General features: G+C 70.8%; 54 protein-coding genes (2 of these 54 only partly in view). 23 read left to right on the forward strand and 31 right to left on the reverse strand.

Features of this window, described 5'->3' with window-relative positions:
• The 3 genes from K4B79_RS15825 to K4B79_RS15835 all read left to right on the forward strand — a co-directional run.
• Positions 1-297 carry the final stretch of a rod shape-determining protein gene (locus K4B79_RS15825; protein WP_232027220.1) on the forward strand. It extends 741 nt beyond the left edge of the window, so the window shows 297 of its 1,038 coding nt (coding positions 742-1,038); its start codon lies beyond the left edge, outside the window; it ends in the stop codon at positions 295-297.
• 15 nt (positions 298-312) lie between these two features.
• Positions 313-1,722 carry a sensor histidine kinase gene (locus K4B79_RS15830; protein WP_232027221.1) on the forward strand — a complete coding sequence of 470 codons (1,410 nt, stop codon included), beginning with the start codon at positions 313-315 and terminating at the stop codon, positions 1,720-1,722.
• A gap of 78 nt (positions 1,723-1,800) precedes the next feature.
• A complete protein-coding gene (locus K4B79_RS15835; protein WP_232027222.1) occupies positions 1,801-2,292 on the forward strand; it encodes a hypothetical protein in 492 nt (163 codons plus the stop codon).
• A 28-nt stretch (positions 2,293-2,320) separates the two neighbouring features.
• On the opposite strand, the gene K4B79_RS15840 is transcribed toward K4B79_RS15835, so the two are convergent.
• A complete protein-coding gene (locus K4B79_RS15840) occupies positions 2,321-3,235 on the reverse strand; it encodes a DUF4231 domain-containing protein (protein ID WP_232027223.1) in 915 nt (304 codons plus the stop codon).
• 525 nt (positions 3,236-3,760) lie between these two features.
• On the opposite strand from K4B79_RS15840, the gene fxsBH reads away from it, so the two are divergent.
• The 4 genes from fxsBH (at position 3,761) to fxsT (ending at position 12,056) form a co-directional block, all read left to right on the forward strand.
• Positions 3,761-5,950 carry a radical SAM/SPASM protein FxsBH, inactivated beta-hydroxylase extension form gene (fxsBH, locus tag K4B79_RS48280; RefSeq protein WP_232027224.1) on the forward strand — a complete coding sequence of 730 codons (2,190 nt, stop codon included), beginning with the start codon at positions 3,761-3,763 and terminating at the stop codon, positions 5,948-5,950.
• Between the two features lie 62 nt (positions 5,951-6,012).
• Positions 6,013-6,747, forward strand: a complete 735-nt coding sequence (locus tag K4B79_RS15850; protein ID WP_374208487.1) for an AAC(3) family N-acetyltransferase — start codon at positions 6,013-6,015, stop codon at positions 6,745-6,747.
• A 66-nt stretch (positions 6,748-6,813) separates the two neighbouring features.
• Positions 6,814-8,139, forward strand: a complete 1,326-nt coding sequence (locus K4B79_RS48285) for a TIR-like protein FxsC (RefSeq protein ID WP_232027226.1) — start codon at positions 6,814-6,816, stop codon at positions 8,137-8,139.
• Complete coding sequence (gene fxsT, locus K4B79_RS15860; protein ID WP_232027227.1) at positions 8,136-12,056, forward strand: FxSxx-COOH system tetratricopeptide repeat protein; 3,921 nt, start codon at positions 8,136-8,138, stop codon at positions 12,054-12,056. The genes K4B79_RS48285 and fxsT overlap by 4 nt, the downstream gene beginning before the upstream one ends.
• A gap of 21 nt (positions 12,057-12,077) precedes the next feature.
• On the opposite strand, the gene K4B79_RS15865 is transcribed toward fxsT, so the two are convergent.
• The 3 genes from K4B79_RS15865 to K4B79_RS15875 all read right to left on the reverse strand — a co-directional run bounded on the left by K4B79_RS15865 (position 12,078) and on the right by K4B79_RS15875 (position 14,397).
• Positions 12,078-12,959 (reverse strand): alpha/beta fold hydrolase, encoded by an 882-nt coding sequence (locus K4B79_RS15865; RefSeq protein ID WP_232027228.1) that lies wholly within the window; start codon positions 12,957-12,959, stop codon positions 12,078-12,080.
• Positions 12,960-13,078: 119 nt separating this feature from the next.
• Positions 13,079-14,047: an anti-sigma factor RsbA family regulatory protein gene (locus K4B79_RS15870; protein WP_232027229.1), complete on the reverse strand. Its 969-nt coding sequence runs from the start codon at positions 14,045-14,047 to the stop codon at positions 13,079-13,081.
• Positions 14,044-14,397, reverse strand: a complete 354-nt coding sequence (locus K4B79_RS15875) for an STAS domain-containing protein (protein WP_374208470.1) — start codon at positions 14,395-14,397, stop codon at positions 14,044-14,046. The genes K4B79_RS15870 and K4B79_RS15875 overlap by 4 nt, the downstream gene beginning before the upstream one ends.
• A gap of 224 nt (positions 14,398-14,621) precedes the next feature.
• Here K4B79_RS15875 and K4B79_RS15880 point away from each other — a divergent pair, with 224 nt between their 5' ends.
• From K4B79_RS15880 to K4B79_RS15890, 3 genes are all read left to right on the forward strand, one after another.
• A complete protein-coding gene (locus tag K4B79_RS15880) occupies positions 14,622-15,296 on the forward strand; it encodes an ANTAR domain-containing response regulator (protein ID WP_232027230.1) in 675 nt (224 codons plus the stop codon).
• Between the two features lie 655 nt (positions 15,297-15,951).
• On the forward strand, positions 15,952-17,004 hold the full coding sequence (locus tag K4B79_RS15885) for a glycoside hydrolase family 5 protein (protein ID WP_232027231.1): 1,053 nt from the start codon (positions 15,952-15,954) through the stop codon (positions 17,002-17,004).
• Positions 17,005-17,103: 99 nt separating this feature from the next.
• The gene (locus tag K4B79_RS15890; RefSeq protein ID WP_232027232.1) at positions 17,104-17,976 is read left to right on the forward strand and encodes an LLM class flavin-dependent oxidoreductase; all 873 of its coding nucleotides are present in this window, start codon (positions 17,104-17,106) and stop codon (positions 17,974-17,976) included.
• A gap of 13 nt (positions 17,977-17,989) precedes the next feature.
• Here K4B79_RS15890 and K4B79_RS15895 read toward each other — a convergent pair whose 3' ends face one another.
• From K4B79_RS15895 to K4B79_RS15910, 4 genes are all read right to left on the reverse strand, one after another.
• Positions 17,990-19,114 carry a T6SS phospholipase effector Tle1-like catalytic domain-containing protein gene (locus tag K4B79_RS15895; protein ID WP_232027233.1) on the reverse strand — a complete coding sequence of 375 codons (1,125 nt, stop codon included), beginning with the start codon at positions 19,112-19,114 and terminating at the stop codon, positions 17,990-17,992.
• Positions 19,115-19,136: 22 nt separating this feature from the next.
• A complete protein-coding gene (locus K4B79_RS15900; protein ID WP_232027234.1) occupies positions 19,137-19,991 on the reverse strand; it encodes a DUF6424 family protein in 855 nt (284 codons plus the stop codon).
• 141 nt (positions 19,992-20,132) lie between these two features.
• Positions 20,133-21,083, reverse strand: a complete 951-nt coding sequence (locus K4B79_RS15905) for an expansin EXLX1 family cellulose-binding protein (protein WP_232027235.1) — start codon at positions 21,081-21,083, stop codon at positions 20,133-20,135.
• A 112-nt stretch (positions 21,084-21,195) separates the two neighbouring features.
• On the reverse strand, positions 21,196-21,984 hold the full coding sequence (locus K4B79_RS15910) for a polysaccharide lyase family 7 protein (protein ID WP_232027236.1): 789 nt from the start codon (positions 21,982-21,984) through the stop codon (positions 21,196-21,198).
• Positions 21,985-22,226: 242 nt separating this feature from the next.
• On the opposite strand from K4B79_RS15910, the gene K4B79_RS15915 reads away from it, so the two are divergent.
• Entirely contained in the window at positions 22,227-24,173 is a 1,947-nt protein-coding gene (locus K4B79_RS15915; protein WP_232027237.1) for a serine/threonine-protein kinase, read from the forward strand.
• Positions 24,174-24,209: 36 nt separating this feature from the next.
• Here K4B79_RS15915 and K4B79_RS15920 read toward each other — a convergent pair whose 3' ends face one another.
• On the reverse strand, positions 24,210-24,986 hold the full coding sequence (locus K4B79_RS15920; RefSeq protein ID WP_232027238.1) for an FHA domain-containing protein: 777 nt from the start codon (positions 24,984-24,986) through the stop codon (positions 24,210-24,212).
• A gap of 164 nt (positions 24,987-25,150) precedes the next feature.
• Here K4B79_RS15920 and K4B79_RS15925 point away from each other — a divergent pair, with 164 nt between their 5' ends.
• A complete protein-coding gene (locus K4B79_RS15925) occupies positions 25,151-25,654 on the forward strand; it encodes a hypothetical protein (RefSeq protein ID WP_232027239.1) in 504 nt (167 codons plus the stop codon).
• Between the two features lie 25 nt (positions 25,655-25,679).
• Here the strand turns inward: K4B79_RS15925 and K4B79_RS15930 are convergent, their stop codons facing one another.
• Entirely contained in the window at positions 25,680-26,261 is a 582-nt protein-coding gene (locus tag K4B79_RS15930; protein ID WP_232027240.1) for a helix-turn-helix domain-containing protein, read from the reverse strand.
• A 48-nt stretch (positions 26,262-26,309) separates the two neighbouring features.
• Here K4B79_RS15930 and K4B79_RS15935 point away from each other — a divergent pair, with 48 nt between their 5' ends.
• Together K4B79_RS15935 and K4B79_RS15940 are read left to right on the forward strand one after the other, a co-directional pair.
• Complete coding sequence (locus K4B79_RS15935) at positions 26,310-26,819, forward strand: GNAT family N-acetyltransferase (RefSeq protein WP_232027241.1); 510 nt, start codon at positions 26,310-26,312, stop codon at positions 26,817-26,819.
• 8 nt (positions 26,820-26,827) lie between these two features.
• Positions 26,828-27,403 carry a hypothetical protein gene (locus K4B79_RS15940; RefSeq protein WP_232027242.1) on the forward strand — a complete coding sequence of 192 codons (576 nt, stop codon included), beginning with the start codon at positions 26,828-26,830 and terminating at the stop codon, positions 27,401-27,403.
• A gap of 9 nt (positions 27,404-27,412) precedes the next feature.
• Here the strand turns inward: K4B79_RS15940 and K4B79_RS15945 are convergent, their stop codons facing one another.
• Complete coding sequence (locus K4B79_RS15945; RefSeq protein WP_232027243.1) at positions 27,413-28,204, reverse strand: COG4705 family protein; 792 nt, start codon at positions 28,202-28,204, stop codon at positions 27,413-27,415.
• Between the two features lie 155 nt (positions 28,205-28,359).
• Positions 28,360-30,714, reverse strand: coding sequence for an MMPL family transporter (locus tag K4B79_RS15950; protein ID WP_232027244.1), 2,355 nt, complete (start codon positions 30,712-30,714; stop codon positions 28,360-28,362).
• A gap of 140 nt (positions 30,715-30,854) precedes the next feature.
• On the opposite strand from K4B79_RS15950, the gene K4B79_RS15955 reads away from it, so the two are divergent.
• Positions 30,855-31,493 (forward strand): TetR/AcrR family transcriptional regulator, encoded by a 639-nt coding sequence (locus K4B79_RS15955; protein WP_232027245.1) that lies wholly within the window; start codon positions 30,855-30,857, stop codon positions 31,491-31,493.
• Here K4B79_RS15955 and K4B79_RS15960 read toward each other — a convergent pair.
• From K4B79_RS15960 to K4B79_RS16030, 15 genes are all read right to left on the reverse strand, one after another.
• On the reverse strand, positions 31,471-31,713 hold the full coding sequence (locus tag K4B79_RS15960) for a hypothetical protein (protein ID WP_232027246.1): 243 nt from the start codon (positions 31,711-31,713) through the stop codon (positions 31,471-31,473). The two genes, K4B79_RS15955 and K4B79_RS15960, sit on opposite strands and share 23 nt — an antisense overlap.
• Positions 31,714-31,858: 145 nt before the next feature.
• Positions 31,859-32,386, reverse strand: a complete 528-nt coding sequence (locus tag K4B79_RS15965; protein ID WP_232027247.1) for a flavin reductase family protein — start codon at positions 32,384-32,386, stop codon at positions 31,859-31,861.
• Positions 32,383-32,883 (reverse strand): NAD(P)H-dependent oxidoreductase, encoded by a 501-nt coding sequence (locus K4B79_RS15970; RefSeq protein ID WP_232027248.1) that lies wholly within the window; start codon positions 32,881-32,883, stop codon positions 32,383-32,385. Before K4B79_RS15970 ends, K4B79_RS15965 begins: the two co-directional genes overlap by 4 nt.
• Complete coding sequence (locus K4B79_RS15975) at positions 32,883-34,310, reverse strand: MFS transporter (protein ID WP_232027249.1); 1,428 nt, start codon at positions 34,308-34,310, stop codon at positions 32,883-32,885. Before K4B79_RS15975 ends, K4B79_RS15970 begins: the two co-directional genes overlap by 1 nt.
• Position 34,311: 1 nt before the next feature.
• Entirely contained in the window at positions 34,312-35,637 is a 1,326-nt protein-coding gene (locus tag K4B79_RS15980) for an NtaA/DmoA family FMN-dependent monooxygenase (RefSeq protein ID WP_232027594.1), read from the reverse strand.
• A 5-nt stretch (positions 35,638-35,642) separates the two neighbouring features.
• A complete protein-coding gene (locus K4B79_RS15985) occupies positions 35,643-36,329 on the reverse strand; it encodes a cysteine hydrolase family protein (protein WP_232027250.1) in 687 nt (228 codons plus the stop codon).
• 62 nt (positions 36,330-36,391) lie between these two features.
• A complete protein-coding gene (locus K4B79_RS15990; RefSeq protein ID WP_232027251.1) occupies positions 36,392-37,453 on the reverse strand; it encodes an LLM class flavin-dependent oxidoreductase in 1,062 nt (353 codons plus the stop codon).
• 39 nt (positions 37,454-37,492) lie between these two features.
• Positions 37,493-38,620 carry an ABC transporter substrate-binding protein gene (locus K4B79_RS15995; protein ID WP_232027252.1) on the reverse strand — a complete coding sequence of 376 codons (1,128 nt, stop codon included), beginning with the start codon at positions 38,618-38,620 and terminating at the stop codon, positions 37,493-37,495.
• A gap of 202 nt (positions 38,621-38,822) precedes the next feature.
• Complete coding sequence (locus K4B79_RS16000; RefSeq protein WP_232027253.1) at positions 38,823-39,677, reverse strand: ABC transporter permease; 855 nt, start codon at positions 39,675-39,677, stop codon at positions 38,823-38,825.
• Positions 39,678-39,691: 14 nt separating this feature from the next.
• The gene (locus tag K4B79_RS16005) at positions 39,692-40,549 is read right to left on the reverse strand and encodes an ABC transporter ATP-binding protein (protein WP_232027254.1); all 858 of its coding nucleotides are present in this window, start codon (positions 40,547-40,549) and stop codon (positions 39,692-39,694) included.
• Positions 40,550-40,708: 159 nt separating this feature from the next.
• Positions 40,709-41,134 (reverse strand): hypothetical protein, encoded by a 426-nt coding sequence (locus K4B79_RS16010; RefSeq protein WP_232027255.1) that lies wholly within the window; start codon positions 41,132-41,134, stop codon positions 40,709-40,711.
• Between the two features lie 57 nt (positions 41,135-41,191).
• Positions 41,192-41,566 (reverse strand): hypothetical protein, encoded by a 375-nt coding sequence (locus K4B79_RS16015; protein ID WP_232027256.1) that lies wholly within the window; start codon positions 41,564-41,566, stop codon positions 41,192-41,194.
• 589 nt (positions 41,567-42,155) lie between these two features.
• The gene (locus K4B79_RS16020) at positions 42,156-42,563 is read right to left on the reverse strand and encodes a PIN domain nuclease (RefSeq protein ID WP_057574795.1); all 408 of its coding nucleotides are present in this window, start codon (positions 42,561-42,563) and stop codon (positions 42,156-42,158) included.
• Complete coding sequence (locus tag K4B79_RS16025) at positions 42,560-42,793, reverse strand: type II toxin-antitoxin system VapB family antitoxin (protein ID WP_019067000.1); 234 nt, start codon at positions 42,791-42,793, stop codon at positions 42,560-42,562. Before K4B79_RS16025 ends, K4B79_RS16020 begins: the two co-directional genes overlap by 4 nt.
• Before the next feature lie 1,382 nt (positions 42,794-44,175).
• On the reverse strand, positions 44,176-44,808 hold the full coding sequence (locus K4B79_RS16030; protein ID WP_232027257.1) for a TetR/AcrR family transcriptional regulator: 633 nt from the start codon (positions 44,806-44,808) through the stop codon (positions 44,176-44,178).
• A 180-nt stretch (positions 44,809-44,988) separates the two neighbouring features.
• On the opposite strand from K4B79_RS16030, the gene K4B79_RS16035 reads away from it, so the two are divergent.
• From K4B79_RS16035 to K4B79_RS16050, 4 genes are all read left to right on the forward strand, one after another.
• On the forward strand, positions 44,989-45,930 hold the full coding sequence (locus K4B79_RS16035; protein WP_232027258.1) for a dioxygenase family protein: 942 nt from the start codon (positions 44,989-44,991) through the stop codon (positions 45,928-45,930).
• A 91-nt stretch (positions 45,931-46,021) separates the two neighbouring features.
• Complete coding sequence (locus K4B79_RS16040) at positions 46,022-46,264, forward strand: nuclear transport factor 2 family protein (RefSeq protein ID WP_232027259.1); 243 nt, start codon at positions 46,022-46,024, stop codon at positions 46,262-46,264.
• A gap of 237 nt (positions 46,265-46,501) precedes the next feature.
• Positions 46,502-48,019, forward strand: a complete 1,518-nt coding sequence (locus K4B79_RS16045; RefSeq protein WP_232027260.1) for an MFS transporter — start codon at positions 46,502-46,504, stop codon at positions 48,017-48,019.
• A 199-nt stretch (positions 48,020-48,218) separates the two neighbouring features.
• Positions 48,219-48,959 carry a dienelactone hydrolase family protein gene (locus K4B79_RS16050; protein WP_232027261.1) on the forward strand — a complete coding sequence of 247 codons (741 nt, stop codon included), beginning with the start codon at positions 48,219-48,221 and terminating at the stop codon, positions 48,957-48,959.
• A gap of 273 nt (positions 48,960-49,232) precedes the next feature.
• Here the strand turns inward: K4B79_RS16050 and K4B79_RS16055 are convergent, their stop codons facing one another.
• The gene (locus K4B79_RS16055) at positions 49,233-49,973 is read right to left on the reverse strand and encodes an SDR family NAD(P)-dependent oxidoreductase (protein ID WP_232027262.1); all 741 of its coding nucleotides are present in this window, start codon (positions 49,971-49,973) and stop codon (positions 49,233-49,235) included.
• A gap of 16 nt (positions 49,974-49,989) precedes the next feature.
• Positions 49,990-50,931: an NADP-dependent oxidoreductase gene (locus K4B79_RS16060; RefSeq protein ID WP_232027263.1), complete on the reverse strand. Its 942-nt coding sequence runs from the start codon at positions 50,929-50,931 to the stop codon at positions 49,990-49,992.
• Positions 50,932-51,073: 142 nt separating this feature from the next.
• Between K4B79_RS16060 and K4B79_RS16065 the strand changes: the two genes are divergently transcribed.
• Positions 51,074-51,985: a helix-turn-helix transcriptional regulator gene (locus K4B79_RS16065; RefSeq protein ID WP_232027264.1), complete on the forward strand. Its 912-nt coding sequence runs from the start codon at positions 51,074-51,076 to the stop codon at positions 51,983-51,985.
• A gap of 220 nt (positions 51,986-52,205) precedes the next feature.
• Here the strand turns inward: K4B79_RS16065 and K4B79_RS16070 are convergent, their stop codons facing one another.
• Positions 52,206-52,706 (reverse strand): flavin reductase family protein, encoded by a 501-nt coding sequence (locus tag K4B79_RS16070; protein WP_232027265.1) that lies wholly within the window; start codon positions 52,704-52,706, stop codon positions 52,206-52,208.
• Between the two features lie 281 nt (positions 52,707-52,987).
• Complete coding sequence (locus K4B79_RS48290; protein WP_232027266.1) at positions 52,988-54,247, reverse strand: hypothetical protein; 1,260 nt, start codon at positions 54,245-54,247, stop codon at positions 52,988-52,990.
• A 70-nt stretch (positions 54,248-54,317) separates the two neighbouring features.
• Between K4B79_RS48290 and K4B79_RS16080 the strand changes: the two genes are divergently transcribed.
• The 3 genes from K4B79_RS16080 to K4B79_RS16090 all read left to right on the forward strand — a co-directional run.
• Complete coding sequence (locus tag K4B79_RS16080; RefSeq protein ID WP_232027267.1) at positions 54,318-54,890, forward strand: TetR/AcrR family transcriptional regulator; 573 nt, start codon at positions 54,318-54,320, stop codon at positions 54,888-54,890.
• Positions 54,891-54,913: 23 nt separating this feature from the next.
• On the forward strand, positions 54,914-55,723 hold the full coding sequence (locus K4B79_RS16085; RefSeq protein WP_232027268.1) for a siderophore-interacting protein: 810 nt from the start codon (positions 54,914-54,916) through the stop codon (positions 55,721-55,723).
• A 61-nt stretch (positions 55,724-55,784) separates the two neighbouring features.
• Positions 55,785-56,482: the 5' portion of an SDR family NAD(P)-dependent oxidoreductase gene (locus K4B79_RS16090; protein ID WP_232027269.1), read on the forward strand. It continues 34 nt past the right edge of the window; 698 of the gene's 732 nt are visible here — the first part of the coding sequence; the start codon lies at positions 55,785-55,787; its stop codon lies off the right edge, out of view.

The following is a 56,482-nucleotide window of genomic DNA, read 5'->3' on the forward strand; positions in this document are numbered from 1 at the left end:
CAGGTCGACACCGCCGCCGTGCGGGACGCGATCGAGACCCCGCTGACCGCCGTCCTGGACGGCATCGGCCGGGTGCTGCGCAACTGCCCGCCCGATCTGGTGGCCGACCTCGCCGACCGCGGGATCATGATGGTCGGCGGCAGCGCGCTGCTGCCCGGCTTCGACCAGATGCTGCGGCAGGCGACGGGCATGCCGGTGCACATCGCGGAGCGGCCGGACGTGTGTGCCGCCCAGGGCCTCGGCTACATGCTGGAGGGAAGGATCGAGCCGCTGGCACTGGACCCGCTGGCCACCTGAGACGCCTGCCCGCGCATGAGCGGCCCTCTCCCCCGCCTGTCCCCCCTCCTCGAAGCCGTCCTCGGCGTCGGCACCGACCTCGAACTGCGCGCCACCCTCCAGCGCATCGTGGACAGCGCGGCCGAGCTGACCGGCGCCCGGTGCGCGGCGCTCGGCACGCGGGACCCCGCGCAGGACGGCCTCGCGGAGATCCGCACCACCGACGCGGTGCCCCCGCCGCCCGGTCTCCTCAGCGTGCCGATCCATGTGCACGGCGAGGCGTTCGGCGACCTCCACCTGGCCGACAAGCGGTGCGGCACCCCGTTCACCGCCGAGGACGAGCAACTGCTCCACGTCCTGGCCGCGCAGGCCGGGATCGCCATCGGCAACGCCCGGCTGTACGAGGCGGCCCGGCAGCGTGAGCGCTGGATCGAGGGCGCCGCGGCCGTCACCACCGCGCTGCTCACCGGTGAGGCGGCCGCGGACGCGCTGATGACGGTCGCCGAGCGGGCCCGGCTCCTCGCCGACGCCGCCGCGGGCGTCATCCTCCAGCCCACCCCGTCGGGCGGCATGGAGATCGTGACCGCCTCGACGTACGACGACCCGGGCGACATCGTCGGCACCACCATCGCGCCCGGCAGCCCGGTCCTGGAACAACTCCTGGGCGGGGAACCGGTGTCCGTCGAGGACTCGGCGACCGACCCGCGGATGACCACCCGGGTACGGCACCGGTTCGGACCCAGCATGATGCTGCCGCTCCGGGCGGAGGACCGGCTGATCGGCACCCTCGCCCTGCCCCGCCGCCGCGGCGACCGCCCGTACACGCCGGTCGAACGGCTGCTGGCGGTCCAGTTCGCCTCCCAGGCCGCCCTGGCCCTGGTCCTCGCCGACGCCCAGCACCGCCGGGCCCGCCTCGCCGTCTACGAGGACCGCGACCGTATCGCCCGCGATCTGCACGACCTGGTGATCCAACGGCTGTTCGCCACCGGCCTGATGCTGGAGTCCACCCGGCGCCGGTGCCCGGACGACGACGTCCACGCCACCCTCGGCCGGGCGGTGGAGGAACTCCGGTCGACCGTCCAGGAGGTCCGTACGGCGATCTTCGCGCTGCAACAGCCGCCCGCCGACGCGCCGACCAGCTTCCGCGGCAGGGTCCTGAAGGAGACCGCCGGCGCCGCCGCGCTGCTCGGCTTCAAGCCCGCCACCCGCTTCACCGGCCCGGTCGAGAACCGCGTCCCCGACCAGATCGCGGACCAGTTGCTCACCGCCCTGCGCCGCGCCCTCGCCACCGCCTCCCGCCGCCCGGACGTCTCCCGCGTCGAGGTCCTGGTCGACGCGACGGCCACACTGCCGGACGGCCGGGACGCCGTACGCCTGATGGTGTACGACGACGGGCGCGCGGACGACGAGGACGGCACGACGACCGTCTGGCAGTCGCCCCTGTGAGCCCGCACGCCCCCTGCGAACAGGCGTGCCCCGGCGTTAAGGTGGGCTCACCGACGTCCAGGGGGAGAGGACGCATCCGTGCCCGGAACCGTCACTCGCATCGGTGTCACCGGGCACCGCACCATCCCCAGGTCGGTCCTCCCCGCCGTGCGTTCGGGCATGCGCCGGCAACTGGGCGGCGAGCGCGCCCTGGAGGCCCTCAGTTCCCTCGCGGCCGGCGCCGACCAGCTCTTCGCGGACATCGCCCTGGACAGCGGCGTACCGGTGACGGCCGTCATCCCGGGCATGGACTACGAGGCCCATCTCGGCGGCGACGAGGTCCGGTCGGCGTTCCGCAGGCTGCTCGAGGCGTGCGCGCGCCGGGTGGACCTGCCGCTCGAAGCCACCCATGAGAAGGCCTATCTGGCGGCCGGCCGCTGGATCGTGGACCACGCCGACCAGCTGGTGGCCGTGTGGGACGGGTATCCGGCCCGTGGGGAGGGCGGCACGGGTGACGTGGTGGCGTACGCGCGGAGCACCGGGGTGCCGGTGACTGTGCTGTGGGAGCCCGGGGTGCGGCGCAGCCCCTGAGGCCCCGAGACGGATGACTGAAACAGCGTCAATGCCCGAACCGCACCAGCCAGTCCGAGTGCTGCGGGGACACCAGCCGTTCCGCCTCCGCGACCTTCGCGGGCCACTGGCCCTCGGTCACGGTCGTCGTCATCTCGATCCGCAGGGTCTCCAGGTCCTGTTCGACGAGGGAGTGGGCGTAGGTCAGCGGGCGGTGCCGGCGGACCTCCTGCCAGGCCACCGCCGCCGCGGCGGACGCGCTGAACAGGCCGGTCAGGTCCCAGCGGCCGATCACGTCGGCGGCCCGGAGCACGGCCGCGAGGAGGGCGAGCAGGGTCAGGGCGGCGGTGACGGAGGACCAGCGCGCCGAGGACCGGTGCGCCAGGGCGGCCTTGCGGCGGTACCAGGCGTGCTGCTCCAGGAGCCGTTCGCGCAGGTAGATGTCCCGTCTGACCTCGAAGGTCTTCGCGCGCACCGCCCGCATGGTCGGGGTGATCTGGCCGGCACCCCGGGCGGTGGGGCCGTTCCTGGGGTCCTCCCAGCCGACCTTGCGCATCTCCCGCAGGCGTTCCTCCAGCCGCTCCTCGAACAGCGCGTCGGCGTTGGCCACCCGGGAGTGGAAGACCCCGCCGTGCACCATGTACTGCCAGGCCAGCGACTTCAGCAGCTCGGCGACGGCCCGGTGCGCCTGCCAGTGGGCGCGGGCCCGGCGCCGGGTGGTGTACAGGCCGATGGCGATGGTCAGGGCGTAGAGCAGGGCGGAGACGACCGCCGAGGCGTGGCTGCCGGTGCGCTCGGCGAACATCGCCGCGGCGGTGGCGGACAGCAGCACGGTCAGCTGCCACCGCACGGAACGGAACGACTCACTCTGATGGACGATCGCGCTGCGGTCGCTTGTACGGAAGAGCGGCGGTAAGTCGTCCTCGCTCAACGTCGTACCAGGACCCGGAGCAGCGGCTCTCATGGACCACCCCCGAGGGCATGAAGTGCCGGACATCCGAGTATGAGTGCGAATGCGCCCCTTGCGCCATGCTCCGGTGGCCGTCTCCTGTTGGTAGGGTCCGCCCTACAACCCAGGCTGTCTCTGTCTCATAGCTCGCATCCGAACACCGGACCTCTGGTCCCATTGGGCCGGGGACATGCCGGTTCCTCTGGAAGGAGCATCAGACAGATGAAGTCTCAGGCCGTCATGGAACGCGGGAGCACCGTCCGTTCCACCTCCCACGGGCGACTCACCGCACCGGGGGCGCCCCTGCCCGAGTCGGCGGTCAAGGCGGCGGAGCGGGTGACCAGCTCTCCCGGCCGGCGCAACAGTACTTTTGACTCATCGCTGTAGCAGTTCGGAGCAGAGGCTGCACCTGCCGCGGGAATCGGCAGGTGCAGTCGGCCCGGCGGACACTTCTGTCAGTTACCACAAGACGCTTGTGCTGTAGCCCACTTGGCCGAGAATCGGCGGGCAGTGGTGGCGAGAAGCATTAGCCTGTGGTAAGTGAGCAACACCACGGGGGACATCCCACTTCAGCAACTCGTCCTGAAGATCCACAGTAGATGTGATCTGGCGTGCGACCACTGCTATGTGTACGAGCACGCGGACAAGAGCTGGAAGACCCGACCGGTCGTCATCGGCGAGGAGACGGTTCGTCAAGTCGCCCGTCGTTTCGCCGAGTACGCGCACTCCCACAAGTTGTCGTCCGTGACCGTGATTTTACACGGGGGCGAGCCCCTTCTTGCGGGTCCCGCACGAATTCGCTCACTTTGCACGGAGTTCAGCTCCGCCCTCGCCGGCATCAGCGAACTCGATCTGCGCATCCACACCAACGGGCTCCAGCTGAGCCGGCGTCACCTGGACGTCTTCCGGGAGTTCGACGTCATGGTGAGCGTCTCGCTCGACGGCGACCGGGCCGCCAACGACCGGCACCGCCTGGACCGCAGGGACCGCAGCAGCTACGACCGAGTGCTGCGCGCGATCGATCTGCTGCGCGCCCCCGAGTACCGCCATCTGTTCGGCGGCCTGTTGTGCACGGTGGACGTGGAGAACGACCCGGTCGTGGTGCATGACGCGCTGACCGCGCTGGGGCCGCCGCGGATCGACTACCTGCTGCCCCACTCCACCTGGGACAGCCCCCCGCCGCGCGGCTCCTCCGGTTCGCCGACGCCGTACGCCGACTGGCTGCTCGCGATCTTCGACCGCTGGACGGAACAGGGCCGGACGGTGCGGGTGCGGACCTTCGACTCGGTGCTCAGCACGCTGCGCGGCGGGCCGAGTCTGACCGAGGCGATGGGGCTGGCGCCCTCCGACCTGGCGGTCGTGGAGACGGACGGCAGCTTCGAGCAGGCGGACTGGCTGAAGACCGCGTACGAGGGCGCGCCCGCCACCGGGTACAACGTGCGGGACCACGACTTCGACCGGTTCGCCCGGCACCACGGCGTCCAGGCCAGGCAGCGCGGCCTGCTCGGGCTCGCCGAGACCTGCCGCTCCTGCCCGGTGGTGGAGTCCTGCGGCGGCGGCCTGTACGGCCACCGGTACAGCTCCGCACGGGACTTCGACAATCCCTCGGTGTTCTGCGCGGACCTGCGGGCCCTGGTCGAGGGGATCGCCGAGCGGATCACCCAGCGGTCCTTCTCCCCCGCCGTCCTGGGTCCCGCGGCCCTGCGTTCGGCCCAGCAGGAGCAGGACCTCGCCCTGCTGAACTACGCGGGCGCCCGGCTGGCCGGGCATCCGGACTGGGACGCCGTGTGGCGGGCGCTGATGCGGCTGGACGCGGACCCGGAGACCGCGCGGCACCTCAACCGGGTCCTGGCCCACCCCTATGTGCGGCTCTCGTTGCGCCAGGCCTCTCCCGCCGACAGTTCGACGGCCCGTTTCGCCGCCGCCACCGTGGCCGCGGCCTGGCACGCGCGCCCCCCGCTGCGACTCGCCTGGCACCAGGCGGACCGGAACCTGCACCTGCCGACGCTGGGCACGCTCACCCTGCCCGCGCCCGGCCGGGTCGAGGCCACCGTCGCCGGACGCGAGCTGGACCTCCGTACCGCCGACGGGGACCGGTTCGTGGTCGGGGACCAACCCACCGACGTCTGGCGGCCGTTGACGCGTGTCTCGGTGTCCGACACCAAGCAGCTGCTCGTCGACGACGCCGATCCGCTGCGGGCGGTGTTCGCCTCGCCGGTGGCCGCGCCGCTGGCCGAGGGCGCGCTGACGGCGTTCGGTGATCTCCTGCGGACCGCCTGCAAACTCCGGGCGGAACAGGGGCCCGAGGACGACGACGATCCCCACGCCCTGCGGGTCGGGGCCGTCACCCCGCTCGTGGCCGGGTCCGGGCTGCAGCTCGACACCGAGGGGCTGGGCGGGCTCGGGGTGCCCGTCGACTTCCGTCCCCTGGATCTCGTACGGGAGCTGCCGCGCCTCGGGCGCCGCGCCCGGCTGGCGGCCCTGCGCGCGACGACGGATCTGCATGTGCCGGGCAACCGGGCCGGGCGGCTGTTCACCGAGGCGGTCGAAGGGCTCGCCGACAGGGCGTACTGGGGACACCGGGCGCCCCGAGGAGCACAGGCGCTGGAGCGGGCCGGTCGGGCGCTGGACGCGCTGGACGCGCTGCCGGACCGGGAGCTCACGGAGACCGGCAGGGAGCTGGCCGCCCAGCTCGGGCGGGAACGGGCGGCCTGGGCGGGCGAGGCGTGAGCGCTCCCGCCGAACTGGCCGACTTACTGGGCGGGTTGGGAATCCGCCCGGGTGGCGTCCTCATGGTGCACGCCTCCTTGCGCGGCACCGGGACCTCCCCCGAGCGGGTACGGGACGCGCTGCGGGCGGTGCTCGGTCCCGGCGGGACGCTCGTGGTGCCGGCGTTCACCCCGGAGAACTCCGACACCTCCCGCGCCCACCGCGCCCTCGTCGCGGGGATGACCGAGGCCGAGGTCCGGGAGTTCCGCGCGGCGATGCTCCCCTTCGACCCCGACGCCACGCCCTGTCCCTCGATGGGCGCGCTCGCCGAGTGCGTGCGGACCACACCGGGGGCGGTGCGCAGCGCGCATCCGCAGACCTCGCTGGCCGGACTCGGGGCGCGGGCACGGGAGTTGCTGTCGGGGCACGACCCGCACTGCCACCTCGGCGAACGCTCCCCGCTCGCCCGGCTCTACGAGGCCGACGCCCAAGTGCTGCTGCTGCGCGTGGGGTTCGAGGTGTGCAGCGCCTTCCATCTGGCCGAGTACCGGATGCTTCCGCCGCCGCCCCCGCGGACCTACCGGTGCGTGGTCGGCGACAAGGGCAACTGGATCTCGTACGACGATCTCGCCCTGGACGATACGGATTTCGCGGTGCTGGGCGCGCGGATTCCGGGTGAACTGCTCACCCGGGGGGAATGGAAGGGAGAATCGGTGACGCTGTGCGGAATGCGGGCCGTCGTCGACGATGTTCGTGGGCGGCTGTCCGGATATCGCCTCCGGAATGACGTGAAACTGGCGAACCGTCCGGGCCGGTAGTCGGGCACATTGTTGTTCCGGTTCGGGTGACTTGGCCGGTCCGGGCATCGGCGCGCAGGGGGGCGTGTGGACACACCTGACGGGGAGTGGGGGCAGCCTACGGCCGGGCAGCCCTATTTCTTCCTCAGTTACGCCCACACCCCGCCCTGGGGATCGGGGGGCGGCGACCCCGACCACTGGGTGCATCTGCTCTACCGGGACCTGTGCAACCACATCATGGCGCTCACCGACCTGCCCGCGGGCGCCGATGTCGGCTTCATCGACCGGGAGATGGGCTCGGGCGTGGGCTGGCCGCGCAAGCTCAGCGAGAACCTGGCCAGTTGCCGGGTCTTCGTGCCGCTGCTGTCGCCGCGCTACTTCTCCAGCGAGATGTGCGGCCGCGAGCTGTACGCCTTCAACGAGCGCCTGCTGCACGCCAAGGCGGCCGGCGGACAGGAAGTCTCCGCCATCGTGCCCGCGCTGTGGACGCGCGTCGACTTCGCCCAGCTGCCCGACTCCATCCGGCACATCCACCTGGACCGGGCCACGTTCGGCGACCGCTACGCGACCAACGGCATCTACGGCCTCATCAAACTCAGCCGGCTGCGCGACGAGTACGAGGAGACCGTCCTCTCCCTGGCCCAGCGGATCGTCCAGGTGGCCGAGGAGTCGCCGCTGCCGCCCGGCCGGCCGCGCGACTACGAGAGCACGCCCAGCGCCTTCCGGCCACGCGGCAAGGAACCCCGGCGCATCCATCTGACGGTGGCCGCGCCCACCCGGGACACCGTCCCCGAGGACCGGGACCCCCGGCCCTACGGCGAGGACGCGCAGGACTGGAACCCCTACCACTCCGAGTCGACACGTCCGCTGCCCGCGCTCGCCGAGGAGCTGATCCGCTCGCTCGACTACCGGATCACCGTCTCCTCCTTCGACGACGAGGACACCGACGGGCCCTCCCTGGCCGACGCCGACGAGGAGGGCAAGACGGGCCATCCGCGTATCCTGCTCGTCGACCGGTGGACGCTGACCGACGAGGACCGGCGGCGCCGGCTCAAGCAGTTCGACGCGCGTTCCCAGCCCTGGGTGAGCGCCATCGTCCCGTGGAACCGCGCCGACCTCCAGTGCCACGGCGAGGAGGGGCAGCGGCTGACCGCCGAGTTCGAGCGGACCCTGCCGCTGACGCTGGAGCGCGGCCGGCACACCGACTGCCGTATCGCGGTCAACGGCGTGCCCACGCTCAAGGCGTTCACCGACGTGCTGCCCTCCGTGGTGGCACACACCACCCGGCAGTACCTCAAGCACGCCGAGGCCCATCCGCCGCCGGCTCCGCACGTGCCCAGGCCCCGGCTCATGGGCCCCACCCCGCCGCCGTACCCGGAAGGCGGACCCGACCACGGAGGAGAAGCACGATGACGGGGCCGCGCAACGGACGCATCATCACCTTCTACTCGTACAAGGGCGGTACCGGGCGCACGATGGCCCTGGCCAACACCGCCTGGATCCTGGCCGCCAACGGCAAACGCGTGCTGGCCGTCGACTGGGACCTGGAGGCGCCGGGCCTGCACCGCTTCTTCCACCCGTTCCTGGACGCCAAGGCCCTCGCGGCCACCCCGGGTGTCATCAACATCATCCAGGACTACGCCTGGGCCGCGACCACCGGAACCCAGCGCCCCGACGACTGGCACGTGCCCTACGCGCAGGTCGAGCAGCACGCGGTGTCCATCCGCCCCGAGCGCTTCGACCTGCACTTCCCGGAGGGCGGCTCCCTCGACTTCCTCTCCGCGGGCCGCCAGGACCGGGCGTACTCGGCGGCGGTGACCTCCTTCGAGTGGGACAACTTCTACGAGCGCCTCGGCGGCGGCACGTTCCTCCGGGAGTTACGGGCCAGCATGAAGGCGACGTACGACTACGTCCTGATCGACAGCCGCACCGGCCTGTCGGACAACGCCGACATCTGCACCATGGAGATGCCCGACGTCCTGGTGGACTGCTTCACCCTGAGCGACCAGGCGCTGGAGGGCGCGGCGGTGGTCGCCCGCAGTGTCGAGGAGGGCTACCGGCCGCGGCGGATCCGGGTCCTGCCGGTGCCGATGCGGATCGACGAGGGCGAGAAGGAGAAGGTCGACGCCGGGCGGGCGCTGGCCCGCACCCGGTTCGACGGGCTGCCCAAGGGAGCCGACGGCCGGCCCCTGAGCCACGAGGACCTCAGCGCCTACTGGGGCAACGTGGAGATCCCGTACCGCCCCTACTACGCCTACGAGGAGACCCTGGCCACCGTCGGCGACGAGAGCGGTATCGCCAACTCGCTGCTGTCGGCGTTCGAACGGCTCACGGCCGTCATCTCCGACCGCGAGGTCACCTCGCTGCCGCCGATCCCCGAGCCGATCCGGCTGCGCTGCCGCGACGCCTACCTCAGGCGCCGGCCGCTGACCACCGTGGCCGACGTCGTGGTGGCGTACGCGGCGGAGAAGCGGATGTGGGCGGACTGGGTCGAGCACGTCCTGAAGCGGTCGGGCTGCGCGGTCACGCTGCACGAGATATCCACCGGCCCGGTCGAGCCGGCCGACACCACCGCGCACACGCTGATCCTCCAGTCGCGGTCCTTCCAGGAGTCGCGTTACGCCGACTCCGTGTGGCGGGCCATCGCCGACACCGCCGCGGACGCCGCGCGCGGGCCGGTGGTGCCGCTGCGGGTCGAGGACGTGCCGCTGATGGATCCGACGGTGGACCTGCACCGGCTCGACGAGACGGAGTGCGTGACCGCGCTCCAGCGAGCCCTGGACCTGCCGCTCCAGCCGGTGGAGAGCACCCCGACGGCCCCCCGTTTCCCCGGCAACCGGCCCGGCATCTGGAACGCGCCGCAGCGCAACACCACCTTCACCGGCCGCAACCCGATCATGAACCGGATCCGCAACCAGCTCGGCGACCTGTCGGGACCACCGCAGCCGCAGGCCCTGTTCGGCCTGGGCGGGGTGGGCAAGACCCAGCTGGCCATCGAGTACGTGCACCGCTTCATGGCCGACTACGACGTGGTGTGGTGGATCTCCGCCGAGCACGTGGACGACGTCGTCGCCTCGCTCGCCGAGCTCGCCCCGCTGCTCGGCGCGACCCGCACTCAGGAGGACATGACGAAGGCCGCCCAGGAGGCCGTGCAGCGGCTGTCGCGGGGGCTGCCGACCAAGCGGTGGATCCTGGTCTTCGACAACGCCGGCGACCCCGCCGACCTGGTCGACCACTTCCCCACCGGGGACGGCGGGCACATCCTGCTCACCTCCCGCAACCAGGCCTGGTCCCAGCACGGCACCTCCCAGCAGATCGACGTCTTCCAGCGCGACGAGAGCATCGAGCACCTGACCCGCCGGACCAACGGCGGTCTGACGGCCGAGGACGCCGACCGGGTGGCGGAGGCCGTCGGCGATCTGCCGCTGGCGGTGGAGGTGGCGGCGGCCTGGCTGGCCGAGACCGCCACCCCGATCGAGGACTATCTGCGGCAGCTGGCCCGGCAGACCACCGACGTACTGGCCCTCAACCAGCCCTCCGACTACCCGCGCACGGTCGCGGCCACCTGGAACGTGTCGATCTCCCAGCTGGAGAAACGTTCTCCTGCGGCGGTACGGCTGCTCCAGCTGTGCGCGTTCCTCGCCCCCGAGCCGATCGCGCAGAAGCTGCTCTACAGCAAGGAGATGCTCGCCGCGCTGAAACCGTACGACCCCTCCCTGCAGGACAGTCTGCTGCTCGGCAGGGTCATCCGGGAGATCGGCCGGTTCGCGCTCGCCAAGGTCGACCAGAAGACCAACAGCCTCCAGGTGCACCGCCTGGTGCAGGCCGTGATCCGCTCCCAGATGCCCGAGGAGGAGCAGTGGGAGGCCCGGCACGTGGTGCACACCGTCCTCGCCGGTGCCCGGCCCGACGGCGACGAGCCGATCGACGACCCCAAGACCTGGCCGCAGTTCTCCATCATCTGGCCGCACCTGGCCGCCTCCGAGGCCCGCAACTGCCATGAGGCAGACACCCGCAGGCTGCTCATCGACCGGGTCCGCTACCAGTGGAAGCGCGGGGACTTCCCGGCCGCCAACCGGCTCGCGGACGATCTGCTCCAGCACTGGAAACCGATGCTCGGGGAGGCCGACGGCCAGTACCTGTACCTGCGGTTCCAGCTAGCCAACGTGCTGCGCTCGCAGGGCCTGTACGTGGAGGCGCGGGAGATCGGGGAGGACGTGCTGGAGCGGCAGCGCCAGGCGCTGGGCGAACAGCATCCGCACACCTACGCCACCATGTCCGCGCTCTCCAGCGACCTGGCGTCGCTGGGCGAGTACTCCAAGGCGGTCGAACTGGCCAAGACCGCGCACACCGGGTTCAGCGAGATCTTCCACGAGTCCCACCGGCGCACGCTCAGCGCGGCCAACAACCTCGCCCTCGCGCTGCGCATGGTCGGCAACTACGCCGAGTCCCGCGCCATCGACCAGGACACCCTGGACCGGCGCACCGCCGTCCTCGGCCCCGACCACCCCTACACGCTGGCCTCGGCGGAACGGCTCGGCCGCGACCTCAGGGAGGTCGGGCGGTACGCGGAGTCGGTGTCGATCCTGACGCGGACGTACGCCTCCCACAAACGGCTGCTGACCAAGGACTTCCCCGGCACCCTCAGGTGCGCCAAGTCGCTGGCGGTGTCGCTGCGCCGCAACGGCCAGTTCGAGGACGCCCGCCGGCTGACCGAGGCGACCCGCAAGGAGTACGACCGGCAGTACCCGACCGCCACCCCCGACTCACTGGCCTGCGATCTCAACCTGGCCGCCGACCTGTTCGCGGCGGACGAGCGGGACCGGGCCCGCGAGGTGGCGCTGGAGGCGCTCGTCGAGTACATGAGGGTGCCGGGCGAGGCCCACCCGTACACCCAGGCGGCCCTGAACAACCTCGGCATCTTCCACTGGGGCTGCAACGACCTGGAGGAGGCCGAGACGGTGTTCCTGAGGGTGCTGCCCCGGATGACGGAGGTGCTCGGGGAACACCACCCGCACACCCTGTTCTGCAGCGTCAACTACGCCAACGTCCTGTTCGACCAAGGGCGTTTCGAGGAGGCCCGGGAGCGCGACGAGGCGGCGCTGCCCCGGCTGCGCGAGGCCCTGGGCAGCCACCACCCGGAGACGCTGGCCGTGGTCACCAACCTGGGCCTCACCCTGCGCGCCCTGGGCCGCGAGTCCGAGGCCCGCGCCCTGCGCGAGGAGGCCATGACGGAACTGCGGCTGCTCCTCGGCGAGGACAACGGCATCAACCAGGTGGCGAGCCGCGAACGGCGCATCTACCGCGACCTGGAGCCGCTGTCGGTGTGAACCGGTGCCTCAGAGCCTGTGTCAGCACGCCTCTCGCGGCGCGCTGAGCAGCCAGTCCAGTACGGCGGGCAGGGCGCGCAGGGAGGCGAAGTGCGCCGCGGTCGGTTCCAGGACGGCCGTGGCGCGCGGGATGCGGTCGGCGAGCCAGGAGGCGTGCGAGGCGGGCGAGAAGACGTCGTGCTGGCCGTGCCAGAGCAGGACCGGCACCTCGATCAGGGCCGGGTCGAAGCCCCAGGCCCCGGTCAGGGCGAGGGCGTCGTCGATCCAGCCGTAGGGGGAGGTGCGCAGCGCCTCGCGGTAGTTGCGCAGCAGCATGGAGCGGATGGTGTTGTCGGAGACGATCAGCCGGTCGTCGGCGGTGAGGTCCTCGCGCAACTCCTCCAGCAGGCGAGCGGGATCGCTGCGGATGGCGGCGGAGCGCGGGATCAGCCGGGCGGCGAACCGCTCCGGGTCGTTGGCCGCCGTGCTCAGGTCGGTGACGTTGGACGGGGCCATGCCCGCGTACCAGTCCAGGCCCTCCGCGTCCCGGGGCGCCCAGCCCACCAGCGCCGCCGCCCTGGTCACCCGGTCGGGCAGCAGGGCCGCGCAGGCCAGGGCGTGCGGGGCGCCGCCGGAGCGGCCGGCCACCGCGAACCGCTCCACGTCGAGGGCGTCGGCCACGTCGGCGACGTCCTGGACGACGTCGGCGACCCGGCGCCCGGGCAGCCGGTCCGAACCGCCGTAGCCGGGGCGGTCGTAGCTGATGAGCCGGGCACCGCGCTGGTGCAGGAACATCGAGCGGGGCTTGGGCCCCACCCGGCTGCCCGGCATGCCGTGCAGGAGGAACACGGGACGACCCCTCGGGTCCCCGGACTCCTCCACCCGTAACCGTCGCCCGTCCCCCGTGCACACATGGTCAGGCACCGCCGCGCTCCCCCCACCCGAGGTCCTTGGACCGGGACCACGCTGCTCCAACCCTGCCCGCGCACCGGCACGGCGAAACGACGACCCGGGTCAAGAAGGCGCAGGTCAGATGGGCCGGTTCAGCAGGCGAACCAGCAGCGGACGGTGGTGCCGTCCGCGTCGGTGTGCAGGCGGACCAGGTCCGCGACGAGGTTGACCATGAGCAGTCCCCGGCCGCCGCGCTGCTCACGGGGGGCGGGGCGGCGGCCGGCCAGGGGGTCGGTGAGGCGGCCCTTGTCGTGGACCTCGCAGAGCACGTGGCCGTCCTCGGCCCAGACCCGCAACGTGCCCGAACCGCCGCCGTGCACCACGCTGTTGGTGGTCAGCTCGGCGGTGACGAGCGCGAGGTCCTGCAGGCGCATTCCGCTCAGGCCGAGCCGCGCGGCCAGGTCGGTGGCGGTGTGCCGGGCGTGCGCGAGGGCGTCCGCGTCGAAGGCGAGGGCCGGCACGTGGGGGGCGGGCGGGAGCGGCTCGTTGTAGCGGGCGACGACGTCGTCGGGGTCGTAGACCCCGCTGTACGTCTCCGGTCCGGAGCCGGCGTGGACGACGGTGGGGTGGGTGGCGTAGGCGTCGGCGATCACCCGCGGGGCCAGCCGCCGGGTGTCGTACGGGCACAGGATGCTCACCGTGCGGCCCGTGAAGGCGGCGTTGATCAGCGCCTCGTGCTGGACGCAGGCGGGGTACTCGGTGTCGCTGCGGCCCGCCCAGATCGGCTCGCCGATGATCCGTACCCGCCGGCCGGGCGGCTGGGCGTCGGCGAAGGCGCGCAGCACGCCGGGGATGATCCGGCCGGGGTTGCGCCCGGCCTCCCGCATGTCCATGAGCCGTACGGCGTCGGCGTCGGCGCCGAGGCCGTCCCGGATGAGCGCGAGGTTCTCGCCGGGCACGGCGACCGCCACCGGGTCGCCGGCCGCGAGTCCGGCGCGGACGAAGGAGACGGTGCCCGCGAGGTACTCCCGTTCGCTGCCGTAGAAAAGGGCGGGGTGGACGAACGGGTCGGCCGACGCGGCGGCCCTGATCGATTCGAAGGGTTCGGCCGCGGCACTCATGACATCGACACCTCGATCGCCGAAAGCTCGGGCCAGAACGTCTCCAGCACCCGGCGCAGCACCGGCGGCGGCCGGTGCAGCACCATCCGCCGGCCGTCCGGAAGCCGTTGGGCGGCGCAGGCCAGCGCTCCGGCGCCCGCGACGTCCACGAACGTCACCGACGACAACTCCAGGTAGTACACATCACCGTCTCCGTCCACGACCTGCTCCAACGCGCGTTCCCAGACCCCGCGCGTCGCCAGTCCGACCTCTCCCGCCATGCGCAGTCCGCTGCGCTCGGCCAGCGGGGACACCGTCAGTTCCGGCGTCGCGTCCACGACGTCGGACCGTACCTGGTTGTGGATGCCCACACCGTCTCCCCACTCTCCCGGACGAGATCGCATGTACCCCGGATGTCACACGGCATTCCTGACGGTGGTGTGTAGTCCGCCGTGCGGCGGGCAGGCGCACTGTCAGCACCGCCGGGCCCCCGCGGAGCTGGGTCATGGTCCACGACCTCAGGGCTCCACGGCGGAGTCCGGCGGTGAATCGACAACACGAGTGACAAGGCGGGGAAACCGATCAAGGCGGGGACATGACCTCAGCGGCACACACACCTCTCGCGGGGCGGCCGAACACCCTGGTCATCGATGGGCGCGTGGACGGGGACCGAGCGGTGCTCGCTCCACGCGGAGAGCTCGTCCGCGGGTGCGCGGACGTCCTGGCCGCGAAACTGGCCGAGCTGCCCACCGGCGTCCGGCGGATCGAACTCGACATGTCCGGCGTGGAGTTCATGGACACGGCCGGTCTCCAGTTCCTGGAGCACCTCGGCGACCACGGGGTCCGGCACGGCATCGAGGTCACGGCCGGGAACTGGAGCGGCCAGCCTCGACGGATCCTGGAACTGGTCGGCCTCGACACCACCGACGCCCTGCGGGGACCCACCCCGGAGCCCGGCCCCTCCACCACCTCCGCGGTGGCCCTGGAACGGGCGGAGCGGCTGCGGCTGCTGCAGGAGGAGGTCGAGCAGCTCCGGCAGGCGATCGCCTCCCGCCCGGTGATCGACCAGGCCCGCGGCATCCTCATGGCCACCCACGCCTGCAGCTCCGACGAGGCCTGGACGATCCTGCGCGAGGCCTCCCAGCTCTCCAACACCAAGCTCCGGGTGGTCGCCGCGGCGGTCACCGCCAGCACCGGCACCGACGGCGCGCCGCCCCCGGAGGAGGTCCGCACGGCCCTGCGCACGGCGATCGCACACCGGGGGCGCTAAAACACACCGGAGCCGCTGAGACGCCCCGGCCGCGCGGGGCCGGGGCGGGCGGTCGCCCCGGAGGGCGGATTCCCTCACCGAGGGAGGTCAGTAGGGCAGCACCCGTCCCGACGGGGTGCGGCGGTCGATGGTCAGGTCACGTGGGGCGGTGGGCCGGCGGGTGACGCGCACTCGGGTCTGGCGGTTCATGACGCCTCCTCGGTGTCCGGCCGGTACGCGGCGAGGTGCCCCGTACCCGACTCGACCAGCCTGGTCCCCGCGTCGACCGGGCACATCGTGCCCGCGGTGGCATCCGCCCTGCCTCCGGGGCAGGACCCGTGGGGGTCCCGGTACTCCCCGGGGAGGACACCCGCCCCTGAGTCGAACTCGGGGTGACCGAGGCCGGTCGGCTTCCTCTTCGATCCCGTTGCACCCGGCCATACCCGCGCTTTCCCCGGTCCACTCCCTCCGCGGCGCGGCGGCCGACGATGTTACGTGCGGGAAACCTTGACGATCAGGGTGGTGGGTGCCACGATTCCGGCGCCGCGATGTTTACGTAAACACCGGGCAAATGCCCGCTTCGATGTTTGCGTAAACACAGCGGCGCGGCCATGCCGGGCCCGTCCTCCCCCGGGCCCCGGCGTGCCGAGCCGCCACCTCCTGAAAGGGCACGTCGATGCGCAAGACCCCCGCCAGAAACCGCCCCACCCGGCTGCGTGCCGGCCTCGTGGGCGTCGCGATCGCCGCGATCGGCGCCACCACCCTCACCGGCAGCCCCGCCTCGGCCGCGCCGCGCCTGGACCCGACCCAGTTCAAGGGCGTCAACTGGGCGGACCCGCGCGACAACTTCGCCGACGACCTGCTCAAGCTGTCCGGCCTGTCGACCTCCGACAACTACAAGCAGACGTACGCCAAGGCGAGCCGGATCATCGCGGCCTTCCGCGCCAACCTCGGCGCCAACACCGTGCGGCTGCCCATCAACCCGTACACGGTCAACGGCTCGTACTGGAAGTCGTACCGCGGGGTCATCGACGCGGCCACCGACCAGGGCTTCAAGGTCATCGTCTCCTACTGGGAGGGGACCGGTGACCGCAAGGACGGCTTCATCGACGACACGGCCACCTACTGGCCGATGTGGAAGACCGTCGTCGGGGCCTACAAGAACAACAGCCGCGTCTACTTCGAGCCGATGAACGAGCCGCACGGCTACACCGACACCGAGTGGGCCGACATAGCCGCGAAGTGGCTCGCCACCTACCCGTCGGTGCCCCGCGACCGCGTCTTCGTCAGCGGCGCCGGCTACAACGACCACGTCACCACGGTCTGCGCGGACCCGCGCCTGAACGGCACCTACCTCTCCCTGCACCACTACGGGTTCTGGAAGGAGTACGCCACCTACGACCAGTGGAAGGCGGACCTGAAGGAGCGCATCGGCACCTGCGCCAACCGGACCGTCGCGGACGAGTTCGGCGCCCCGATGACCACCGGCTTCGACTACAACAAGCCGGACGCCGCCAACAACTTCGTCAACTACGTCCAGGCCGTCACCGACACCTTCCGCGAGCTGAAGATGGGCTCCGTGTACTGGCCCGGCCTGCGCACCGACGACTCCTACACCCTCCAGACCCTCACCGGCGACCCGAACCGCCCCTGGCTGGCCACCACCAACCAGTCCGGCGCCGACCGCCTCGCCTGGGCCTGGGGCCGCGGCAGGCCCGTCCAGCGCTGACCCGGCCGCCCCGCAGCGGGCGGCCCTCCCGCACCGTCGGTCAACGGGGTCCGGATACTCCGTTGATCGACGGCTGCCCGGACCCTAGGTTCAGGAGCCATGACAGACCTTCGTATCGGTGTCATGTACGACCGCGACTGGGCCCCGGAAGGGCTGCCCGAGTTCGCGCGACGGGCCGAGGAACTCGGCGTGGACGACCTGTGGGTGGTCGAGGACCTCGGCTGGAACGGCGGGGTGTCCGCGGCGGCCGTGGCCCTGGGCGCCACCCGGCGGCTGCGGGTGGGCATCGGGATCACCCCGGCGCCGTTGCGCAGCCCCGCCCTGCTGGCGATGGAACTGGCCACCCTGGCACGGGTGTTCCCGGACCGGCTGGTGGCCGGCATCGGGCACGGCGTGCGGGAGTGGATGGAACAGGTCGGTGTCGCCCCGCGCTCACCGCTGGCCCTGCTGGAGGAGACCATCACCTCCGTGCGGGCCCTGCTGCGCGGTGCGAAGGTCGAGCTGGAGGGCCGCGAAGTACGCCTGGACGGCGTGAAGTTGGTGCACCCGCCGGCCGAACCCCCGCCGGTGGTCGCGGGTGTGGTCCGCCCCCGCTCCCTGGAGCTGTCCGGCCGGGTCGCCGACGGCACCCTGATCGCCGAGGGCCACGGCCCGCGCGACCTGGAGAACATCCGGGCCCTGACCGCGCGGGGCGGCGCCGGAGCCGGCCACACCCTCACGGTGTTCTCCTTCTGCCACGTCGGCGACGACCCCGACGAGGTCGCCCGCACCCTGCACCCGCACACCGAGGGCCACGGCGGCTGGCTCGGCCGCCCGCAGGACGAGGTGTTCACCGTCTCCGGTACGGCGTCGGAGGCCGCCGAGGACATCGGCGCGCTCGGCGCGGCGGGCGCCGACACGGTCGTACTCCGTGTCGTGGGCGGTGAACCGCTGCGGCAGCTGGAAGCGGTGCTGGGCGCGCTCGGGCGCTGAGCGGCGGCCCGGCTCACCGAAGGGCCGGTTCCGTCCAGTGGGGATCGGCCCAGCGGGTGGGATCGTCCGGGTCCGGGAGGCCGCGGCGGTACTCCGGGTCCTCCTGGAGCCGGAGCCGGACGCTCTCGTGGAAGACCGCGTCCTCGGGCACGCCCCGCGAGCGCCGGCCCACGAGGCACCACAGCGGACCGTTGCGGTGGCAGGCGGCGCCGGCGAAGTCCTTGGTCAGCGCGGTCGCCTCCGCGTAGGCGCCCTCCCGGAAGTCGAGGTCCCGGCACCCGCCGTCGACGATCCACTTGAGGGCGATGGTGGACAGCAGCGGCTCGCCCTTCTCGTGGTCGAAGGTGCCGCCGACGTCACAGTGCACCCCGGCGAACCAGACCTCCTCCAGCGTGTCCCGCACCGGCCCGGTCCGGGGTCTGACCAGGTACTCGCGGTAGGGCCGGCGTCGCTCGTCGAGGGAGACGGCGTGCCGGATGCGGTACGCGTTGGGCAGGGACCGGGTGTAGGGCCAGCGCAGGGTGCCCAGGCGGAGGACGCCGGCCGCCTTCACGGTGTCCCAGAGCCCCATGTAGGTGACCGGCACGGCGTAGCGCGAGACCTGGCGGGGGTCGTTGAGCTTGACCTGCTGCCACAGCGGGTCCCCGTCGGCGACCCGGCAGAAGGCGCGCGAGAAGCGGGCGACCTCGTCCTGGCTGCGGTCGATGTCCTGGTTGAAGGCGTACTTCGCGACGGCGTAGGGGACGAGGTTCTCCGTTCCCGGACGCATGAGCCCCGGCTTGTTGAGCATCCCGACGAGGGCGCGGGCGGTGTAGGCGCCGCGGCTGAACCCGAAGACGTGGACCGCGTCGCCCGGCTCCCAGTGACGCATCAGGTAGGTGTACGCCTCGGCGAGGTTGGTCCTCAGGCCGGTGCCGAACGCCAGGCCGCTCAGCCGGGAGAACCGGCGGCTCAGGGGCCCGCGTGCGGTGGCCGCCGAGAGGGTGCCGACGCCGGGGTCGTAGTAGAGGAGCTGGCGGTCGGGGTTCTCCGTCGCCAGCATCCCGTAGAGCTTGACCACGTTGGTGGGGTGGTCCGCGCCGACCTGGTTGCCGGTTCCGTCGAGGCAGATGACGATGCTGCGTGGCCTGGCTGACATGGCTGACATGGCCCCTCCCCGGTCAACCGGCCGGCGGGGTGGACGCGGTGTCCGCCCCGGGCGGTATCTGCTGTTCGAACGCCTCCAGCGCCATGGGGCTGTCGGGCGGCAGCACCGCCATCATGCGGCGCCGCTGCGCCTCCGCCACGGCCTTTCCGGCCGGTGTGCCGTGCCGGGCGTGCACGATCCGCACCTGTCCGTCGCCGGAACCCCGGCGGCCCACCGGGGCGACCCCGGCGTGGGTGCCGTCGGGCAGGGTCACCCACAGGTGGAAGTCGTCGTACTTGAAGAAGTCCGCGGACTTCGTCGGCCAGGGGTAGTGGTGCTCGCCGGCCGCCTTGGGCAGGACGCCGGAGTGGTGGGGGCGGCTCAGCGGCACGCACGCGTTGAAGAGGGAGTCGGTCCACGCCTCGACGGTGTCGGCGTCGGTGATCGGGGTGTTCAGCAGGTCCCGGGCGCGCTTGTAGCCGAGGGCGTCCAGGGCCGCGAGCGTCATCGGGAAGGCGGCGACGAGGTCGGCGGCCTCCCGGCGGAGCCGGTCCACCTTCACGGGGTCGGCGCAGAACTGCATGCTCCACTCGATGCCGACCCGGGCCCGGTACATGCGCCAGCCCGTCGACGTCCTGACCCAGAGACTGCCGCCGTGGTGCATCTCCCAGGGGCCCGGCCCGTACGGCAGGTCGCCTGCGCCGGCGTCCGCCTCCTGCAGGATCTTCTTCGCCGCCTTCTTGGCCGCCCGGAAGTGCCGGGACTCGGCGCGCTCCCGGTGCTTGACGAGGCGGATCCTCCAGGGATGGTTGCCGCCGTGGGTGCCGCCCGGTTCGAGGACGACCCGGCCTCCGGCTTCCCGCTCTGCCACCGAACCCGCGTCGGGCATGGCCGCCTCCTTCACGCACCGCGGCCCCGTTCGCCCAGCGCGCTCGAGGCCCGCTTCCTCCATCGTGCGCCGAGGTCGTCCCCGCGTCGACTTCTGTCACCGGCCGCGCGTCTCCCACGGGTCCCGCGGGCCGCGCGAGGGTCAGTGCGCGGCGAACTGCACGCGTGTGGGCTGCACGACGTCCGGTTGTAGCGCGATGCCGTCGACCGTCAGTTGTTCTCCATAGATGTCGGTGACGCGGATCTCGCCACCGCACCCGGTCCCCTTCTCGGAGAGGAAGTAGTTGTACTCGGTACGCGGCAGGGCGACCCAGCTCCCGCCGGAGTTCACTTCGAGCCGGGCCACGGGGTTGCGGTGGCCGAGCACCTGGACGGCGCACCAGTAACGGCTGGAGCCGGTCTTGTAGCGGACCGAGAGCGTGTCGGCCCGGTCGGGGCTCAGCAGGGTCCAGGTGATCGGGATCCGGCCGGCCGTGGGGTCGGCGAGCCTGGCGAACGCCTCGGCGCTGAGGTCGAGTTGGCCGGGCGCGCAGTCCCCCGGGCACTCGTTGGTGATGCGGACCGTGACGGAGGCCCCGCTCGCCGTGCGGACGAGCACGTGGGCCCCGCACGCCTTGGAGGTCTCGTAGTCGGTGGTGTTCATCGCCGCGGTCATCACGTCGTCGGTGGGGCCGAACAGACAGGCCCCGTCGCCGTTTCCGGCGTCGTAGAAGGTGGCGACCCCGCTGTAGGTGACCGCGGGGCGGATGCGTCCCGCCAGGGACGCTGGCCCGGAGGACGGCCGCGGGGTCTTCGTGGCCGCGGGCCGCTTCGCGGCGGGGGTCTCCGGAGCCGACGGGGCGATCGCGGCGGCCTTCCTGCTCGGGGGCGCCGATGAGGGTGTCGGCTCGGGTTCCGTGGCCGGCGCCCGCGTCACCTGGGCGCCGGCCACGGGCGCGGGAGCCGGGCGCTCGTCGGCGGCCTTGCGGTCGGGACGCACGGCCACGGCCAGCGCCACGACCGCGGACACGACGAGAGCGAGGGCCGCCACGGAGACGACGACGAGAGCGGTACGCCGCTTACGGGCCGCACGGTGCTGAGATCTGGGCGCCACGGATGAGGTCCTTGTCGGGGTCGGGAGATCCACCTCCCCTACAGTGGCCGCCGCGCGCCGAAAGGTTGCCGGATTTCTCGAAAAAAGTTTCCGGCGCCCAACTCGCCGTCGCTCAGGAGTGCTTGACGTCGATGTCCGAGATGCGGACCTCGCCGAAGTTGCCGTCCGTGCAGGGGTCGGAGTTGCCGCAGTTGGCCTGGGTGTAGGCGCCCGCCTTGAAGTAGTTGGTGTCGCCGTCGTGGGAGACCGTGGTCTCCAGCGTGCCGTTGTAGTACGCCTTGATCCTGCCGTCCCGGGCCACGAACCTGGCCTCGAACTCGGTGCCCAGCTCGTAGTCGTCGGTGACGAGGTGGTGGTGCCGGTCGTCGCCGTCGGTGATGTAGAGGCGGCTGCCCTCCAGCCGGAAGACGGTGACGTCGTCGTCCCCGCCGTGGACCTGGGCGCCGACCACCCACGGCCGTTCGGCGGGCAGTGCCGTGAAGGCCTCCCGGACCACGAGGGTGTGGGTGCCCTCCGTGGTGGACCAGGCGGCCTCGTCCTCGCCGCCGTCGGTCATCTCCCGCAGTTCGGCGCGCGGATAGCTGGAGCCGCCCGTCGTCACACCGTTGACGGCCGCCCGGAACCTGACGGCGCCGCAGTCGCCCTCGGCCCGGAACCAGGGGGCGGCGGAGAAGCCGGCCAGCTCGGGCTGGGTGATCTCGGCGGGGTCCTCCTCCTCACCGGTGGGCAGGGTCAGTTTCCAGTCGGTCAGGTCGAGGACCTCGGAGGGGTTGGCGCACCGGGCGGCCGCCGTCCGCTCCGGGGCCGGGGCGGGGGTGGCCGCCTGGGCGGACAGGGTGAACGCGGCGGTCGACAGGGCCGCGGTGATGCCCACCGGCAGGCAGGTCCGCATGCTGGGCATGGCGGGGTTTCCTCTCCTCGGGTGTTCGGTTCGGGCCGACGCGTACCGTAGGCCCCGTCGCCGGGACCGGTCCCGAAGTCCGCCGTCCCGGGCGGGCGTTCACCGTCCCCGCCCATGCGTGCGCCTGATGAAGGCTCTGGGTAGACACTGCGTACGGCCGGGCCTACGCAGTAGGTTCGACCCGACCGCGTGCTCCTGGACCGAGGGTGCGTGGCCCGGACTCGACCGAGGGGGAAGAATCCGTGCGTTCCGGTGACCGTTTCGCCGACCGCTATGTCCTCAGGGAGGTCATCGGCGCGGGTCGGGGCGGTGACGTCTGGCTGGCCCACGACACGGTGGTGGGCCAGGACGTCGCGCTGAAACCGGAGCTGCCGGAGGGCGACCACGAGACCGCGGTGCTGCGGCTGCTGGGCGAGCCCCGCGCCATGGCCAAGTTCCGCGACCACCCCCATGTCGTCACCCTCTTCGACGTCGTGACCGCGCCCCCGCGGGACGACAAGGGCGACGAGGGCGACAAGGACGGCGGCGTCGCGCAGACGTACTGGTTCGTCATGGAGTACGTCCCCGGCGGCGGCCTGGACCGGCAGCCCACCGTCCCTCCGGTGCGGGCGGCCCGGATCGGCGCCCAACTCGCCGACGCGCTGGCCGCGTTGCACGAGGAGGGCATCGTCCACTGCGACGTCAAGCCCGCCAACATCGGCCTCACCCGCCGGGGCACGGCGAAGCTGCTGGACTTCGGTGCCGCCTACCGGGTAGGCGGCACCGACACCATCACGGTCAACGGCCCGTTCAGCTACACCCCGGACTACGCCGCCCCCGAACTGGCCCGGGGGAACGTCCCCCGGCCCGCCTCGGACGTCTTCTGTCTGGCCGCCACCCTGCACGCCCTGGTCACCGGCGCACCCCCGCGCGGCGGCGAACCCGTCGAGGCGGAAGCCCCCGGGCGGACGGGGGACGCCGAGGAGGACGCCGAGCGCCTGCGGCACTGGCGGGCCGAGCAGGGCGTGGTGGACCTGGACGCCGACGCCGTGGGGCCGCTGTACCCCGTGCTCGCCGACATGCTCCGGCGCGATCCGGGGCAGCGTCCGACCGCGACCGAGGTCAAGCGGCGTCTGGAGGCGGTCGCCGGATCCGGGGCGGACGCCCCCGCCCCCGGCCCGGACACCGCCCGGGACCGGCCCGGCGGACGGCGGCGATGGCGGCCACTGGCCGCGGTGGCCCTCGGCCTCAGCGCCGTACTGGCCCTGGGCCTCGTCGTCGCCCAGCAGGGCGACGACGAAAAGACCGGGTCCCGGTCGGGGAGCGGGCTCGGCAAGAACGCCCCGTACGAGCCGCGGTCCCTGATCGGCGATCCGCACACGGCCGACGTGTGCGAACTGGCCGACCCCGCCGCCCTCGCCCAGTTCGGCACCGCGGAACCGGACGTGGACTACGGCAACTTCGACCGCTGCGACCTGTTGGTGCGCGTCGACGACAAGACCCGTATCGACGTCTCGCTCCGGCTGCGCCGGGGCGCGCCGCCCGAGTCCTCGGCGCCGACCATCACCGTGGGGAAGATCGGCATCCTGGAGGAGGAGTCGGAGAGCGACGAGTGCCGGCTGCTGCTCGCGCCCCTCGGCGGGACCGGTGACAGCCTGGTCGGGGTCCGCGTCAACATGGGCGAGGGGTCCGTGTCGGGCGGCACCGCGGTGCTGTGCGCGGTCGCCCAGAAGGCCGCCCGCAGCGCGGCCGAGGACCTCGACCGCGGCCCGCTGCCCCGCCGCTCCCCGGCCTACCCGCGCACCTCACTGGTCTGGGCGAACGCCTGCGACCTGCTCGACACCAAGGCCCTGTCCGTCGTACCGGGCCTCAGGACGGACGTACCGGACGTCGGCGTCGCCGACTGGAGCTGCGAGTGGACGAGCGACGTGGACGACCTGGACACCGAGATCGCCTTCTTCCGCGACCAGCCCCGGTCCGCGGAGAAGGGCACCACGCGCACCCTCAGCGGATACCGCACCGTCGTCGAACCCGACGACGGCGACACCTGTACGGCCTTCGTGGAGTACCGCAGGTACACCGGCCAGGACTCGGAGACGGCCGCCGAGATGGTCCGCCTGGACGTCAGCGGCAGGCGTCCCCCGGAACGGCTCTGCGGGCTGGCCGGCGACCTGGCGGCCTCCGCCGCGGCGGCACTGCGCGCACGCTGAGCGGGGGCTCGGGGGCTCAGGAGCTCGGGGGGGGGCTCAGGGCCAGTCCGAGTCGTCCTCCATCAGCTGCAGGTCCGGCGGTACGAGCGTCGTGGACTCCACCAGCCCCTTGATCAGGTTGTGCAGCAGGCCGTTGTCCCCGGGGCGGCCCTGCGACTTGTCGTGCATCAGCGGGTACCGGAACCCGGTGCGGTCCAGCCGGCGGCGTACGGCCTCGACCCGGTACTCGATCCGGCGCTCGTTCCAGTGGCCGTCGGGACGGATATAGGCGAGTTGTCTGGCCGCCACGGCGTACGTCAGGGGACGCGGGTCCTCCTCGTAGAGCAGATAGCGCTGGCCGAGGACGACCAGCAGCAGCCGCTCGTCGTCGTCGAGCGCCCAGGTCTCCGGCCGTACGGTCTCGGCGCGCCGGCGCGACACCGGGCCGTGGTCGTCGTGGCCCGACACATACAGCTCGACCAGGTGCTCGCGGTAGCCGGAGCCCTTCACGAACAGCGGGGTGTAGCCGGTGTCGAGAGGCATCGGCTCGGTGGTCAGGTGCATCATCCGGCCGCGCGGCAGCCGCACGAGCTGCTGCCCGGTGTTGCGCAGCCACCACATCCCCTGGCGGTACGTCAACTCACCGTGCCGCCGGCTCACCCACTGGTCGTCCACGCCGACCCCGAGGTCCACGTCCGGCTCCTCACCGCGTCCGAACCGGAGGGTCAGGCCCGGCCGGGGCGGGGCGCTGAGCTCCCCGGTCACCGTGCGGGCGTGCAGGGTTCCCGGCGCGGCGGGGGCGACTCCACGCGCGAGGCTGGCGGAGAGGGACATCGCTGATCTCCTCGGTTCACGGGTCTTCCGGCACGCGTACGACGTATCCGCATCAGTGTGCACAGCCGCTGCGGGACCCCTCCCCACAACGGGCCGGTATAAAAGGCCTGCCCCGGTGAGGGAGGTTCGACGGCACTCACCGGTGGACGAGTCGAGGGGGACCGATGGGCACGAACGGGAACCGGGCCGGCGTCGCCGTGACGCTGGCCCTGATGGCGGCACTCACCGGCTGCGGCGCGAGCGGCGGCCAGGACGACGGCTCCGCGGAGGGGGCGGAGCCGTCGTCCACGAGTGCGGCGCCGAGCACGGGCGGGACACCGAGTACGGGCGGGACGCGCGCGCCGGCGGAGACCCGGCAACCGTCCTCGCCCTCGCCCACGCCCACGCGGGAGGCGGCCGACGGCACCGATGTCGGCGCCTGTTTCGACGGCCGCTGTGAGATCGCCGTGTCGAAGCCGACGTCCATCGAGGTCGACAGCCGCTTCCGCGTCCCCAACCTCCGGGTCACGAAGATCACGGCCGACACCGTCGTGGTCGAGTCCTCGGGTCCGGGCACCTTCCTGCGCACCTCCCTCGGCGAGGGCGGCACCGGCATCCAGAACGGCCTCGGCTTCCGGCTGAGGTCCCTGGAGAACGGCACGGCGGTGCTGGAGTTCTTCGCCGACTGACCCGGCTGACGTCCCGGGAACGGGCTCAGGCGCGCGGCGGCCGGGCGGCCCGGGGACGCATGACGAGCGCGGCGACGTGATAGGTGCACGGCACCGCACCGGGGTTGGCGTATCCGTGGGTGACGTCCGCGGCGAAGTACACCGAGTCGCCCGCGTCGAGGTGCAGCACCCGCTCGCCGAGGGTCAGCCGCAGCGTTCCGGCGTCGACGGCGACGAACTCGTGGGAGCCCGGCGCGTAGGCGGGGAAGTCGCCCGCGTCGCAGCCCGGCGGCAGGGTGGTGCGGATCCACTCGAAGTTCACGCCGGGCACGACCGGGGTCAGGACGGTGCGCCGCCAGCCGCCCGGTTCGTCCACGCTGTCCTGCTCGGCGGCGCGCCGCACCACGATCCGCGGGTCGTCCGGCTCGGCGACCAGCTCGGCGAGCGGCACACCCAGCCCGTCGGCGATCCGGGCGAGCACGACGACGGTGGGTGCCTTCTGGCCGCGCTCGACCGACGACAGCATGCTCACACTCACCTCGGCCGCGTCGGCCAGGCCCTGGAGCGTCAGCCCCAGTCCGTGCCGCAGTCCCTGGACGCGTCGGCCCAGCGTCACCAGATCCAGCATTCCTCTATAATATCAACAGCTTTCACTATAGAGAAATGAGCCCTCCCCGTGACCACACCTGGGGCGGTCATCCGCCCGGCCACCCCCTGCGACCTCAAGGCCGTGGCCGAGATCTTCACGCACTACGTCCTCCACACCGTGGCCACCTTCGAGGAGACCCCGCCGACGGTCGCCGACTGGGAGCGCCGGCTGGACGAACTCACCGGCCGCGGACTGCCGTTCCTCGTCGCCGAGTCGGAGGGCGCGGTGGCCGGCTTCGCCTACGCGGCGCCCTGGCGGCCCAAACCGGCGTACCGGTACACCGTGGAGGACACGATCTACCTGGCCCCCGACGCCACCGGCCGCGGGCTGGGCGCCGCCCTGCTCGGCACGCTCGTCACCGAGTCCGCCCGGGCCGGGATGCGGCGGATGATCGCCGTCGTCGCGGACACCGGCAGCGACGCCTCCCTCGCCCTGCACCGCCGCTTCGGCTTCACCGACGCCGGCCACCTGGTCGAGGTCGGCCACAAGCACGGACGCTGGATCGACACGCACCTGCTCCAGCGGGACCTGGGGTAGGCGGCTCAGTGGACGGCCCGACAGCGGTGCTCGGGACGGCCCGTGGCTCCGCAGCGGAGTTCCAGCCGGACCATGCCCTCCCGCGCGAGGTACGACAGTTACCGCTGGGCCGTGGCCCGGGAGACGCCGGTGAGTTCGGCGGCCTGGGCCGCGGACAGGGCGTCGCCAAGACGTCCGGGGTCACCTCGGGCGCCGGCTTCACGGGCAGGACGGTCGGCGTCACCGACCTGGGTTCCGGCACGGACACCCTCACCCAGTTCCTGACCGCGAAGAAGGGCGTCGGTTTCTCCGCGATCGACCTGGCCACCACGGCCGGCACCACGGCGGCGATGGGCGGCGCCTGTCCCGCCGCCCGTGTGCTCGCCCGCACCGACTGGGTGGCCTCGCACCAGGACACGGTGCAGAAGGCCGTCGACGCGCTCGTCGCCACCATGCACTGGATCAACACCCACAGCGCGGCCGACATCGCCGACAAGCTGCCGCCCTCGTTCGTGTCGAACCCGCTGGTGACCAAGGCCGACTCCATCACGGCCCCGACCGAGGGCATCACGACCACCACGCCCCCGGCGGGGTCGAACGGCTGAGCCCTCCGCTCAGGGCATGGACGGGCTCCCTACGTCCCTCCGGGAGACGGCCAGGTAGCCCACGAAGCCGAGGATGGCCACCGTCCAGGACAGGGTGACCGGTCCGAGGCCCAGGCCGATTCCTCCCCGGTCGTGGCCGGCGGCCATCCAGTCGGCGATCGAGGCGCCGAGGGGGCGGGTGACGACGTACGCGGTCCAGAAGGCCGTCACCGCGTCCAGGCCGCCCCGGCGGTGGGCGACGGCCGGTACCGCGATCGCGGCCGCGTACAGGACGGCGGAGCCGAGGTAGCCGAGTCCGAGCGAGGCCGTGAGATCGCCGGCGGCGGTGCCCAGGGCGAAGGTGGCCAGGACGGCGGCCCAGTAGAAGACCTCGCGGCGGCGGGTGCGGACGCTGTGGATGGACAGGGTGCCCTCGCAGCGGTACCAGAGGGCGAAGACGGCGGCCAGCGCGGCCATGAAGAACGGGGCCGAGAGGGTGTACGGCACGCCCAGGCCGACGTGCAGCACGTCGGCGGCCATCGTGCCGAACACGCTGACCATGACGATCGCGGTCCAGTAGATCCAGGCCACGTACCGCCGGGCCGCGAACTGCACCGCCAGCACGGCCGCCAGGACGACCCCGCCGACGCCGACCGCCGGGACCGGGCCGAGGAGGTGGGCAAGCCAGTCCGACGCCGTCTCGCCCATCCCCGTCGTCAACACCTTGACAATCCAGAAGTAGGCCGTCACCTCCGGCACCTTGCTCGCCGTGTGACGCAGGTGGCCCACGGGCCGGTCATGAGTGAGGTGATCAGTCGGCATGGCAGGCACGATGACACGGTGCCCGGCCGTGGCCCCAGACCTTTTTGCCAGAGTTTTGGCGCCTCTGGCGGTCGCCTTACCCGACGCTCGCACCCTCCTCACGGAGATCGCCCTCACGGCACGGCTCGCGGGTCTGGACGGCGCGACAGGCGCACTCAGTTGGTGGATTCCGCCTTCTGGGCCATGCCGGGCGACCGGGGAGTCGCAGGGTGGGGCAACGGAATCCTCTGCGCGAGCTTGTCGCCCTCGACATCGAGGTCGGGGAGCAGGCGGTTCAGCCGGGCGGGGATCCACCAGGCCTTCTCCTGCGCGAGGGCCATGGTGGCCGGGATGAGTGTCATGCGGATGACGAAGGCGTCGATGAGGATGCCCGCGGCCAGCGCGAAGCCGGCCTGCTTGATCATGGGCTGGGCGTTGAAGATGAATCCGGCGAAGACGGAGATCATGATGGTGGCCGCCGCGACGACGACGGAACTGGCACGAGCGAAACCGGCGATGGTGGCGTCGAGCGGGGTGGCGCCGTGGACGTGTGCTTCGCGCATGGAGGTGACCAGGAACATCTGGTAGTCCATGGCGAGCCCGTAGAGGATGCCGGTGATGATGATGGGCAGCAGGCTCACGACGGGAGCCGTGGCGTCGAGTCCGATCAGGTCCTGCAGCCAACCCCATTGGAAGACGGCCGTGGTGAGGCCGAAGGTGGCGGCGATGCTCAGCAGGAAGCCGAGGGTGGCCATCACCGGGACCATGAAGGAGCGGAAGACCAGGAGCAGGACGATCAGGGAGAGTCCGAGCACGGTTGCCACATAGAGGGGCAGGACGTCGGCGAGCCGGTCGGAGACGTCGATCGCGAGGGCGGTGAAGCCGGTGATGCCGATGGCGGCACCGTGGGCGTCGCTGATCTGCGGGCTCTTGTTCCGTACGGCGGTGACGAGGTCCTTGGTCGCGTCGTCGTTCGGGCCACTGCCGGGAATGAGGCTGAGAATGGCCGTGGTGCCGGTGCTGTTCATCCCCGCCAGTGAGACCGCGGTCGTGCCCTTGATGTCCTTCAAGTCGGCGGTGACCGCGGCCAGCGTCGCGGGAGTGAGGCGTTGTTCGCCTGTGGTGGGGCTGACGGCGACCAGGAGCGGGCCGTTGTAGCCGGGCCCATAGGCGTCGCTGACCAGCTCGTAGCTTTGGCGCTGCGCGGTGCCGTTGTTGTAGCTGGCCCCGGAGGGCAGGCCCAACTTCATGTCGGCGGCAGGCACGGCCAGGATCGCGGGAACCAGGAGCGCGGCCGCGAGAGCGGGGTACTTGTGGCGGACCAGGCGCGCTCCCCAGCGTGTTGCCCGCGCGGGCGCCGCGACGGATTCCCGCTGCCGCGCCGTGTTCCGGGTCCGGTTCGAGCAGATGCGTTCTCCGACCAGACCCAACAGCGCCGGGAGCAGGGTCAGGGCGAGCAGGACGGCAACCACGATCGTGGCGGCGGCGACGACTGCCATGGTGCTGAGCAGAGTGATCCCGACGACCAGAAGCCCCATCAGGGCGATGACGACGGTGCTGCCGGCGAAGAAGACCGCGCTTCCGGCGGTGCCGATGGCACGGCCGGCCGCTTCGTGCGCGTCCAGGCCGTCGTCCAGGATCAGCCGACGCTGCCGGTTGACGATGAAAAGGGCGTAGTCGATGCCCACGGCCAGTCCCAGCATCAGGGCCAGTACCGCGGTGAGCGAGTGGATCTCGAAGACGCTGGAGAGGGTGAAGGCGCCGCCCACTCCCACCGTGACGCCGACCAGGGCGATGACCAGGGGCAGCCCCGCTGCCACGACCGATCCCAGAGTGATCAGCAGGACGAGGGCCGCGACGACGACGCCGACGATCTCTCCGACGCCGACGACCTCGGGGATCTCCATCATGCTCGCCGACGGCAGGACCTTCAGGCCGCCGGGTGCGGACGCGCCTTCGGCGGCCTCGACGGTGCTGTCGATCGTCCCGGAGGGAAGCTCGTAGGTCTGCTCGTCGAACTGGAACTGCATCAGCGCCGTCGAGCCGTCGGCCGAGACGGTGACTCCCGGCACCGGTTGACCGTCCGCCTGGAACGGTACGGGGGTCTTGTCGGAGGGCGACTGTCCGGCAGCCTGAGCCACCGCCGCCTGGGCCCGCATCAGCGGGCTGTTCTCCCCCTTGGCGGCTTCCCGGGCCAGGACCTTCCTGGCGTCGATGACGTGGTCGTGGCCGTAGACGGCGTTCACCGCCGCCAACAGGGCGGTCCGAACGCCCACGTCGTCGATCCGGGCACCGTCCGGGGCCTTGAAGACCAACATGCCCTGACCTCCGGAGGCTTCCGGCAGAGATGTGGCCAGATCGTCGATGACCTTCTGGGACGGGGTGCCGTCGATGCGCACCTCGTTGCTGAGCTTGACGGGGCTGGTCGCAAGAAGCGCCACGACTGACGCCACCACGGCCAGCCAGCCCGCGATGACGTACCAGGGCTTGCCGTAGGCAAACCTTCCCAGTCGGTAGAACAGGACGGACACAGCTCTCTCCCTTCTCCACGCGCCCATGACGGGGCCGCGCGACGCACGAAGTGAGAGGGTACTCTCAAAACGATAGGGGACTATCATTCGAGGTGCGGATAGCCTTCTTCGGAGCCTGCCGGAGCAGAGAGGAGCCGCACATGGCGACCACGAAAGACCGCGCCCCCCGGCGCAGAGTCGACGCACGCTCCAGCGTGGAGCGCATCACCGCCGCCGGACGCACCGTCCTCAGCGCGGGCGAAGCCTCCCTGGAACAGATCGCGGCCGAGGCCGGCGTGGGCATCGCCACCCTCTACCGCCACTTCCCCAACCGGGAAGCCATCGTCCGGGCCGTCCTCGACGACATCCTCGAGACCGACCTGCTCCCCCTCATCGAGGGTGCCGCCGACGCACCTCACCCGCGCCAGTCCCTCCAGGACATCGCCACACAGCTGCTCAGCCTGATCGCTCAGGAACAGGGACTGGTCACCTTCGCCAGCAACTTCACCGACGTGGCCATGGACGCCCTCCAACGCCTCAGCGACTCCCTCCATCCCCTCCTGTTGCGCGCGCAGCAGGAGGGCGAGATCCGCCCCGACCTCACCGCGGAAGACATTCCACGGTTCCTCGTGATGGCCGTCGCCGGCCTCGCGCTGCCGGGCACGGCACCCTCCCTGCGCGCCCGCTTCATCGCCCTGCTCTTCGACTCGCTCAACCCCACCAACGCAACCCCCCTCCCCCCGCTGCGGCCCGAAGAGGGCGATCTGCGCACCGCGCTCAGCCACGTCGCACGCACCTGATCGACGCCGGGATCCGACGCGGGGGCCGGGCCGCGCAGAGAGCTTCCCCGCGAAGGAGTCCCTCGCGCAGGTCCGCTCGGACGGTCGCGCCGCGCACCGCTCGGCCGGGCTGCTCGAACTGCCCGACGAGCCGGTGGCGCTCGGTGCCGACCCGCTCGAACCGCTCGTGCTCGGCCTCAAGGTCGAACTCCCGGAGGGCTCGGAACGCGGTCAGCGCCACCGGGTCGACCTCGTGCAACGACGGGCCGACACGGGACGGATCGTCGGCGGCCTCGCCGTCCTGGTCAACACCGTGTGGCGCACGGGACAGGGACGAGAACGACGGACATGCGTCGGCCGCGCGGACGTCATGGCACCGGCATCGCTCAGTCGGCCAGCATCTTGAACGTCCGTTGGTGCCAGACCAGCGGATTGCGCTCGTCGTCGGCCATCATGGCCAGCACCCGCAGCACGATGATGTCGTGGTCGCCGGCCGGGTAGTGGTGCTCGATCGCGCACTCCAGCCAGACCGGCGCGCCCTGAAGGAAGATCGCGCCGGATGCCGTTTCCTCCGTGCCCAGGCCCGCGAACCGGCTTTCCTTGCTGGGGGACGCGAGTTGCCGGGCCTTGTCGCTGTGCGCCTCGCCCAGGACGGACACGCCGATCGCCCGCGCGCGGGACAGCACCGGCCAGGTCGTCGAGCTGTGCTGCACGGCGAAGGAGACCAGGGGCGGTTCGGCGGAGACCCCGACGGTGAACGACGAGACGATCATGACGGTCGGGTCGCCGTCGACGCGCGCCGACAGGGCGGCGACTCCTGAGGGGAACGCGGCGAACGCCCTCTTCAGCTCGCCGAGATCCGAGGTGAGGCCTTCCATGCCTCCCAGACCTTCGATGCCTTCAATCGTCGTCATCGTGCGTTCCTCGTCTTCGCGGCGTCGAGCACGGTCCGGCCCCACTGGCCGGCCCAGCGGTCGAGTGAGTCGTCCGTCGTGTAGGTGGAGTCGAGCTGGTAGAGCCCCTGCGCGGGGCAGGTCGCGCCGAGTTCGACCAGTACGGGTTTGAGGCTGAGCTCGGGAGCGAGGGCGTGCGCGGGTCCCGCACCGAGCATGAGCGGCAGCGCCACCTGGCCGGCGAGGCCGGTCGCCGTGGCGAACTGGTCGAGGAAGAGCTTGAGCAGGCCGGTGTAGGTGCCCTTGTAGGTGGGAGACGCCGCGATCACGATGTCGGCGGCCCGCACCCGCTCGACGGCCGCGGTGACGTCCGGGTCGCCCCAGGCGAGCAGACCGGCGCCGAGTTCGGCGACTTCGAGGACCTCGCAGTCCAGCCCGAGGGCCGCGGCGAGGCGTTCGGCGGCATCGCGGGTGCGCGAGCCGGCCTTGGGGTTTCCTATGACGGCGACAGCCTTCATCAGGCGACTCCTGTCGGTAGAGAGGGAGCGGCGGCGGACGCCGCGGGAGTTCCGGCGCCTGGACGGTCGACGCGGAGGAGCGCGGAGGCGAGGAGGCAGAGCAGTCCGGCGGCCGCCAATCCGCCGAGAGTCGCCGCGTAACCGGATCCGGCCAGGAGAACGGCACTGGCCGCGCTGCCCAGCACCGCGCCGAGCTGCTTCATGGCGTTGAAGGCTCCCGAGGCCGCCCCGACCTCGTCCGCCGCGACCGTGGTCACCGCCGCGATCGACAGCGGCGACCAGACGAACGAGTTGCCCACGCCGTACACCGCGAAGGCGACGGTCAGGGCGGGGATCGGCGCGTCCGTCGCGACGAGTACCGCAGAAGCCGCGATGGACAGGACGAGCGCGGACGAGCCGAGCACGGCGACGGCACGCGGCCCGATCGTGTTGTTGAGCCGGGCCGAGACCGGGGCGCCGAGCAGGCACACCACACCCATCGGTACGAGGGTGAAGGCCGCCGCGCCCGGGTCGAGCCCGCGCTCCTGCTGGAGGTAGAGCATCAGCGGGATCATGGCCGAGCCCGCGCAGAAGGCCGCGGCGGCGCCACCCCAGGCCGCGATGACGAACCCGCGACTGCGCAGCAACGCGACGGGGACGAGCGCACGTTGCCCGTCGCGACGCTGCAGCCAGACCACGGCCACGACGACCATCACGCCGCCGGCGATGAGCACCCAGCGGGGTACGCCCCACGCGTCGGCGCTCACGGCGTCCGTGCCCTGGATGCCGAGGACGAGCGCGGCGACGCCGGTGGCGTTCGCGCAGATCGCCCACACCGGGATGCCCGCCTCCTGACGGGGCAGGGCGGGGACGAACGCGGCCACGGCGACCATCGCCGCCACGCCGATCGGGACGTTGACCCAGAACACCGCGGGCCAGCCGCCGACGGCGACGAGCAGGCCGCCGGCCAGCGGCCCGGCGGCCACCGCGGCGCCCCCGACCGCACCCCAGACGCCGAGTGCGACGGCGAGGCGCGGCGGCTGGAACAGCGCCTTGATGAGGGTCAGGCACTGCGGTGTCATCAGCGCGGCCCCGACGCCCTGGAGCACCCTCCACCCGATGAGTGCCTCGATGGTGGGAGCCAGCGCGCACAGCAGCGACCCCAGCGTGAAGGCGGCGAGTCCGACCAGGTGGACGCGCCGGTGGCCGTAGCGGTCGCCCAGTCGTCCCGCGGTGAGCAGGGGCACCGCGTAGGCGATGAGATAGCTGCTGTTGACCCAGATCGCCAGGGTCTCGCTGGTGTGCAGGCCGGTGATCAGCGCGGGCAGCGCGACCGAGGTGACGGTGCTGTCCAGCAGCAGCATGAAGAACCCGGCGCACAGGCTGCCGAGGGCGAGCCAGTGGCGTCGCCCGCTTGCCGCGGTCGTCCGCCCACTTGCCGCGGTCATCTCACACCGCCAGGTTCTCGCGCAGTGTGGCGCCGGGGTGGGCGGGCGCGAGGGCGCCACGGCGGCGCAGCTCGGGCAGCAGCTGCTCGCTGATCCCGTTGAAGCCGGAGGGCATGGCCAGCGGGCAGGAGATCATGTAGCCGCCGCGTGATCCGGTCGCGGCGAAGTTCTCCTCCAACGCGTCGGCGACGGTGGCGACGTCGCCGACGACGCTGTGATCGAGCCCCGTCGCGCTGCTGCGGCCGTGTGCGAAGAACTCGTCGCGGCTCATCGTGTGGTCCTCGCCGAACTCCGCGATGAGCGAACCGACGAGGCCCGCCGGGCTGGCGTTGGCCGCGACGATCTCGTCGCGCAGCTCGGCCAGGCGGAAGGATCCCGGCAGCGTCGAGAAGTCGTACCCGGCGTTGTGCGACAGGTAGGTGGCGACGGCCTCCTCGTTCCAGAACTCGTCCACCGAGTCGCGGCGCGCCCGTGCCTCGGCCGTCGTGCTGCCCACGATGACCTGCGTGGCCCAGAGGATGCCCACGCGGGCCGGGTCGCGCCCCTCGGCGAGGAGTGCCTCGTCGAGCAGTTTGCGGTGCCGCTGCTGGCCCGTGAGGCTGCCGCCGAACCCGAAGACCAGATCGGCGAACCGTGCCGAGGCGGCGATGCCGCGCGGTGAGTTGCCCGCCTGGACGACGAGCGGGTGGTGCTGCGGGCTGGGGACCGACGCCAGCGGCCCCTTGACGGTGAAGAAGCGCCCCTCGTGGTCGATCGGGCGCACCTTCGCCGGGTCGGCGAACCGGCCCGTGGCCCGGTCGCGCACGATGGCGTCGGGTGCCACCGAGTCCCACAGCGCGCGGCAGACGGCGACGAACTCCTCCATCCGCTCGTAGCGCAGGTCGTGGTCCATCAGCTCGCCGAAGCCGTAGTTCGCCGCGTCCGCGCCGCGCGTGGAGGCGACCACGTTGAAGGCGATGCGCCCACCGGTCACATGGTCGAGGGAGTTCAACAGTCGGGCCACATAGAAGGGGTGCATGAACGTCGAGGAGTACGTCAGCCCGAAGCCGACCCTCTCGGTCGCGGTGGACATCGCCGCGATGACGGGTGACATGTCGTGGCGCGGCCACTGGATGCCCCACTCCACGGCCGGCTCGATGCTCCCCCGCCAGGTGCTGGGGATGCCGCTGCCGTCGCCGAAGAACAGCATCCCGACGCCCGCGCGCTCGGCCGTCCGCGCCAGCTCCATGTACATGCGTACGTCGGGGAAGTCCCGCCCGACCCAGGAGCCCTGCCGGGCCCAGGCGCCCTCGGTGTGGGTGAAGGAGAGGTCGTAGGCGATGTGCATGCCGGTCACGGTGCTGCCTTCTTCCACAGGTCGACGACCTCGTCGCTGTCGGCGAGCACGGCCACGTTGAGGCCCAACTGCACAAGCGCCGCAGCATGGATGTCGAGGTCGTAGGCGGCCGTGGCGTCCCGGGGGACGACGACGGGCCAGTCCAGTTGCACGGCGTCCTGGGCGGTCGCGTAGACGCAGCACTCGCTCGTCAGGCCCACGACGGTGAGCCAGCCGCAGCCGGCCGCGCGCAGCCGCGCGTCGAGATCGGTACCGAGGAATCCGCTGTACGCCCGCTTGACCACACGCGGTTCGCCCTCGGCGGGCCGCATCCGGTACCACTCGGCGCCCGGCGTCCCGAGCACGCACGGCTCGTCCGGGCCCATGGGAGCGTCGTAGTCACCCCCGCGCAGCCAGTTGCTCGACCGCCACGGCCGCGCGGGGTCACTACCCAACTCGACCCAGACGACGGGCACTTCGGCCGCACGGGCGGCGTGGACGAGTTCGCCGATTCGGGTGACGGTCTGGTCGAGCGCCGACAGCGCGGCAGCCGTCAGGCCGTATTCCGTCAGGCGGTCCGGATCGGCGAAGTCACGCTGTACGTCGACCACGACCAGCGCGGGCCTGCTGCCGGGCCGGGTGAGGTGGGCGAGTTGCCGTTCACGCAGGTCTTGTCCGTCACGCAGGTCATGGCTGTCACGCACGTCTTGTCCGTCACCCAGGTCTTGTCTGTCACGCAAATCTTGTGTGCCGCGCAGGTCGGACATCAGGCCGCCACCTCGTCACGGGCGCGCAGGGCCGGCAGCACGGTCTCGCCGAACAGCAGCATGTCCTTGTCGTACTCCGGGAAGATCAGCATGAGTCCGTCCAGGTCGGCCTCGTGCACGATGTACGCGATGTGGTCGGTGACCGTCCGCGCCGATCCGGCGACGTACGGCGTCTGGAACGCCGCCTCACCGCCCGCGCCCTCGGCCCACGCGCGGGCCTGGTCCTCGGGCATGCCCCAGGTGCGGCGCATCTGGGCGAGCGCCTCACGGTCGAGACCCGCGCTCCACTCCTTCACCTTCCGGGCTGCCAGTTCGTCGGTCTCGTCCTGGACGACGGTGAGCATCGAATAGGTCTTGCAGACACGGCCGTTGGCCTTCGCCCGCTCGTGGACGTCCGTCGAGAGGTTCCGCATCTCGTCAAGGCTGTCGGCGGCGAGGAAGGCGCCGTCGGCGTATCGGGCCTGGAAGCTGCGGGCCTCCTCGGACCGGCCCGCGTTGATGAGGGTCGGGCGGACGGCCGGATGCGGGCGGGACTCGCAGTCGACCAGATCGAAGTACGGCGTGCGCAGGGTGACGGAGTCCTCGCTCCACAGCCGGGTGACGGCCTCCGTCCACAGCTCCGTCATCTCGTAGCGGTCCGCGTGGCTGAGCTGCGGGTCCCACATGCCGAACTGCTCGAACTCCCCCGCGTAGGCGCCGTTGACGATGTTCATGCCGACGCGGCCGCCGGAGATGTCCTGCAGGGTGGTGAACATCTTCGCCGCGATGGCGGGGTTGTGGACGTTCGCGTGCATGGTCGCCCAGATCTTGACCCGGCTGGTCGCCTCGGCGAGCGCCGACATCATCGTCATCGACTCCAGCGAGCGGCCCCAGTGGTCGGTGCTGCCGCCGAAGCCGCGCCACTTCGCCATCGACATGACGAAGTCGAGGCCGATGGTCTCGGCGTGCAGGGCCGCGCGCTTGTTCCACGCGTAGTTCGCCTCGGGGTGGGGAGCGGTCGTGGACAGCATCCATCCCCCGTTCCCGATGGGGAGGAAGATTCCGTACTCTTTCGCGGGCATGTGTGCGCCTTTTCGTGAGAGTTCTGATCCGCGTTGCGGCTAGGGGGCGGGCCAGACGAGCTTGCCGTCCGCGTAGATGTCTTTGACGTAGGACGTGTCGAACCAACCCTCGGCCCGGTCGGCGGTCACGCTGCCGGGCACGATCTCGAACTGGTGCAGCATGTCGACGATCCCCGCGACGTTCTTGTCGTCGATGCCGCCCAGCGGCTGCCCGGGCGTCGGATGGTCCTCGACGTAACGCGTCTCGGTCTTCCAGATGGTCGTGTTCAGCTTCTTGTCGTACGTCGGTCCGGACATCTCTGCCGCGTACCCGACGCACTCCGCGATGTGCTCCTCGCCGGCGTTGCAGTAGTCGTAGGCGTGCAGCCCGGCGCGCAGGATGTCCTCGACGGCGTGCGGGTGTGCCTTGGCGAACGCCGGGTTCACCGCCATCGCGCCGAGCGAGCTCGGGACGCCGTAGTCGACCGGCTTCCACACCGTGACGGGGTGGCCGGCCGCCTTGAGCTGGTTGGGCTCGTTGGAGACGAATCCCGTGAGGGCTTCGAGGCCGTTCTGCCTGCGCGGCAGTACGGAGGGGTCGTAGCCCTGCTTGACCAGCTTGAGCGAGTCCCACTTCACTCCGGCCTTGACCAGCATCGCCCGGACGGTGGCGGGGACGTAGCCCTTGTGGCCGACGACCTTGCCGTCGAGCTGGGTCAGCCTGGTGATGTCCTTGTTGGTCATCAGGACTTCGAGGCCGGCGTTCGAGTACGAGGAGATGCCCGTGAGGTCGACGCCGTTGGCCCGTGCCTGGATGACGTCCTGCTCGGCGACCGGACCCACGGTCGCCTGACCGCTGGCGAGCAGCTTGGTGTTCTGCGCCGTGTCGCCGGTGCCGGGCTTCAGGGCGACGTTCAGGCAGAGGTCCTTGAAGTAGCCGAGCTTGGCGGCGGCGACGTATTCGAGGATCGACACCGACGCCTGGTACTGGTAGCCCGACAGGTAGGTGATCGTGCCGGCGGCCTTGTTCTCGGCGCACCGCTTCGCGGAGATCGCGGAGCCCACCGAGCCGGCCGAGCCCGCCGAGGTGTCGGCGCCGGAGTCCGCGCCGCATCCCGCGAGGACGGTGGTCAGAGCGAGGGCGGCGAGCGTGGTTCTGATGAGGCGGGGGTGCGGCATGGGTGCCATGGGAGGCATGGGAGGCATGGGTGACTCCAGACTGGCGGCGGCCGCCGGGGAGGGTGCGGAGGAGAGCATGGGTCGCCGAGTGCCCCGCCGTCGCGGGCCACGGGCTGAACGGGGAAGAGGGAAAGGGGCAGGGGGAAAGGGGCAGGGGGAAAGGGGCAGGGGGAAGGCGTGCGAGGAAAGGTGAACGGGGAAGCGGGAAACGTCAGTTGTGCGCGCTGTCGTGCCAGTGCAGGACGCGGCGTTCGACCAGCGTCACGGCGAGCAGCAGCAGTACGCCCATGACGGCCAGGACGAGGATCGAGGCGTATACGATCGGCAGCTGGTTCATGGACGAGGCCGTGCTGATCGCGGTGCCGAGGCCGTGGGTGGATCCGGACGCCGACATCTCGGCCACCACGGCGCCGACGATCGACAGCGGGAAGACGATGCGCAGCGCCGCGAAGAGGAACGGCAGCGCGTTGGGGATGCGCACGTGCCACAGCAGTTCGAAGCGGCCGGCGTCCATCGTCCGGTACACCTGCAGCACCTCCCGCGGCACGGACCCCAGACCGGCCGCGGTGTTGATCAGGATCGGGAAGAAGCAGATCAGGCCGGCGATGACGAGCTTGGGCAGCGGGCCGAAACCGAAGGCCACGACCAGGGCGGGGGCGATCGCCACGAGCGGGGTGACGTTGAGCACGACCGCGATCGGCATCACCGCCCGGCGCAGAAACGGCAGTTCGCTCGTCAGCACCGCCAGGACGAACGCGGCGACGAACCCGATCGCGAGGCCGCCCGCCGCCTCCCCCACGGTCACCAGGGCATTGTCGACGTAGTAGCCGAACTGGCTGGTGAGCGAGCTGCCGATCTTCGGCAACGGCGGCAGCAGGTAGGGCAGCTCCCGGGCCGCCCACTGCCACAGGACGGCGAGGAACACCGTCATCACGAGGAGCGGCGCCCACACGGAGGGGCGGATCCACGCGACCCGGGACTGCGGATGCCTGAGGCTGAAGCGCGACGGTTCGACGGGCTGCTCGTTCTCGGCCGCCATGGTGGCGCGTTCGTCGGTCACGGTCATCTCCACGCTCCCCCTCACGCGGCTTCGCCGTGCCAGGCACGGCGCAGTCGGTCTCGGATCAGGTCCTCGTACTCGTGGAAGCGGCGCTCCCCGAAGAGGCGGTCACCGCGCGGCCGAGGCAGGTCGACGTCGATGACGTCCACGATGCGGCCGGGGTGAGGGGCCATGACGACCACGGTGTCGGAGAGCCGGACGGCCTCGGACACGGAGTGGGTGACGAACAGCACCGTCGTCTTCAACTCGTCCCACAGGTCGAGCAGTTGGTCCTGAAGGCTCTCGCGGGTGAACTCGTCGAGCGCCGAGAACGGCTCGTCCATGACGAGTACGTCGGGCCGCAGACCGAAGGCGCGCACGATCGCCGCCCGCTGCCGCATACCACCGGAGATCTGCGCCGGGAGCTTGTGCATGGCCTCGCCGAGACCGGCCTTGACGAGGAGTTCCCGCATGTCGGGGGCGGTTGGCGCGGACGGTGCGGCCGGCGCGGACTGCGCGGACTCATGTTCCGCGAAGCCGGTGATGCGCTCGCGGCGCTTGCCCGACCCCTTGTTGATCTTCTGCGGCAGAGTGACATTCCGGAGCACGGACAGCCACGGCAGCAGGGCGGGGCTCTGCGGTACGAGCCCGATCATCTTGGCCGCGCACGCCTGTGCGGGCGGCACACCGTGCACCCGGACCTCGCCCCGGTCGGGCCGCTCAAGGCCTGCCACGAGGCGCAACAGCGTCGACTTGCCGCAGCCGCTGGGCCCGATGAGGCTGACGAAGCGGCCGGAGGGCACCGTCAGATCGACGTCGTCGAGGGCATTCGTAGCGGACGGCCCGAATCCGTAGACCCGGTGCACCGACCGCAGCTCAAGTGCTGGCGTACCAGTCACCTTCACGCTCCCATCCATGTCGCGAGCGCGAAGGCTCGATCCTGGAAGTCGGAGAGCGTGCGTAGCGAGTGCGAGACTGCGACGCGGAAATCCGCTTAGGTGCTCCCGACACTAGGAGCCCCGTGTTTCACCCTTTGACCGCACCATGTTTCGCGGACTTTACGTTCGACTGCCCAGTGTGACGACCGTGTTGCCGTCGAAGACGTAGACCTCGATCCCGAGGTCCGCCGCCGCGCGTGCCACCCAGCCGCCGAGAGCCTGCACGATCAGCTCGGTGACGAGGAGCACCGTGCGCTCGGTGGTCGGCACCGAGTCCCGAAGCCAGAGCAGCTTGAACATGTCCGCCATGACCTTGTTGCGGTAGGCGGGCTTGTAGGCGCCCTGGTTGCTGACAAGCTGGACGAGCACACGCCCCGCGGCATCGATTCCCTCGACCTCGACGCGGCTGTGATCGGGCAGCATGAGCGGCTTCGGACGCAGGCTGACGCCGAGCCGGTCGCCGAGCGCCAGCAACATTCGGCGTTCGATGGACCCCTCGGTGAACCGGCTCCACTCGGTAGGGGCGTCAAGGACTGTGAGGTGCACGCGGCGGAGTCTAGGAAACACCCGTTTCGCCCGTGTTTCACGTTGCCGGTGCTCCCATCACGTCAACCCCGAGGGCCGGGCGTCCGCCTCCGCAGCGAACCCGCAAGCGGGATGCTCATGGAGCGGGCGGTGCTCGGCCGGGTCGATGACGGCGTCCCCGAACGGGCCGGTGACGGGGAAGTGCTCGCCCTCGCGCAGGCCGGACAGCCGCGGTGACACGACGCCGTCCTCGCGGTACCGGGCGGTGATGCGGGTGCGTCCGCCACCGGCGCGGCTGATGGTGTGGTTACGCCGGCCGGGAGCGTCCAGTTCCGTGCGGTGCGCCCGGAGGTACTGACCGGGACGCGCTGCCGCGAAGACGGGGCCGGGGTCCCCGAACTCGATGCGCGTGGCGGTGGTGGCCGGCCGGCTCACCGAGGTCACCGTGGCCATCCGTGGCCATCCGTGGCGCCGACGCGATCTCCGCCCGGCTCAGTCCCTGGCTCGCGCAGGTGAGCAGGCGACGTGCACCTGCTCGCCGACCTTGGCGGTGCCCGGTGTGCCGACCCGCGCGTAGACCCCGCAGTAGAGGTGCCCGAAGTGGGCGGCGGGGATCCCGAACTCCGCCCAGGCGGGCAGGCCGTCGACGTAGAGGTTGGCCCTGAATCGCCGTGGATCGAGCAGGGTCTCCGCGACGCGTGCGATGTCGCGGACGGTGGCGAGGTTGATGAGGGATACCGGCGCGTCGGTGAAGTCCTACAAGTGTCTGCCCGAGGAGACCAGGCGCGCGGTCCGGCCCGAGGGTCCGAACCAGTCCTGGACTCGGACCCGCAGCGGTCTACGGCCTTGCGGAACAGCTCCTCCTTGTTGCCGAAGGCGGCGTAGATGCTGTGCCGGTTCCGAAGCAGGCACAGGTCAACTGCTCAGGGACGCCCCGCGCGACGAACCCTTCACGGCCGCACCGTGAGCGCAGGACCGCGGTGCACGGCCCACGACAGAACTGTCTTCGAGAAGCCGACAGACGTGATCCTGCCTCCGGAGATCAGGCTCGTGCGTCTCGCTGCTGCACTTCCTTGAGGACTCCGGCCACCGTCACGAAGTCGTTGTCCACATGGAGAACCGTGTGCCCATGGTGCACAGCCGTCGCACACACCAACAGATCGATCGCCCCAGCCGCCCGATGCTGGCCTTGCTGGGTCAGTTTGTACTGGGCGGTGTCGACCCAACGCCAGGCGTTCTTCGGAACCGGAGAGAGCAAGCAGAGCGCGTCCAGTTCCTCTGCGAGTTCATCCCGATGGGACGGGCTGGTTGCCGAGTAGAGAAATTCTGCACGTGTCGGCTCGCAGAGGTGGAACACCCCGGCGGCGATGTGTCCCTCCCAGGGCCGCAATGCGCCTGGGGTGCGAAACAGGTGCCACAGAGCCGAGGTGTCCACCAGATACGTGATCACTCGAAGGCCTCGCGTCGCGCACGCTTCTCCGCGTCATGCGCCGCCGCGGCCTGCTCGAACTCTCCACGCGCACCCCGCGCCGCCAGCTTCTCCGCCGCCTCAAGCCGCTTGATCCGCGCCACGTAGTCCCGAAGGGCCGTGTTGACGGTCTCCTTCTTCGTCGTGACGCCCATGAGCCGCATGGCCTCGGCCAGCGCCTCGTCGTCGAGATCAATCTGCGTGACGGACATCGGACACCTCCAGCATCCACGATGTATGCACCCAAGATACATCACCAACATTGGGCGCAGCCACCGATCACAAACAGACCACGCGAGGGAAGTGCGCTGGACGTCGGGGCGCTCCCATGGGTCGCTTCCCGCCACGGGCGAGCCGACGGAGACCCGCTCGACGTCGACATGAAATACCGCATAGACGTCATGCCCGACTTAACCGGAATCAGCGTCCAGAATTTGTCCAGGCGCTCATGGAGTCATGATCATCACGGGATCGCCAGGACCCCCACACCCTCGCCCCAGCCAGGAAAATGCCTGGTCAGAAGGTTTCTCCTCGCGTAGCGAGTGGTGGGGCGGGTGGGACTCGAACCCACGGCCGACGGATTATGAGTCCTTTGAGGATCTTGGCGACCCTTGTCGATCAGTGCCCATCTTGGTCGTTTTCCCAGCTCAGAAGGGTTTCGGCGCCTCACCCCTTCTCGGCCCTTGTCAGCCTTTTCCGATCCTTGTGTCCAACCTGCGTCCAGAACACGTCCTGGAAGGACAAGCCCAACCAGCTTCCGAGACGATCGCCCCAGCTCCGGAGTGCGCCTCGAACTCGCCCGCAGCGGATTCACCTACCAACGCGCAGAGGCTTCACCCCGGTGATCGGAACGGAGCCTCTATGACCATCGGCGCCCCGACAGCGTCTCAACCAACAGCGACGTAGACCCTTCGCAGGGTGGAGCTGAACAGCTCTACCACCCCCGGTCGGCGACCTGACCCTGAACCTCGAGTCGGTCACCCTCAACGACGGCACGGAACGGATCCTGGTCACCCACCACACCGAACCGGACTCCACTCCGCCGAGGCCCTGCGTCTGCTGCTGAGCTGGGAGGACGCGACCCGGGCCAGCAAAGGCTCGGCAGTCCCTCAGGCTTGATCAGCATGACAGGCGGGCGGCCGACAACCACCACATCCATGAGCCGGTTTGCCATACGGCATCCGCCATCTGAGGGCTGGACCTCGCCGGCAAACAGCCGGCAAACAGCCCATCCGCGTCGACACGCGCATGGCCACCACGCAGGTCGGTCTCGCCGGTGCCCGCGCAAGGTGCGGTCATGCATCACCCCGTACGGCAGCACAGCCCCTGGTGAACGCGCCAGCCACCGCCGCCCAGCGGTCACCATCACCTTGCACCACAGATGACGGTGCCGTGCCCGGAGGCGCGCAGATCCATTCCGGAAACACGAAGAGGACAACGGGACAGCCGAGGGGCTTGCGAGGCGGTGCACTCTGGGCGTCTGGTGACGCCAGCGGCGAGCCGGGGTGAAGAGGATCCGCTCGTCGAAAATCCAGGCGTTGAACGCCTCGCCGGGTGAGGAGCGGTGGCCGGTTCGCGGTCGCACCGCGATGCGTCACTGGCGGCCGAAGACGGCGAGCAGCAAGGATTCCCGCGCACCTACGAGTTCAGATGCATCGGTTATGTCCGACACGTTCCACCACAGCCCGAACTGGCCGTGCAGCGCGCTCCACAGCACCTTGGCCAGCCGCTCGTCGTCCGTGACGCGCACCTCCTCCGTCTCGCGCAAATAGGGCGCGACGGCCTCGCGCCAGGCGTCCAGTACGGGTTGCATGGGGTGGGGGACGGATTCCGGCCGTGAGGGAAGCGAAGGACCGACGCGGAAGAGGAGTTCGTACCGGCGCGGTTCGTCGAGGGCGAAGTCGCAGTAGGCGTCGACGGTGGCGCGCAGGCCGGCCCAGGTGTCCTCGGCGGGAGCGGACTGCCGTGCGGCTCGCATTCTTTCGGCGATGGTGGCGTTGACGGTGTCGAGCAGTGTCCACATCAGCTCGGTCTTGTCCTTGAAGTGCTTGTAGATCGCCGGCGCGGTCACTCCCGCCTCGCGGGCGACAGCGCGCAGCGAGATGCCCTCGGGGCTCCCGGTCTCCTCCAGCAGGCGGGAAGCCGCGTGCAGGATCTCCTCACGGAGCCGCTGCCCCTCGCCCCAGCGGTTCGGGACCCGCTTCACCGTGCCCTGCGCAGCACTCATCGGCACCTCACCCTTCCCGATCGCTGTGACGGGGACAGTATCCAGGCCCCGCGCCGCTGTCGAAAAAGCCACTGAGTCCATTACCTCGGGTTCCGCTCTCCGGTCAGATGGTTTACGGTGTTCACCAAGTCAGTGAACACCGTAAACGAAGTTTCTCGCACCCGAACGGGGCTGTGCGCCATGTCCCGAACCGCGGGCACCCACGATCTGGGCACGGACCGGACCGAGAACAACGGAAGGACCCCGATGAGCACACCGGAGAACACCAGGCTCCAGGCCGTCTTCAACGACCTCCAGCCGACGATCGAGGACCTGATCATCAAGCACGACGTCACCCAGGAGGAGTTCCAGCAGGCCATCGCCTTTCTCCAGGACCTCGCCGAGGCCGACGAGCTCATGCTCGCGTCCTTCTTCTACTTCGGGTGGGGCGTGATCATGGCCAACGAGGGCCGCGCATACGCGAATCCGGAGAAGGACGGTGCGAGCACGTATGTGCCCACGGGGCCGGCCTATGTCCCCGGCGCTCCGCTCCTGGAACGCCCCTACAAGCTGCCCATGCGCCCCGACGAGCCCGGTGAGCCGCTCCTCGTGTCCGGGCAGGTGCGCTCCACGAGCGGCGAGCCGATCGTGGGCGCCGAGATCGACATCTGGACGGCCAACAAAGCCGGCGACTACTCGAACATGACCCGGGAGATGATCCAGCCGATGGACTTCCCCCTCGACGAGAGTCTGCCCCCGTTCAACCTGCGCGGCAAGATGCTCACGGACGACGAGGGGCGCTACGAGTACTGGCAGGTCATGCCCGGTATCGAGTGGCTCGGCCTGCGCGAGGGCGGCCCGCTGGACGGGTTCTTCAAGAAGCTGGGACGGGTCGAGGCCCGCCCGCTGCACATCCACGCGATCGTCAGCGCCGCCGGCTTCCACCCGCTCACCACGCAGACCCACTTCTCCGACGACCCGTTCATCGGCAAGACCTTCGATCCCCGCACGACGCCCGCGTCCTCCGTGTACGACACGCAGCTCCATGACGACCCGGCCGACTTCAAGGCCCGCGGCCTGGACACGCCTTACCACACCATGACCATCGACTACGTGCTGCGCCCGGCGGCTCCGGCGGTCTGAGCGTTCCGCGTCCTCTGGTGGGCCCAGGCGGAGTGCAGATGCGATACCGCCCTCCGCCTGGGCCCACGCGGACCGTTGAAGGAGGATCCGTATGCCCGACAGGGCTGCCGGCAAGTCGGCCATCCGTGGCCTCAGCGCACACTTCAGCCACATGGTCGACCGGCTACGCGGTGCCGAGGCCGCCGCGACCTTCACCGAGAACGGCGTACTGAAGACGGACACACGTTTCGAGGGCAGTGCGGCCATCGCGGCCTGGTCCGACGACAGGATCACGGCAAGCCCGTCAAGATCGGCTGCGGGAAGACCGGCCGTCTCCTCTCCCATGTGCATGTAACGACCGACAACGTCATCGCCAGCTCGTCAGGACAGGCGCCGGTTGGCTGTTCGAGCACCGAAACATGAACGCTCTCCAGCCGAACGCGGAAGGTGACGCAACGCGACTCCGCAGACGCTCAGGCTCCCGCAGACGTGACCCCGCCGACCGCCAAGAGCGCCGGAGCGACGCGCCGAGCCGAAGAGCCCTGGCCCCCGAACCGCTGTCGGTCCCCGGGGCCGACGAGGAAGTTGAGACATGGACCACGCGGCATCCCCTCCCGACGAACCGTCTGTCGGCCGCACGCTGGCGGTCCTGGGCCTGGCAGCGATGTCCTATGCCCTGGCGCAGACGTCCATCGCGCCGGCCCTGCCCGACATCGCCGCCTCACTGCACAGCAGGACCCAGGATGTGACCTGGGCGTTCACCGGCTTCCTGGTGTCTGCTGCGGTACTCACCCCGGTGATGGGCCGGCTGGGCGACATGTTCGGCAAGCGGCGCCTGCTTGTGGTCGTGCTGGCCCTGTTCGCCATGGGTGGGACCATGGCCGCGTCGGCCGACGGTCTGGGCCTCGTGATCGCCGGGCGGGTGGTGATGGGCGCGGGCGGCGGCATCCTCCCGCTGTGCTTCGGCATCATCCGCGACAACTTTCCCGACAAGCGACGAGCCGGCGCCCTGGGACTCGTGTCGGCCGTCGTGGGCGTCGGCGGGGGCATCGGGCTCCTGATGGGCGGCTTGCTGGTCGATCACGCCTCGTACCGCTGGATCTTCTGGACCGGCACCCTGCTGGCGCTGCTGTCGGCTGTCGCCGTGCACACGCTGCTCCCCGGGTCGGTGAACCGCACCCCGGGCCGGGTCGACCTGCCGGGCACCTTGCTGCTGGCTGTCGGCATCACCGCCCCGCTGATCGCCATCAGCCGGGCCAACGAGTGGGGCTGGAGCAGCGGCCTGGTCCTGGGACCGATCGCCGCCGGACTGGTCGTCCTGGTCATCCTGGTAGTGGTGGAGCGCCGCACGGCCGATCCGCTGATCGACATGGGCGTCCTGGGGCGGGGGCCGGTGCTGATGACCAACCTGGCGAGTCTGCTGGTCGGCTTCGGGCAGTTCGGGGTGTTCCTGCTGGTGCCCCAGCTGATCCAGACCCCGACAGCATCCGGATACGGCTTCGGGGGCGACGCGACTTTGGCGGGACTGGTCATGCTGCCCGGCTCCCTGACCATGCTGGCCGCCGGCCCGTTCTCAGGCTTCCTCAGCGCCCGCTTCGGCGGCAGAACGCCCCTCGCCCTGGGCAGCCTGATCACCGGCACCGGGCTTCTTCTCCTCGCCGTGAATCACGACTCCCAGCACGCCGTACTGGCCTTCACCACGCTCGCCTTCACCGGAATCGGCATGTCGTACGCCGCCATGCCGAACCTCATCGTCGACGCGGTCGAGCCCGCCCGGACCGGAGAGGCAACCGGCATCAACACCCTGGTGCGTGCGATCGGTGCCTCGCTCGGCACCCAGGTCATCGCCGCCGTCCTCGCCAACAGCTCCAGTGCCACGGGCCCACAGCCCACCGCCCACGCCTACACCGTGTCCTTCACCATTGCCGCCGCCGGCGTACTGGTCGCCTCCACCGTCACCCTGTTCATACCGCGGCCCCGCAACCGCCCCCAGACACCGAGCAGCCACAAGGAGACCGGCCCTCCCGGCCACGCCGAGGACACACCCTCAACACCCCGGCCCGCGCCAGAGACGGACTCACGCAATCCCTCCCCGTCCCCGGCCGACTGAGCCTGCCGCACTGTGGAGCCCCGGGCAGAAGTCTGCGCCGCGGCTTCCTGGTGTCATTGCCTTCGAACAACTGGTCCTCCCCTTCCTGACCGCGGGCTCTGCGTCCTGACTCTGGCCCGGCCGGTTGGGTTCACCCTCGGACACATTCCCGCAGTCCGGTCCCCTTCCCTGCCTCCGCATCCCCGACCTGGAGAACACGATGCCCACGCCCGCCCCGGTCGACCTGACCGAACTCAGCACGTCCCTCGGCGGTTCCCGCCGGCTGCCCGGCCATCTCGCCCACCCCGAGGGCACCGGCCCCTGGCCCGGTGTCGTCGTCGTCCACGAGGCCCTGGGAGTGGACGACGTCATGCTCCGGCAGACCGAACGTCTCGCGCAGGCCGGCTACCTGACCCTGATGCCGAACCTGTTCGCCGACGGCGGCGTCCGCCGCTGCCTGGTACCCACGATGCGCGCCGCGACGTCGGGCCGAGGCCGCGCCTGGGCAGACCTGGAAGCCGCTCGGCAGACACTGGCCGAACACCCCGACTGCACCGGACGGGTCGGTGTCATCGGCTTCTGCATGGGCGGCAGCTTCGCCCTGGTCGCGGCGGGACGAGGCACTTTCGACGCGGCCTCCGTCAACTACGGCGTCGTGCCCAAGGACGCAGAGCATGCCCTCGCCGAGTCCTGCCCGGTGGTGGCCAGCTACGGCGGTCGCGACCGCACGCTCAAAGGGGCCGCGGCCAGACTGGAGTCCGCACTGACAGCAGCCGGCGTACCTCACGACGTGAAGGAGTACCCGGCAGCCGGGCACTCCTTCCTCAACGACGCCGAGAACGCCCCGCGCCTGCTGCGCCCCCTCACCCGGATCGCGGGGATGGGACCCGAGCCGGAGTCCGCCGCCGACGCCTGGCGCCGCATCGAGACGTTCTTCGCCGAACACCTGACCGATGTGTGACCGCCCCGACCGAAGGCCGACCGGGAGACCCACGCACCGCGCTGCTTTCCTGGCGGCCGACACGGGGATTCTCTGCGCTCTGGCACTGCACACCCGTAGCCACCCGTAATACGAGGCCGACATGGCGACGCTCTTCGTCGGCGGACTGCTCACCTGCTGCTTCGCGGGTCCATGCCCGGAGAGCAAGGACCCGCCGCTCGGCCCGCACGTCGTGGTTGACTCAACGTCCCGCCCCAACCTCATCTCCAACGGAGACGAGGTTGAACGACGGGCTCAGACAATCTCTGTCTGCCCGCCGTCGACCACCAGGTTGGCACCGTTGACGAACGAGGCGTCCTCGGAGGCAAGGAAGGCGATGGCGGCAGCGATCTCCGATTCCAGACCGAGTCGCCCAGCGGGTATGAGGGGTATGACGGCCTCGGCCTGCTCGCGGTTCACCCCCGCTGCCTCGTAGGCGTGTGTGTAGACCACGCCGGGACTGATGGCATTGACTCGGATGCGTCGCTCGCGCAGCTCGTTGGCCCAGGTGCGGGCCATGGACTGCTGGGCGGACTTCATGGCGGCGTAGGCCCCGAGACCGGGGCTGCCCCGCTCCCCCTCGATGGAGCTCACCAGGACGATCGATCCGCCCTCGGGCATCAAGGGCAGTGCCTTCTGAACGGTGAATGCCACGGCTCGCAGGTTGAGGGCGTACGACGCGTCGAGCTCTTCGCCCGTGTAGGTCTCGATGGTGCCGAATGACGGTGCGCCGGCGTTGGCGACCACCACGTCCACCTGCCCGTCGGCCTCGGCAAGCGTGGCGTAGAGCCGGTCGAGATCGTCGTTGACGGTCACGTCGGCGCGGACGGCGACCGCGGCAGGGCCCAGTCGGGCGACCGCTGCGTCGAGCTCGGACTGTCGACGGCCGACGAGGTAGACGGTGGCGCCCTCGGCGACGAACCGTTCGGCGGCGCCGAGTCCCAGGCCGGTGGAGCCCCCGGTGACGACCACCGTGCGCCCCTCGAATCGCTTCATCGCGGCAACGCTGCTCTCACTCATGGTCCGGGACCAGGACGATCCGGCCTCGGAGCCCGCCCTCGGCGAGGGCCTGGTGGGCATCGGCGATCTGCTCCAGCGGATAGGTCTGGGCCACCCGCAGGCTGATCAGGCCGGCGCCCGCGTAGGCGGCCAGCTTGGCCAGGCGCTCGGCGTCGGTGTGCCAGGCCAGATTGGTCATCCGCACCTGGCGGCGTGCCATGGGCGCGGAGTTGAGCAGCGACACGAACGCACCGCCGTGGCGTACGGCGTCGGCCGTCCCGGCGGCCAGGTTGGCCGCGTCCACCGCGCCGTCCACGCCACCGGGCACCAGCTGGCGCACCGTGGGCACCAGGTCGTCGTCGCGCGAGACGAAAAGCTCCGCGCCGGCCTCCAGGACGAGCTTCTCGTCGGCCGCCCCGGCCTGGGCGATCACCCTCAGCCCCCGCAGCCGCGCAAGCTCGACCGTGAAGAGCCCCACCCCACCGGCGGCGCCCGACACCAGCAGCCACTGCCCCGGCTCCAAGGCCAACGCGTCCAGCGCCTGGTCGGCGGTGGTGGCGTTCAGCCCGACCGTGGCCAGGTGCACCAGGTCGGTGCCACTCGGCGCCGGGGCGAGTTCCCACTCTTCCAGTACGACGTACTCGGCCTGAGTCCCGAGCGGCCGGTCCAGCCGCTCCTGAGTGCCGAGGACGGCGTCCCCGACGGCGAACCTGGTGACACCCTCGCCGAGGGCAGCGACGGTGCCGGCCACATCCGTGCCGAGGCCGAACTGCGGGCGCGCTCCGGTCGCGCCGTACTGAATGTTGAGCCCCGTGCGCACGATGACGTCGGCGAAGTTGACGGTGGCGGCGGCCACCTTGACCAGGACCTCTCCGGGCCCCGGTTCGGGTGTCGCCACGTCGACGATCTCGATCGCCTCGGGGCCGCCGAACTCTCTGACTACTGCTGCACGCATCTGTCCTGTCTTCCTCTCTGGGCGTCCCGTGTGGAACCGCAGGTCCGACGTTGGTCCACCGATGAGGTTCGAGGAAGGTCCGCTGTTACCTGGGTCCAGCAGGGCCAGGCAGGTCTGCCACCAGCGGCGTACCGTCGATGGGGTGGAGACGACTATCGGTGCGTTCCTGCGAACCCGACGCGAGCGCATCACGCCTGAACAGGCGGGGCTGCCCCCCAGCCTCACCCGGCGGCGGGTACCGGGGCTGCGACGCGAGGAGGTCGCCCTGCTCGCCGGTGTCAGCCCGGACTATTACCAACGCCTGGAACAGGGGCGCACCGCGCACGTCTCCGACCAGGTCCTCAACGCCGTCGCACAGGCGCTCTCCCTCTCCGACATCGAGACCGAGCACCTTCGCAACCTGGCTCGCCCGAGTCGCCTCGGCGCCGAGGCGAGAGCCACACAACGGGCATCGGGAGTAGTGTCCGACGAGCCGCTGGTCCGGCTGCTGGAGGCCATCGGAGACGCGCCCGCACTGCTGCTCGACGCCCACCTCGACATCGTGGCGGCCAACGCCGCGGCCGAGGCCGTGTTCGCAGTAAGCAGCATGCCGCAGCCCCGCAACGCGGCGCGAGAGCTCTTCCTGCACCCCGAGGCCCGATCACGGTACGCGAACTGGGAGGCAATCGCTGCCGAGACGGTCGCGCAGTTGCGCCTGCTGACGGGACGCCGACCCGACGACGCCAAGCTGGCGACGCTGGTCGGTGAGCTGGCCATCCGCAGCGAGCCGTTTCGGCAGCTGTGGGCGACCGGCGACGTACGGGAGAAGCGGTTGGGCGTCGCCCGTATCGTGCACCCGGTCGTCGGCACGCTCGAATTCGACTACCACATGCTGACCGTGCCCGCCCGTCCCGATCGCACACTGCTCACCTACCTGCCGCGGCTCGGCTCATCAACGGCTGAAGCCCTCGGGATGCTGCTGAGCTGGGTCGCCAACCGACCCGACACGGCCGGTCAGGACGTTTCCGCCGCAGCACCGGAGTCCGACGGGGAGGCAAGCTCGGCAACCGCCTGAGCGTCCTTGTAGTAGACGCCAAGGCGGCGGATGCGTCCGTCGGCAAAGCGATACAGCGCGTGGTTACCGCTGGTCGCCCGTTGCCCGGTCGTTCGGGAGGTGAACTCGGCGTCGAAGTCTCGAACAGGGACGGCGTTCAACTGATCAAGCCTGTCGAACGTAAACGGAAGGCTTCTGAGACACCCGGGCCTGGTTCATCCACTCTGTTTCTGGCGGACTTTCATCGTCCTGGGACGGGTTCAAGGGGATGGAAGTCGCTCCGGTAATAGAGGGTTGGGGTGCCCTCGGCGCGGCGAACGTTGTCGACGCGGCCGAGAAGGATCGCGTGGTCGCCAGCCGGGTGGATCTCGTAGGTGCTGCATTCGAGGGTGACAGCGGCGCCGTCGAGCATGGGAAGTCCGTGCTCGTTGGCGACGAAGCCGGGATGGGCGAACTTGTCGGCACCCCGGGTGGCGAACTGCAGGGCGAGTTCGGTGTGCTCGTCGGTGATGACGTGGACGAGCCAGCGTTCGGCGCTGGTGAAGGCGGGGTGGCATTCGGCGCTGGCCGCCAGGCACACCAGGATCAGCGGGGGTTCCATGGAGACCGAGCAGAACGAGGTCGCCGTGAAGCCGCGCCACTGCCCGGCATCGTCGACGGTGGTGACGATAGTGACGCCGGAAGGGAAAGAGGCCATGGCCTCCCGAAAGCGGCGAGTTTCAGTGCTGATGATGTCTGTCATAAGAGCGTTCGCTCCCACCTGCGTGATGAAGATCGAGCCTCGTGCGCGTGGTGCGCAGGAAGGCGATGGGGTTCGGGTTGCGGGCTCAGGTCGAGGTGGCGCCGTCGAAGGCGACTCCCGGCGGCGCTCCGGCAGTTACGGAGTCGGCCAACCGACCGCGATCGACAAGGCGTGCGAGGTGGCTTGGACAGGTCCGGGCTCAGCGTTGCGGATGCGGATCGCATGTCCTGGTGAAGTTGCTGAGCCCGGACGAGCCCACGCCGATGAAGGCTGTGTCGGCCTCAGAGCACGCAGCCGATGTGCGCTTTGGTGAACGGCAGTTCCACCGGGGCTCCGAAGAGCGTGGTGGCGTACAGGCCGGCATGGTTCTCGTAGATCCCGATGGGGTGGTTGCGCATACCCATCAGGTCGCGCAGGTAGTGCTGGAACAGCTTGTCGCTGCCGAGTACGGCACCACCGCCGATCTCGAACACCTTGGTGACTGCGGCAAGGCACTGGCCGATGGCCTGGGACGCCTCGAACCGGGCCTGGACGCGCGTCTCGCCAGAGATCGGCGTGCCCGCGACGACGTCGGCATAGATGGGGCCCCAGGTGCGCGGGATGCGCGCACGCGTGTCCCTGACCAGGGTCACAGCCTCGGCCAGGCGCGTGTGGAGGGCCGCGTTCTGCGTAGCCGCCGCGCCGGTCACGGCCGACACGCGGCGCCTGTTGTCGTCGATGAAGGCGTCGAGCGCGCCGGTCGCGGCGCCGATCGCGCAGGACGCGATGTTGTAGGCCCACATCGACATCCAGGGCAGGTCGAAGATCGGGCCGGTGTTGACGGCCTTGCCCGGCTCGGTGTGGTGGTAGAGCGCGTCGACGGTCAGGGTCCGGTACTCCGGGACGACGGCGTCGACCGTGACGTCCTTGCTGCCGGATCCCTGGAGTCCCGCGACCTGCCAACTGTCCTGGTCGATCTCGTAGTCGAACGCGGGCAGGAGGAACGTCCGGAACTCGGGGCCGTCGCCCTCGTCCGGGATGACGCCTCCGAGGAGGACCCACTGGGCGTGGTCGACTCCGCTGAGGAACCTCCACCGCCCTGTGAGCCGGAACCCGCCCTCGACACGCTCCACCTTGCCGGTGGCAGCGAGGGAGGAAGCGGCGCGGGCGTCCGGGTTCTCGCCCCAGACATCCTGCTGGGCCTGCTGGGAGAACAGCCCGAGGTACCAGGCGTGCCCGCCCAGCAGTGCGGCGACCCAGCTGCCGGCCGGACACGCCGAACCAAGCCGGGCCAGCCCCTCCTCCCAGGTCGACGGGTCGACCTCGAGCCCGCCCCACTGCCGGGGCTGCACCGCGCGGAAGACACCGACATCCGCCATCGCCCGGATGCTCTCGTCGGACATGCGCCGGAGTTCGGCGGCCTTGAGCGTGTTCGTCCTCAGCAGCGGCAGGATGCCGTCGATGCGCTCCAGGTAGCGCGCGGATTCGGCGGGCGGCCGGGGCGCGTCGGCTTCGGCAGCCCGGGAGGGCTGGAGAACGTCGGCGTGGGGGGATCGTGACACGGTTCATCTCTCCTCAGCACGTACTTACTTAGGCTTGCCTTGCCTCAGTAGTACGCTACAGTTTCGTACTATGCAATCCCAAACGAAGATCAGAGAACGCGAGCGCCACATCCTCAATGTGGCCGTGGAACTGCTCAGCGAGGTCGGATTCGACCGTCTGACGTTCGACGCCATGGCGGCCAGGGCCGGCGTGTCCAAGACGACCCTCTACCGACGCTGGCCGACCAAGCACGAACTGGTCATCGACGCCGTACGCCGCCGGGTGGACTTCTCCTTCACGGTGCCCGACCAGGGCAGTTTCCGCGCCGACGTCTTCGAAGCCCTGCGGCTGGTCAGTAACTGGCTCAAGCGGGACGGCGCGATGCTGCGCAACCTCGTGGACGCCATCCGTCGTGACGCGGACCTGCGCGAAGCGACCGAACGTCAGCTCGCCCAGCCCCTCGACGGGATGTGGGAACAGGTCATCGACCGGGCCCAGGGCCGCAGTGAACTGCGTACCGATACGGACCCGTCCTGGCTCAGCGAGCTGGCACAGGGCGTGCTGCTCAACCGGACTCTCGTGGCGGACGTCCCCGTCACCGACGCGTTCCTCGAACGCCTGACGGACGAAATCCTCCTCCCCGCCTTCACACACCCCGCCTGACCCATTCCACCGGGAGATCCGGCATGCCCCGACACAAGTCACCGACCCGGCGCAGGATGCACCGCGCCGAGGTCACCCGCATCGAACGCACCAGCCCCAGCTTCATCACCCTCACCCTCCACGGCCCCGACCTGGCCGACTTCGAGCCCATGGGTGTCGACCAGTCGTGCCGGTTCTTCTTCCGCCGCGACGGCCAGCGGGAACTGGCCATGCCGACCGCCTCGCACAACGGCTGGCTGGCCCAGTTCCTGCTCATGCGGCCGGCCGTCCGCCCCTGGGTCCGTCTCTACACCGTGCGCGCGTTCCGTCCCGAAGCATGCGAAATGGACATCGAGTTCGTGCTGCACGGCGACCACGCCGATTCGGGCCCCGCCTCCGCGTTCACCCTGCATGCCCGCCCCGGAGACCCTGTCGGACTGTTTCCCGAAGCCATCGGATACCTCCCCACGGCACAGTCCCAGCTGCTCGTCGGCGACGAGAGCGCAGTACCGGCCCTCCTGTCCATCCTGGAACAGTCACCCCCCGATCTCATCGGCGACGCCTACATCGAAGTCCCCACCCGCAGGGACATCCGACCGGTCGCGGCACCCGCCGGAGTCACCGTCCACTGGTTGCCCCGCGACGACCACACCGCGGTCCCCGGACAGCTGGCCCTGAAAACGGTCACGTCCTCCTGGAAGGTCCCCCCGGATCAGCGCATCTACTGCTGGGTGGCGGGCGAGAGCGGACTTCCCACAGGCCTACGGCGCTACCTGGTCAAGGAACAGGGCGTCCCGAAGTCCGACGTCTCCTTCCTCGGCTACTGGCGGCACGGCAAGAGCAGCCACGGCTGAGAGGGATCGGCCCCAGTTCTTCCTCTCCATGTCTGTACGGCAGTTCAAGAAACGGAGCATCGTGAACCTCAATCTCACCTCGAAGACAGCGGTCGTCACCGGCGCCGGCCGCGGCATCGGACTGGCCATCGTCCGCACCCTGATCACCGAAGGCGTCCGCGTCCTGGGTGCCGCCCGCACCATCACACCTGAACTGAAGGAAACCGGTGCGCTCACGTTCTCGGCGGACCTGGGCACCGCCGACGGCGTCACCGCCCTGATCGACAGCGCCCTCGCAGAACTGGGCGGCATCGATCTGCTGGTGAACAACGTCGGAGGCGGAGAGACCGTCCCCGGGTTCCTCGAAACCGATGACGCCCAGTGGTCCCGCTTCCTCGACCTCAACCTGCTCAGCACCGTCCGAGCCACCCGGGCCGCGCTGCCCAGCCTGATCGAACGCCGCGGCGCGATCGTCAACATCTCGTCCGTCGTGGCCCGGCAACCCGGCTCGGGTCCGGCCCCGTACGGTGCGGCCAAGGCGGCGCTGACCTCACTCGGGAAGTCCCTGGCCGAAGAGTTCGGCCCCCAGGGTGTGCGCGTCAACACCGTCACCCCCGGGGTGACCCGCACCTCCATGCTCGACCAGCAGGCAGAGCTCCTTCAGCAGATGCCGCAGGCCCTGAACATCACCAGCGGTCGCGTCAACGAGCCCGCCGAAGTCGCGGCCCTGATCGCATTCCTCCTCTCCGACGTCGCCGGCAACATCCTCGGCGCCGACTA

Origin of the sequence: Streptomyces lincolnensis (assembly GCF_021173675.1) — a bacterium.
Lineage (GTDB): Bacteria > Actinomycetota > Actinomycetes > Streptomycetales > Streptomycetaceae > Streptomyces > Streptomyces lincolnensis_B.

What these genes read in the sequence shown, in the direction of transcription:
- K4B79_RS15840 (WP_232027223.1), bottom strand. Translation starts at nt 3,235, where the DNA reads ATGAGAGCCGCTGCTCCGGGTCCTGGTACGACGTTGAGCGAGGACGAC.
- K4B79_RS16050 (WP_232027261.1), top strand. Translation starts at nt 48,219, where the DNA reads ATGCCCACGCCCGCCCCGGTCGACCTGACCGAACTCAGCACGTCCCTC.
- K4B79_RS15965 (WP_232027247.1), bottom strand. Translation starts at nt 32,386, where the DNA reads ATGACGACGATTGAAGGCATCGAAGGTCTGGGAGGCATGGAAGGCCTC.
- K4B79_RS16000 (WP_232027253.1), bottom strand. Translation starts at nt 39,677, where the DNA reads ATGACCGTGACCGACGAACGCGCCACCATGGCGGCCGAGAACGAGCAG.
- K4B79_RS16035 (WP_232027258.1), top strand. Translation starts at nt 44,989, where the DNA reads ATGTCCCGAACCGCGGGCACCCACGATCTGGGCACGGACCGGACCGAG.
- K4B79_RS15925 (WP_232027239.1), top strand. Translation starts at nt 25,151, where the DNA reads ATGGGCACGAACGGGAACCGGGCCGGCGTCGCCGTGACGCTGGCCCTG.
- K4B79_RS16055 (WP_232027262.1), bottom strand. Translation starts at nt 49,973, where the DNA reads ATGAAGCGATTCGAGGGGCGCACGGTGGTCGTCACCGGGGGCTCCACC.
- K4B79_RS16040 (WP_232027259.1), top strand. Translation starts at nt 46,022, where the DNA reads ATGCCCGACAGGGCTGCCGGCAAGTCGGCCATCCGTGGCCTCAGCGCA.
- K4B79_RS15980 (WP_232027594.1), bottom strand. Translation starts at nt 35,637, where the DNA reads ATGCACATCGCCTACGACCTCTCCTTCACCCACACCGAGGGCGCCTGG.
- K4B79_RS16015 (WP_232027256.1), bottom strand. Translation starts at nt 41,566, where the DNA reads ATGGCCACGGTGACCTCGGTGAGCCGGCCGGCCACCACCGCCACGCGC.
- K4B79_RS16070 (WP_232027265.1), bottom strand. Translation starts at nt 52,706, where the DNA reads ATGACAGACATCATCAGCACTGAAACTCGCCGCTTTCGGGAGGCCATG.
- K4B79_RS15830 (WP_232027221.1), top strand. Translation starts at nt 313, where the DNA reads ATGAGCGGCCCTCTCCCCCGCCTGTCCCCCCTCCTCGAAGCCGTCCTC.
- K4B79_RS15945 (WP_232027243.1), bottom strand. Translation starts at nt 28,204, where the DNA reads ATGCCGACTGATCACCTCACTCATGACCGGCCCGTGGGCCACCTGCGT.
- fxsT (WP_232027227.1), top strand. Translation starts at nt 8,136, where the DNA reads ATGACGGGGCCGCGCAACGGACGCATCATCACCTTCTACTCGTACAAG.
- K4B79_RS15930 (WP_232027240.1), bottom strand. Translation starts at nt 26,261, where the DNA reads ATGCTGGATCTGGTGACGCTGGGCCGACGCGTCCAGGGACTGCGGCAC.
- K4B79_RS16085 (WP_232027268.1), top strand. Translation starts at nt 54,914, where the DNA reads ATGCCCCGACACAAGTCACCGACCCGGCGCAGGATGCACCGCGCCGAG.
- K4B79_RS16045 (WP_232027260.1), top strand. Translation starts at nt 46,502, where the DNA reads ATGGACCACGCGGCATCCCCTCCCGACGAACCGTCTGTCGGCCGCACG.
- K4B79_RS15990 (WP_232027251.1), bottom strand. Translation starts at nt 37,453, where the DNA reads ATGCCCGCGAAAGAGTACGGAATCTTCCTCCCCATCGGGAACGGGGGA.
- K4B79_RS15880 (WP_232027230.1), top strand. Translation starts at nt 14,622, where the DNA reads ATGACCTCAGCGGCACACACACCTCTCGCGGGGCGGCCGAACACCCTG.
- K4B79_RS15850 (WP_374208487.1), top strand. Translation starts at nt 6,013, where the DNA reads ATGGTGCACGCCTCCTTGCGCGGCACCGGGACCTCCCCCGAGCGGGTA.
- K4B79_RS16030 (WP_232027257.1), bottom strand. Translation starts at nt 44,808, where the DNA reads ATGAGTGCTGCGCAGGGCACGGTGAAGCGGGTCCCGAACCGCTGGGGC.
- K4B79_RS16080 (WP_232027267.1), top strand. Translation starts at nt 54,318, where the DNA reads ATGCAATCCCAAACGAAGATCAGAGAACGCGAGCGCCACATCCTCAAT.
- K4B79_RS15885 (WP_232027231.1), top strand. Translation starts at nt 15,952, where the DNA reads ATGCGCAAGACCCCCGCCAGAAACCGCCCCACCCGGCTGCGTGCCGGC.
- K4B79_RS15955 (WP_232027245.1), top strand. Translation starts at nt 30,855, where the DNA reads ATGGCGACCACGAAAGACCGCGCCCCCCGGCGCAGAGTCGACGCACGC.
- K4B79_RS15910 (WP_232027236.1), bottom strand. Translation starts at nt 21,984, where the DNA reads ATGCCCAGCATGCGGACCTGCCTGCCGGTGGGCATCACCGCGGCCCTG.
- K4B79_RS15895 (WP_232027233.1), bottom strand. Translation starts at nt 19,114, where the DNA reads ATGTCAGCCAGGCCACGCAGCATCGTCATCTGCCTCGACGGAACCGGC.
- K4B79_RS15920 (WP_232027238.1), bottom strand. Translation starts at nt 24,986, where the DNA reads ATGTCCCTCTCCGCCAGCCTCGCGCGTGGAGTCGCCCCCGCCGCGCCG.
- K4B79_RS15870 (WP_232027229.1), bottom strand. Translation starts at nt 14,047, where the DNA reads ATGAGTGCCGCGGCCGAACCCTTCGAATCGATCAGGGCCGCCGCGTCG.
- K4B79_RS15970 (WP_232027248.1), bottom strand. Translation starts at nt 32,883, where the DNA reads ATGAAGGCTGTCGCCGTCATAGGAAACCCCAAGGCCGGCTCGCGCACC.
- K4B79_RS15975 (WP_232027249.1), bottom strand. Translation starts at nt 34,310, where the DNA reads ATGACCGCGGCAAGTGGGCGGACGACCGCGGCAAGCGGGCGACGCCAC.
- K4B79_RS15890 (WP_232027232.1), top strand. Translation starts at nt 17,104, where the DNA reads ATGACAGACCTTCGTATCGGTGTCATGTACGACCGCGACTGGGCCCCG.
- K4B79_RS16025 (WP_019067000.1), bottom strand. Translation starts at nt 42,793, where the DNA reads ATGTCCGTCACGCAGATTGATCTCGACGACGAGGCGCTGGCCGAGGCC.
- K4B79_RS15995 (WP_232027252.1), bottom strand. Translation starts at nt 38,620, where the DNA reads ATGGCACCCATGCCGCACCCCCGCCTCATCAGAACCACGCTCGCCGCC.
- K4B79_RS16060 (WP_232027263.1), bottom strand. Translation starts at nt 50,931, where the DNA reads ATGCGTGCAGCAGTAGTCAGAGAGTTCGGCGGCCCCGAGGCGATCGAG.
- K4B79_RS15900 (WP_232027234.1), bottom strand. Translation starts at nt 19,991, where the DNA reads ATGCCCGACGCGGGTTCGGTGGCAGAGCGGGAAGCCGGAGGCCGGGTC.